Below are 57,671 nucleotides of genomic sequence, written 5' to 3' on the forward strand. Positions count from 1 at the left end.
GAGATGATGCATATTTATCTCATATGAAATGACACCGATTAGTTTGCCGTCTTTCCGATATCCCGCAAACTGTTCATGAGATGCTTGAATATCCTTCGCCTTTTCTTGTAAGGCAGGAATACCGTCAAAACCGATAAGCTCCGCTTCTTTTATGTACGCGGGCTGCTGCACGGCAATAATCTCACGCGCTGTGATGTCTCCCTTATGCTCAAGAAATTCAATCATTTCTCTTCTCCTGAAAACAGCCGCTGCCTCTCGACTTTTGCGATGCGGACTGCATACAACTCGTACCAAACGCTTTTTCCTTTTTCTTTTACCGCTTGATGTTCAGTGTGATGCTTCCAGTGGTTAATGGCGCCCATACTGTCCCAGTAGGAAACAGTTATGCCCCTTCCATCCGCTTCACGAACGCTTTCGACGCCTAAAAATCCCGGCTGATCCGCCGCAAGCGATACCATCCGCTCCGCTGTTTCTCCATATCCTGTGTCATTTTCGCTTTTGACAGATGAAAAAATGACTGCATAGTAAGGTGGCTCAGGTGTTTTTGATAAAAAATCCATCATATTTCCCCCTCATATGTTTTTGACAAACAGTACCTTATCTTGGCCCGGGCCATCGTAGTTTGCAAACACTGAGATGCCATTTACCGTTTTGGTGCCCTTTTCAATGTCAAATCCCAATTTTGTGTGATACGCGATTGATACCTTATTCACAGGTGAAGTGACGCACTTTACCCGGGTGCAGCCTCTTTGTTTTACCGTTTCAATAAAGACATCGTATAATTGTTTTCCAATTTGCATTTTTCTGAAATCCGGATGCACACCGGAAAAATGGATGTATGCCGTTTCAGGATCCGATTGCGATTGAAATCCGATTAAAAATCCGGTCATGCTGTTATCTTCAGATGTAATAAAGCTTGTGTCCTGAAAATGCTCAAAAAATAGTCTCGGCAATTTTTCTTTCAGCTGTCTGCCGCCCCACCATTCATTCATTACAGACGTTACCATTTCATAATCTGAAGACGTGATTGTTCGAATATCCATTACGATTTGATCTCCCTCCGTCTGGCAAAACGAATGTCAGCTCTTTTTTTCTCACAATATAAAAATTATATTTTGCCTGACTGGAATTGTAAATGCCTTCTTTCCTGTATCATACGTTTCCAGATTGCCGAGGGAACAATGTTTGGTATTTTTACACATATTTCTCCCCCCAATGCAGGAGGGAGAAACGTTACAGCACAATATCAAGCACCTGATTAAGTTTCAGCTTATAAAGCTGATCCTCGTCTCCTTTTATCCATACTGTTTTTTCAAACTCTTCATAACGGCAGATTTTCCCGGTGCAGCGGACAATTTCACCGTCCTGAAAGCAGCTGACAGTGACATTCTGAGCAAACTCCATCGCGGTGCAAAGCGTTTGATTCATTTCCTCCAGCTTATCAGGATCAAGGATCGGCTTTTGCAGCTTCTGTTTATGGCGCTTTCTCTCAAGCAGGCTTTGTTTATGTTCCGGCAGAAACATCCTGCTCCCTTCCCACAGCAGGTTGCCTCTTTTTAAATGGTCATTCATTTATAGTGCCCTCCTATTTTAGCCGCACGTTCAAATGCCTGGCCTGCCGCTGTCAGTGACGCCGCCCTGATGATGGCTGTGTCGCCGAACCGGTTTTTAATGCCATCCATCACATAGCCAAGGCTCATTTTCTTTGCATAATCCTGAAATAAATTGAGCTGCCATATGTCATCAGATGAGAGCTGAGACAGATTGACCCCGAGGCGGCGGACAGGCTTCCCGTCCCAAAACGTAAGAAACAGCCGGCAGACAGCCTCATATACATCCTGGGTAGAATTTGTCGGCTCCGCCAGCTTCACTTGCCGGTTGAAGCCCGTTGGCCAATCAAAATCAGCACCCCGGCAGCTCACTGACACCGTCTGCCCCATTACCCCAGCGTTTCGGCTTCGCCTGCACACCTCTTCACTCAGTTCCAGCAGTACGATCTTGATTTCTTTATCAAAGTGTTCGTAGTCTTTCGGGAGAGTCATTCCATGCCCAATCGCCTTTTGTCCGTCCAGAGACGAAGTTGACACAGGAGAATAGTCGATCCCGTTCGCCGTCATCCACAGCACGTGGCCGTTAATGCCCCATTTCTTTTTTAAAAGATCGAGCGGAAAAGCCGCGAGCCCGCCGATCGTGCTGATGCCCATCCGGTTTAAATGATGCTTCATGCGGCTCCCAACGCCAAACATGCTGCCCACCGGAAGCGGCCACATTTCGGTTTTCATATTTTCTTTCGTTAAGGTAAAAATACCGTTCTTATTCTTTTTGGCAAAATTGTCGCACGCGATTTTGGCTAGCGCTTTATTAGGACCGATTCCGACCCGCGCATAAATGCCGATCTCCCGCATGATTCTACCCTGAATGCTGTTTGCGATCTCTTCCGGCGTCCCAAACAGCTTCTGGCTGCCTGTAATGTCCATGAACTGTTCATCGATGGAATACGGCTCTACAAGGTCTGTATACTCCTCTAAAATGGCCGTAATTTGCAGTGATACATCAATATACCGCTGCATACGGGGCCGGAGCACAACAGCTTCAGGGCACTTTTCCTGCGCCTCCCACAGCCGTGAAGCATTCGCCACACCTTTTTGTTTCGCCAGCGGGCAGGCAGCCAATACGACTCCGCCCCTTTTTTCAGGGTCACCCGAAACAATGACGGGCCTATTTTTCAAATGTGGATTTTCCGCTTTCTCTACAGATGCATAAAACGATTGCATGTCAACGAGAAAAATCACTTTTTCTTTCATCATACACACCTCTAAAAAGAACTTATGTTCGTTTTTCTATTATATGCGAAAGTATGTTCGTTTTATACTGGTAAATCATTCTTGTCTGACAGAAAATATGATCCAAGGGTTTGAGAGAAGAAAAACATTTAGTAGAATAAAAGCGAAGCACAAAGATAGGAGAGTCATGATGGAGAAATTTGTTGAAAAAATGATGGGACAGGCACTGCGTCAATACAGCAGAAATGTTGCCATAGATCCGTTAAGCCCATATGAAAAACAAAGCCTGAAGCAGCCTTAGAAGAGAGACGGGATGAAGAACCCGATGAGGATCTGCATGCGCATATAGAAGATATCATTTATGACTATGTCACAAACCAAGGGCTGTTCTCTTAAACGCAGGCCATAAAAAAGAAACGTACAGCCCCTCAAAACTGTCTATTCTCAAGCGTGTTATCATTCAGAAGAGACACGGCACCTTCTGCTGTTCTGCGGCTAATGTCGGCTTTCATTGTAAATTTTGACCTCATGTCCGGCATCACTGAGCATTTCCGAAACTTGATCCACATCCTGATGGGTTGAATCACTGCCTGTAATGTTTCAAACGGACTTCCGTTTGCTTCCATGTTCTGCCGAATCGCTTTAAAACGCCCGGCATTCCAGCATCAATTAATATTATGCTTTCACCACACACATAAGCGCCGGACATATCGTCATTTTCCTTCCGAATGCTTTAACCTCAATTTCAACGATGTAAACTCCGTCAGCCCCGTATCCTCCACACATGGTATATTGCAATCCTACAATCAGACATGTTTTGTAGTAAATGTCAATAACAAAATATTTTGAATTTCCCATTGGAGAAGGAAATTTTTTCATATATGATAGAAAAAGATTCTTACATACAGGAGAGAATACGATTCATGAAGAAATGGAAAGATATCCACCCCATCAGCTGGACAATTATCATCGGAACCATTTTCGGCAGAATGGCAACATCGATGAGCATTCCTTTTTTAGCGATTTATTTAACAGCCGTCCAAGGCGCATCTGCTTCCTATGCAGGGCTGGTCATCGCCGCAAGCTCATCAGTCGGCATCCTTGCAAGCTTTTACGGCGGATATATCTCAGACAAATTCGGCAGAAAAAACATGATGCTCGTGTCCATTTTCGGCTGGATGCTGGTATTTGCAGGATTTGCGGCGGCATCTCATCTCTGGGTATTTTTTGTGGTAAACGCATTAAACGGACTTTGCAAATCACTGTTCGAGCCCGCTTCAAAGGCCTTGCTGTCTGATATGACAGAAGAAAAAACGAGACTGCTTGTTTTTAATTTACGCTATGCAGCTATTAATATCGGCGTTGTCTTCGGACCGGTGCTCGGCCTGTATTTCGGCTCATCGCAATCGACCGCACCCTTTTTGGTGCCTGCAGTCATTTACGGACTATACGGACTCGTGCTTGCCATCCAATTTAAAAAACATGCATCATCGTCAACATCAGACCAACCCCGAAATATGAGCGTGCGGGAAGCGTTTATGGTGACGCAAAAGGATCACCTTTTTACAATTGCTTTGGTCGGCATTACGCTATGCACCTTCGGCTACTCACAATTCAGTTCCACATTCCCGCAGTATATGGCGCAGAACCCCTTGATCGGCAATGGAACGAAGCTGTATGGGTTGATGCTGACATTAAACGCAATCGTTGTGTTGACGACGCAATTTCCCATCGTCCATTTTGCAAAACGTTTTTCGCCGCTTTGCTCCCTGATGCTCGGTAATGTGATGGTTAGTATCAGCATGGCCATTTTTACCATATCACACGGTGTTTCGTCACTTGTGATGATTGTGGTCACATTTACAATCGGCGAAGTGCTTTTATTCTCTATGATGGATTTGTTTGTAGACCAGATTGCAAAACCAGGATTAAAAGGCACTTATTTCGGGGCAATCGGTTTTTCACAGCTCGGAAACGTCATCGGCCCCTGGATCGGGGGTATATGTATAGACCTATTTGGCGCTGGCCGGCCGATTTTTATTTTTTCTGTTCTGAGCGGCATCACCCTGCTCGGCCTGCCATTTTTAGCGTTCGCCTATCGGCAGATGAAAATGGACATCACAAAACACCAAACCAGACTGGAAAAGCCGCTTTAAATAAAAAAAACGGGAGAGAATCAATCTCTCCCGCAACAATGAGGTGATGAACATGAATATAGGCGATATGATGTTTCAGCTTTTCGTATTTATTATGTTTGCTGCTGTCATCTTTACAGCTGTTACAAGCTTCAAGTATGCGAAGAACCGAAAAGCGCAGCTGGACCGCATTGAGAAAAAGCTTAACAGCCTATCCGAAGATCACGATTAACCGCTTGGAGCAACGAGCTCTACCTTAATCCGGTCCGGATCCTCACAATAGACTGCATAATGCCCGTCTCCTCCGGCAAAAGGATGCCGATCTCGGTACAACACACGATAGCCTTTTGCCATCAATTTTTCGGTCATCAGGTCGACTTGAAGCTTGGATTCAGCATGAAATGCGAGATGGTTCAGCCCAACACGGCATCTGTGGTATTCCGGCTCTAGAAACTGCTCTTTCGCCTGCACAATCACAAGGTAAAAACAATCTTTCTTCCAACTGATGCCTGAGCTCCATTTTTGATACTCTTTATAGCCAAGTTCTTTTAAGAACCATCCCCAAAATCGTCGAGACGCTTCCAAATCAGAAACATACAGTTCGATATGATGCACGATATTATACCCGCCTTACCAGCACTTCTTCAACCTTATGCCCGTCTCCCTTACGCAAAATGAGATCTGACCTGAATTTAGTCGGCAAAATATTTTCATATAAATTCGGCCGGTTGACACTCTCCCAAATCGATGCTGCCATTTCGTCAGCCTCCTGATCAGACAAGTCTTTAAATTTATGAAAATAAGAATCGGGATTTTGAAAAGCTGTTTCCCGAAGCAGACGAAAACGCTCTAAATACCAAGTGAAAATCCGGCTTTCGTCCGCATCCACATAAATCGAAAAATCAAAGAAATCGGAAACAAAAATACGCGGATTTTTCCGGTCATCCTCCAGGGTGGGCGACTGAAGAACATTAATGCCTTCAATAATCACAATATCGGCCTGTTCTACAACCTCGAACACACCTTCCTCGCGGTCATAGGTGAGATGGGAATACACCGGGGCCTTTACGCTGTCTTTTCCTGATTTTAAGTCATTCAAAAATTCGAGCAGCGCCTTTACGTCATAGCTTTCAGGAAACCCTTTTCGTGACATCATATTTTTCTTTTTCAGCTCGGCTGTAGGAAATAAAAAACCATCTGTCGTGATAAGGCTCACTTTAGGGCGATCCGGCAAACGCGAAAGCAGCTTCTGCAATATCCGCGCCGTCGTGCTTTTTCCGACTGCCACACTGCCGGCGATGCCGATAATAAACGGAATTTTGGCTGAATGAGGGTGCTTTAAAAAAACATTGACATGCTTATTGCGTTCGGCTGCAGACTTAACATGCAAATGAAGCAGGCGAACAAGCGGAATATAAATCGTTTCCACTTCTTCAACAGATAGATAATCATTCAGCCCTTCCACGGCTTTTGCCTCTTCTTCAGAAACAGCAATCGACAAATGTCCCCCAAAGCCAGACCAAGACTCACGATTGTGTTTTGTATATAAAGTATGTAAATTAAGCTCTTTATTTTTCACTGTTTACACCTGACTCTCTGAAGGTTAAAACCCTTACAAAGATTGTAACGGAAAACCCTTTCACTGTCTGCTTATTTTTTCATTTCGTTTTTCAGCAAATCTGCACCAATTCGGTTATACGCAGCCATTTCTTCTTTTGGAACCATGCTTCCTCCCGTTCCCCAGACGACATGTACAGCATGTTCCATCTTATGTTTCTGACTATAGCGTCTTCCTTCTTCAGTCGAAAAGAGCCGAATCGGTCCAAACATGCCGGCAAGAGCAGAGGGCTCTAAATATTTACTTTCAGAGACAGCCAGCATATGAAGCAAGGCATAAAGCGTATCGTCCTCTACGGTATAACAGCCGCTCAGCAGCGGTTCAATCAGCTTACCGACAAACCCTGACGGCCTCCCTACGGCAAGCCCGTCAGCAGCCGTCCGATTATCCAGGCCGATATCCTGGACAGAAATCTGCTCATGGAGTCCGGAATAAAGCCCTAACAGCATACATGGTGAATGAGTCGGTTCGCCGAAAAACACATGAACATGGTCTCCATATAAAAGCTTCAGCCCAAATGCCACACCGCCCGGCCCTCCGCCGACACCGCACGGCAGGTACACAAACAGCGGCGTTTCAGGTCCTGGCTGTATTTCCATACAGTCGAGCTGCGTTTTTAAACGGCTGGCGGCAACAGCATATCCTAGAAACAGCTGACGGGAGTGTTCATCATCAATGAAATAACAGAATGGATCTTGTTCCGCCTGCTGTCTCCCTTCTTTCACCGCTTCACTGTAATCTGATTCATACTCCATGACAGTGACACCCTTTTGGCGAAGGAGATCCTTTTTCCACTGCTTAGCATCGGCGGACATATGCACTGTCACGCGAAATCCGAGTGCTGCACCGATGATGCCAATGCTTAATCCAAGATTTCCTGTCGAACCGACAGCAATCGAATAGCGGGAGAAAAACGCGGCAAATCGGTCTTCCTGTAACATGCTGTAATCATCGGATTCCTGTAGCATTCCTTCTTGAAGCGCCAGCTTTTCAGCATGCTTTAATACTTCATAAATCCCGCCCCGCGCTTTAATCGATCCTGAAATCGGAAGCTCATGGTCGCACTTTAAAAGCCACCTTCCCGGAAATGGCTGCTGATATGCCGCTTCCAGCTTTTCCTTCATATGCTGCATTTCAAAAAGCGGAGACTCGATCATTCCTTTGGCATCTTTCGTCTCAGGAAACACCTTGGCAATGTAAGGGGCAAACCGCCGCAGCCTTTTTTCTGCCTCCGCTATCTCACTTTCCCACTCATCTGCATGGAATAACGAACCCTCTTTCTTGCCCGGATTTGCCCAGAATACAGGCTCTGCATCAATCAGTTTCTGAATAAACGGATCTTTGAGCAGAACATGAAGGGCTTCTTGATTGATTGACATTCAATGATTTCTCCCTTCCTCTACAAAAAACTGCCTGTGATCATGCCAACAAGCTTCTCACCACAGGCAGTTCCATCGTTATTTTTTCATAAGCACGCGTCCTGCCAGCTTTTCAACGAGAGCCGGAAACAGCTGATACAGCTTGGTGCCAGCATTCATTAAACGCGGAAGATTGATCTCCCGTTTGTTCGTGAAAATAGCAGCTGTAATTTGAGCTGCCACGTCATCAGGATCAAGCATCCAGCGGCCGACATTTTTGACATAGTCCCCGCCTTTATCAGCAATGGAAAAAAAGTCCGTCTGAATCGGTCCCGGATTGACTGTTGTCACATAAATGCCGGTTCCCGCCAGCTCCATCCGTAAAGCATTTGAGTAGCCGTGCACGGCATGTTTTGTCGCGGAATAAAGGCTCGACTTCGGTGTTGCAATTTTCCCCGCTTGAGAAGCGATATTGATGATATGGCCCTTTTTTTGCTCAAGCATTTGCGGAAGCACTGCTTTTGTACAGGCGATCAAGCCGAAGACATTCACATCAAACATCGCTTTCATGTCATCTAGTGTCGAGTCTAAAACCGTTTCAAATATACCGAAGCCCGCATTGTTGATCAGTACATCAACCGAGCCGATCTGATCGCGGACACGGGCGATATCCTCTAGGCGGCCGACATCCAGAGGAAAAATCTCACACTGTCCGCTCCATTCCTCGGTTATTTTCCTCTTTATTGCAATCAAACGATCCTCACGTCTTGCCGACAGCAGGACATGGGCTCCTTCAGCTGCGCATAAATATGCGATTCTTTCACCGAGTCCTCCTGAAGCGCCAGTTATCCAAATCCGCTTTCCCTCTATATGTTTCACCCATTTCACCTCTTCATTGTTCTAAAGTATGCAGTTTTTCCTTCCCAATATGACGTGATGGATTCTTCTGCAGCCAACACATCAAGATGCCCTGCCGTTTCTGACATCGTTAAAAATAATTCCTTTTCATACACAGCAGGGAAAAGCTGCTGACAGACCTGAAAAGCGGTCATCGGCTTTTCATCCAGCATGCGCCGCACATCCTCCGTCCTGTTCCTCTGCTTGTCAAAACGCTTCTCAATCAGCGCCTGTACGCTGGTAATCGTTTCACCGTGGCCGGGAAACACGATTGTTGGCTCAAGTTCAGACAGCCTTCGCAAAGACCGCTGATAGTCGACTAAAGGCTTTGACCTTATGTCTCCCGCTTTCGGGGCTTCTATAATCGGATTAGACGAGCTGTTGGCCAGCAGAAGATCGCCGCCAAGCATTCTCCCGCTTTTTTCATGGAAAAGAACGATATGCGACTCAGCATGTCCAGGCATCTCCAAAACAGACCAGCCCTCAAGTCCATCAATCCTCATCCCTTCTCTGACTGTTTTCGTCAGGGATCTCGTACAGGAAAATGCGTACGCTGACCGAATCAGCTTTTCAGCCTTTCCAGTATCAAATGGAACGCCTAATTCAGGCAGCAGCTTTTGAAAAAAACGTTTTTGCCAATCCATATAAGCTTGATTTCGGCTGATATAAGGTTCGTTGAACGGATGCCCAATCACTTCAATTCCATCAGAAAAAACATCAAGCAAGCCGACATGATCAGCATGATGGTGAGTCAGTACAACCTGCTCAATATCTGACATTTTCACGTTTACAGCAGCAAGCTGCTCTTGAAGGGCTGCAGCAGCCTCTTTTGTATTCGGCCCCACATCGATAAGTGTCAGCGCATCACCTTTTACTAGATAAACGATAACATCACCGACAGCAAATGGTGTCGGGACGCGGATCGCAATTACATCTGCAGTTGTCATCCTTTTGCTCCTTGTCTTCATTCATTATTCATATTTTAGCTTTTTCTCGGTCTTGTGTCATTATAGCTGAATGAGAACGGCCCTTTTTGAAAAAGCTATTGACATTAGCTTGTCCGCCATTGCATAATGAACAACAAACTAAAACGAGAACCATTGGAACGCTATGACGAGGATTAGTATACAAGGCAATGGTCAAAGAGAGCGATACCCCCTGGCTGAAAGGTATTGCGGCCCGCTTGTTTGTAGAACCTGCCCTCAGAGCGGTTAGGAAAACCTAAACGTTTCCCACGTTATGGGATTTGAGCTGAGCACAATTTGTGCTAATGAGGGTGGTACCGCGAACCTTTTCGTCCTTTACGTGATGAAAAGGTTTTTTGTTGTTCTGATAGAAGGAGGATACCAATGAAAAAGATAGGATTTGTCGGCGCTGGGTCCATGGCAGAAGCAATGATCAACGGCATTTTGCAAAGCGGCATCACAAAACCAGAACATATCTATATCACAAACCGCTCAAATGACGAGCGTCTGATTGAATTAAAGGAGACGTACGGCGTGTGTCCATGCAGAGATAAAAATGAGTTTTTCACTCACACCGATATCATCATCCTCGCTTTTAAACCGAAGGACGCAGCGGAAAGCATTGACAGCATCCGTTCGTATATCAAGGATCAGCTTGTGATTTCAGTGCTTGCAGGCATTACCATCGAAACCATTCAGCACTATTTTGGCAGAAAGCTCGCGGTCATTCGCGTCATGCCTAATACTTCAGCAGCCATTAGAAAATCAGCAACCGGATTTTCTGTAAGCGCTGAAGCAAGCCAGGATGATATCACCGCCGCAAAAGCTTTATTGGAAACAATCGGTGATGCCACACTGGTTGAGGAACGGCATCTCGATGCTGTCACGGCGATCGCCGGCAGCGGTCCGGCCTACGTGTACCGTTATATCGAGGCAATGGAAAAAGCGGCGCAAAAAGTAGGTTTGGATAAGGAAACGGCAAAAGCACTCATTTTGCAGACTATGGCAGGGGCAACAGATATGCTCCTTCAAAGCGGCAAACAGCCTGTACAGCTGCGCAAGGAAATTACGAGTCCAGGGGGCACAACTGAAGCAGGCCTTCGCGCTTTACAGGACTCCCGCTTTGAAGAAGCGATTATTCACTGTATTGAAGAAACCGCTAAACGCAGTGCGGAGATCAAAGAGCAGTTTGCCGGTGCCGCCTTAGAGAAGCATTCATAGATATAAGCCAAAAGACAGAAGGTACTGTGCCTTCTGTCTTTGGTGTTTCCTAAAACAGCTGGCCGGCAGTTTCTGATTGTTTTAATAGCGCGGAGATCGTAAATGAAAGCAAGTCCGGAAGCACTTCAAAGGAATAAGGCATATACAGTCTTTCCGTCCATTTGTGCGGGTCTTTTCCAGCCGGACCGACATTGAAAACCGGTACATATAAAGCCTGATCTTTGCCGCTTGGCAGTGAATATCCTCTGTTAAAGAGCGGCATATTGCTTGTGTACGCATCAACCTCCTGCTTTTCCAGCTGTAGATAGCTTAAGTCTGAAAGTCCGGGGAAATACTGGACCTCCCGTAGAGCTATGCCGTACCTGTCAGCTGCATAATGCATAAGCTGATCAGCTGTATTCCTGATCAATTGATCGTCCTTTGAAGAAACCGCCGGATAAAACGGCGGGCTGTAAAAAAGAACAATAAGCGGCGCATCTTCCTTACAAAGTGAAGCAAGCTCTGAAACAATTTTCGTCGAAAAATCCCTGTCCCCAAGATCGCCTCTGTTGGCAAAAGCATAATTAAGAACCCGCTCGGTTTCCGAGTTTCCAACACGCATTTTTGCACGCGCGACCAGCTCATCAAATGTCAAAACAGTCACGGTGCGTTCAATCGGCTGAAAAGACTCAAATTGCTGAAAATCCTGTGTTTTCTTTCGAATGTTCGCTGTTATTTCCTCCGCCGCCTGTTCTGCGGTTTTAAGCAACATCTGATGCAGCTCACTGGCCGACCGTTTCATTGACAGCACATTAAATAACGTGACAGCTGTATGCGGTGTCTGAACTGAATACGCCTCTTTCAAGTCCTTTTGCATTAAGTTGACCGGCGGCGGAGTGACTTCACCATCAACCTTTTCGCAATAATCCACATTCAGTTCAAGCAAGCGGTTCATCTCAGATACCATTAAATTTGCGTTTATGCCTGAAAATGGCTCTCCGACATGGGTTTCAATCCCCTTACAGAAAAATCCCGCAAGCACCTTGCCAATGCTTCCTGTATAAAAATATTGCTGCTGATCGCCGGGAAATTTTTCAAACATCGGTTCAGCATTCAGGCAAGCGGTTAATGTGATATCATGCTTTTTCTCCATTTCCTTCAGTACAGGAACCGCTTCAATCATGCCTCTTGAATTCACTTCCTCATCAGGAACGGTAATCAACAGCAGATTGCCCTCAAATTGGCCGTTCATTGCCCGCTCCAGCATTGACAGATGAACAGCAAGCCCCGCTTTCATATCCATCGTCCCTCTTCCGAACAGCCAGTCGCCGCTCTCAGCATCTTTTCGCACACGCTCCGGAAGCAGCTCTTTTTTCTCTAAAAAGGAACTCAAAAGCTCGGCAGGCTTACAAGCCATATGTTTGAATTCTCCGTAATCCTCTATGTCCACGACATCAAAATGACTCAGCAAAAGCACTGTCTTTTTGACATTCTTTTTTTTGACTAGAGCCGTTAGAAAGGATCTGCCGTCGTCCATCGGATGAAGTGTTACATCATTAGGATGTTTTTGAAAATAAGGCTTGTCCTTCAAAATAAAATAAAGATATTCTGCAAGTGCTGCCTCTCCCTTCGAACCGGTGATGCTTTCGTATTGTACAAGAGAAGTTAAAAGGGTCAGCAATTCGTCCTTCGTCTGCCAATTCATCGATCTCCGCCCCTCCTATGTATAAAAACGCTTCTAAACTGAAAAATAAAATGATTCTCTGTCTATTATACAGAAATGTTTGACAAAAACGGATCTTTTGAGCAGTTTATATGACGGGAAAGAAATGACTTGATATAATCAATCTCTAAAACCTTACGGGAGGCGAAAGAAATGGCCAGAAAATTATTCACACCTATTACAATTAAGGATATGACGTTAAAAAACCGCATCGTCATGTCGCCAATGTGCATGTATTCTTCTCATGAAAAGGACGGGAAATTGACGCCGTTCCACATGGCACATTACATATCTCGAGCAATCGGCCAGGTCGGGCTGATTATTGTGGAGGCATCAGCGGTGAATCCTCAAGGACGAATCACAGACCAAGACTTAGGAATTTGGAGCGATGAGCATATCGAAGACTTTTCCAAACTGACTGAGCAGGTCAAAGAACAAGGCTCAAGAATCGGCATTCAGCTTGCCCATGCCGGACGTAAAGCAGAGCTTGAAGGAGATATTTTCGCTCCATCGGCGATTGCGTTTGACGAACAATCAGCAACACCTGTAGAAATGTCAGCAGAAAAAATAAAAGAAACGATCCAGGAGTTCAAACAAGCGGCAGCCCGCGCAAAAGAAGCCGGCTTTGATGTGATTGAAATTCATGCGGCGCACGGATACTTAATTCACGAATTTCTTTCTCCGCTTTCCAACCACCGCACAGATGAATACGGCGGCTCACCAGAAAACCGCTATCGTTTCTTAAGAGAAATCATTGATGAAGTCAAACAAGTATGGGATGGTCCTTTATTTGTCCGTGTATCTGCTTCTGACTATACAGACAAAGGCTTAGACATCGCCGATCACATCGGTTTTGCAAAATGGATGAAGGAGCAGGGTGTTGACTTAATTGACTGCAGCTCAGGCGCCCTTGTTCATGCAGACATCAACGTATTCCCTGGCTATCAGGTCAGCTTCGCTGAGAAAATCCGTGAACAGGCTGACATGGCAACTGGTGCTGTCGGCATGATTACAGACGGTTCAATGGCTGAAGAAATTCTGCAAAACGGACGTGCCGACCTTATCTTTATCGGCAGAGAGCTTTTGCGAGATCCATTCTTTGCAAGAACTGCTGCGAAACAGCTTAATACAGAGATTCCGGCCCCTGTTCAATACGAAAGAGGCTGGTAATGTCCAAAAGAGATATCCTCAACCGGATATCTCTTTTTTTATTTTTTAGAGAAACGATCAGCTAAGGTTCTCCGTCTCCCTAGTAGAACCAATTAGAGGAGATGACTCCAATGAACTCAGCTTGGATGGAAAAGACATATACAATTGACGGATGTGCGTTTCATACACAACACCGGAGAGGATCAAGCGGTGTAACGATTGTCTTTGAGGCCGGCTACGGTACTTCTTCTGAGACGTGGGAACCATTAATGGCGGACATTGATGATGAATTTGGCATTTTCACATATGATCGGGCAGGGATAGGGAAAAGCGGACAAAGCAGCGCTAAACGAACAGCTGAACAACAGGTGAAAGAATTGGAGAGTTTGCTTAAAGCAGCAGATGTAAAACCTCCTTATTTGGCTGTTTCTCACTCATACGGGGCTGTGATCACCGGTTTATGGGCCTGCAAAAACAGGCGCGATATTATCGGCATGGTCCTCCTTGATCCAGCTTTAGGAGATTGCACAAGCTTCTCCTTTATTCCTGAAGAAATGCACAAAGCATATACAAAAAAGATAATGCTTGAGGGCACACATGCAGAGTTTTCTAGAAGCCTGCAGGAACTCAAACAGCGGCAAGTCCATTTAGGGAACATGCCTCTCATTGTACTGTCATCAGGTGAACGGACTGAGAAATTCGCTGCTGAACAGGAATGGCAAAACCTGCACACCAGCATCTTGTCTCTATCGAATCAAAGCAGCTGGATTCAAGCTAAAAACAGCTCGCACAACATCCATCATGATGAACCTCATATCGTTCATTTGGCTATTTATGACGTGTGGTGCGCAGCGTGCCAGCAGGCCGCTCCTCTTTATCAGGCAGTCAATTAACATAAAAAAAGACCGGGCCGTAAAACGCCCGGTCTTTTTTGTTATTTTGTTTCACGATGAATGGTATATTTCTTTAAACGCGGTGAATATTTTTTCAGCTCTAAACGGTCTGGGTTGGTGCGTTTATTTTTTGTTGTGATGTAATTTCTGTCTCCCGTTTCAGTGCAGGCTAAAGTAACATTGACTCTCATATTAGCATCTCCTTATAAAGCGTAATGATTGCGTTTTATTATACAACGTAATTACAATTTGTCAAATAGGAGCTCTTCCTTCAGCCCCGCGGAACGTTTACCTCTAAGAAATCATACGCTGCCACGCTGTTTGGGAAAACGTCAGCCGCTTCTTTTTGAAGCTCCAGAGAGGCATCTCCCTGATATCTTGCGCTGATATGGGTTAAAATGAGCTTCTTCGCACCGGCTTCTTTCGCTGTTACAGCTGCTTGTTCCGTTGTACTGTGAAAATAATCGTAAGCAAGTTTCCGATCTTCCTTAGCAAAGGTCGCTTCATGAACAAGCACATCACAATCCTTTGCAAGCTCTTTTAGCTTGTCACTTACTCTCGTATCTCCGGAAAGCACAACAGCTCTTCCCTTTTTAGGAGGCTCCAGAAAATCATTCCCATTGATGATGCGTCCGTCTTCAAGCGTTACCGTTTCCCCTTTTTTGATTCTTTGATACACAGGTCCAGGCGGGATATTCATTTCTTTTAATACATCCGCCTTTAAGGAACCTGGTACATCTTTTTCCTGCACACGGTACCCGAAAGCCTCTACTCCATGAATAACAGATACTGCCGTGACAATAAACTGATCGTCTTCAAACACGATTCCTTCTTCGATTTCCTTGATCACAAGCGGATATGTCAAATGGGTTTTCGTGACAGCAAGGCTTGTTTCAATAAACGCCTTGATCCCTTTAGGTCCGTACACCGTCAGCTCGTCCTCTCCCCCTTGAAAGGAACGGCTCCCCAGAAGCCCCGGAAGCCCGTATACATGATCGCCGTGCATGTGGGTAATGAAGATTTTTTCTATTTTACGAGGTTTAATCGTTGTATGTAAAATTTGATGCTGCGTGGCTTCCCCGCAGTCAAACAGCCATACTGAACGCCTTTCTTCAAGCAATTTTAATGCCACCGACGTTACGTTTCTCGTCTTAGCGGGAATACCGGCTCCCGTCCCTAAAAAAAGTAATTCCACGTTTCTTCCTCCTACTAGAACTAGTTACCTACAAGAATACAGGATCAGGCGCAAAATGTGAATCTTGCCTCTGAAAGGAACAATCCTTTCGTTCTAGAAACATTTTTACGGCATTCTGCAAAAAAAGGGCTTAAATGTTTGCTTTCGTTGAATTTTAGATTTAAAATGAAGGAAATATACGGGGTGTACTAAAATAAAGCTTCGAATAAAGTGAGGTACTTTTAGTGAAAACAAACCAACAACCAAAAGCAGTAATTGTCATATTCGGTGCAACTGGAGATTTAGCTAAACGAAAACTGTATCCGTCTATTCACCGTTTATATCAAAACGGACAAATCGGAGAAGAGTTTGCAGTTGTAGGAGTGGGAAGAAGACCTTGGTCCAATGAGGATCTTCGCCAAACTGTTAAAACATCCATTTCCTCATCTGCAGATAAACATATAGATGATTTCACGTCTCATTTTTACTATCACCCGTTTGACGTGACAAACCCTGGCTCCTATCAAGAGCTTAACGTATTGCTTAACCAGTTGGAAGATACATATCAAATTCCGAACAACAGAATGTTCTACTTGGCAATGGCTCCTGAATTCTTCGGGACAATTGCAAAAACATTAAAATCAGAAGGTGTTACAGCAACAACAGGCTGGTCCCGTCTTGTCATTGAAAAGCCGTTCGGCCATGATCTGCCAAGTGCACAGGCACTAAACAAAGAAATCCGCGAAGCATTTACGGAAGATCAAATTTACAGAATCGACCATTATCTAGGCAAACAAATGGTTCAGAACATTGAAGTGATTCGATTTGCCAATGCGATTTTCGAACCGCTTTGGACAAACCGCTACATCTCAAACATTCAAATCACATCTAGCGAATCACTTGGCGTCGAAGACCGTGCAAGATATTACGAAAAATCAGGCGCCCTGCGCGACATGGTACAAAACCACATTATGCAGATGGTTGCCCTTCTTGCAATGGAGCCGCCGATCAAATTGAACACAGAAGAAATCAGAAGCGAAAAAGTAAAGGTTCTGAGAGCACTGCGCCCTATTGCAAAAGACGAAGTGGATGAGTATTTTGTGCGCGGACAGTATCAAGCCGGTGAAATTGACGGTGTGCCGGTTCCTGCTTATACGGATGAAGATAATGTCGCTCCTGACTCAAATACAGAAACCTTTGTTGCAGGCAAGCTCTTGATCGACAACTTCAGATGGGCTGGTGTTCCATTCTATATCCGCACCGGAAAACGAATGAAAGAAAAGTCCACAAAAATCGTCGTTCAATTTAAGGACATTCCGATGAACCTGTACTACGGCAACGAAAACAACATGAATCCAAACTTGCTTGTCATCCATATTCAGCCTGACGAAGGCATTACGCTCTACTTAAACGCTAAAAAGCTTGGCGGGGCAGCACACGCGCAGCCTATCAAACTTGATTACTGCAGCAATTGCAATGACGAGTTGAACACCCCTGAAGCGTATGAAAAATTAATTCATGACTGTCTTCTTGGCGACGCAACAAACTTTGCACACTGGGATGAAGTTGCCCTTTCTTGGAGCTTTGTCGATTCCATTTCTGAAACATGGGCAGCAAACAAAACCTTGTCTCCTAACTACGAGTCAGGCTCTATGGGACCGAAAGAATCAGATGATCTTTTGGCGAAAGACGGCTTGCACTGGTGGAATATATAATACGAAAAAGCCGAAAATGCTTGTGAGCATTTTCGGCTTTTTTTCGGCTGTCAAGACTGCCTTATCCCTTAAGACATTCTAGCATTCAATAAAAAACCCCCAAAGCCCTAAGGCTTCGGGGGTTTCTATTGATTACTTCATCCATTCAGTATGGAAGATACCTTCTTTATCTGTACGCTCATAAGTATGGGCGCCAAAGTAGTCACGCTGCGCTTGGATTAAGTTTGCAGGCAGGACAGCTGTGCGATAGCTGTCATAGTAAGCTAATGCGCTTGAGAATGAGGGCACTGGCACACCTTGGGCAACTGCAAGTGAAATCACTTGGCGAAGCGCTCCTTGGTAGCTTTCTACAATATTTTTGAAGTAGCTGTCAAGAAGAAGGTTATCAAGCTCAGGTTCCCGATCGTAAGCTTCTTTGATCTTCTGAAGGAACGCTGCGCGGATGATGCAGCCGCCGCGGAAGATCATAGCGATTTCGCCATATTTCAGATCCCAGTTATATTCTTCAGAAGCAGCTTTCATTTGGGCAAATCCTTGCGCGTAAGAACAGATTTTACTCATGAACAGCGCTTTTCTGACTGCTTCAATCAGCTCTTCTTTATTTTCTGTAACTGGCTTCACATCTGGTCCTGCAAGAAGGCCGCTAGCTTTCACACGCTCTTCCTTCATAGCTGAGATAAAGCGCGCGAATACAGACTCAGTAATAATCGGAAGCGGAACACCTAAGTCAAGTGCGCTTTGGCTTGTCCATTTTCCTGTTCCTTTTTGGCCTGCTTTATCAAGAATCACATCAACAAGCGGTTTGCCTGTTTCTTCGTCTTTTTTCGTAAAGATGTCAGCTGTAATCTCAATCAAGTAGCTGTCAAGCTCACCTTTATTCCATTCAGCGAAAACTTCGTGAAGCTCATCTGCTGAAAGACCGAGCACCTGTTTCAGAATGAAATAAGATTCAGAAATCAGCTGCATATCTCCGTATTCAATACCGTTATGCACCATTTTTACGTAATGGCCGGCACCGTCGGGACCGATATATGTCGTACAAGGTTCTCCGTCAACTTTTGCAGAAATCGCTTCAAGAATCGGCTTCACAAGCTCATGCGCTTCTTTTTGTCCGCCAGGCATGATAGAAGGCCCTTTAAGCGCTCCTTCTTCTCCGCCGGAAACGCCTGTTCCGATAAAATGAATGCCACTTTCAGCGAGCTCTTTGTTACGGCGCTGTGTATCTTTATAGTATGTATTTCCGCCGTCAATTAAAATATCATCCTTCTCAAGATGAGGAAGAAGAGATTGAATTGTCGCATCTGTTGCAGTTCCCGCTTTAACCATTAATAAGATTTTACGCGGTGTTTCCAAGGATTGGACAAACTCTTCAATGCTGTATGTGCCAACAACATTTTTTCCTTTTGCCTCCTGCAAAAACTCCTCAGTTTTACTGCTTGATCTGTTGTAAACAGAAACAGAAAATCCCCGGCTTTCGATATTTAAAGCCAGATTTTTACCCATGACCGCAAGTCCGATAACGCCGATTTGTTGTTTTGACATATTCTAACGTCCCTTCTGCAAACGTTTTAATCATTTTAAAATTTAAATTAAAATAAAATGATATTTATAATAAAGAAATTACCATACTTTCACCCTTTTTTTCAAGCTATTCAACTTTTCTTTTCATCCTGAAAAAAATCTTTATTAAAGCTTGTTCCCTTCGTTTTGCTCTCCTCTTTTTTTACCCTTGCCCCTTTTCTGATCAGCTTGGATCCGTACTTTTCATTCAGCTTTTCCATCATCTGCTGAATGGGCTCATCCTTCGCATCTTCATTAAAGCTGAACAAATCAAGCTGCTTATAGGCCTGTTCTTTTTCTACTAAATCCGTTCCGGTAATGCCAAGCAGCCTGACAGGATTTTTATTCCAATGTTTAAAAAAGAGGTGCTCCGCTTCTTTCATAATTTCATTTTTTTGATCGATCGGATTTTTCAGCGTGATGCTTCTGGTGATGGTTTTCCAATCTGCATATCTAATCATAATAAAAAGCTTCGAAGCCATGACTTCCTTGCGCTGTAAACGGTCACTCACGGAAGCGGCAAGTTTTCTGAAAACGCCTAACAGCTCCTCTTCATCACTGGAATCATGTGAAAGTGTCGATGAGTTGCCGACGCTTTTAAATTCGTAAATGCGCTCCGGGTCAACCGGCGCATGGTGAATGCCGTTTGCTTTATTTTTAAGGCGCGGACCGTTGATGCCAAGCAGGCGCTTCAGCGAGTGTTCATTAGCTGCAGCTAGCTCTCCGATTGTATGAATGCCGAGTCCTTTCAGTTTTTCCGCTGTCTTATTGCCAACTCCGTGCATCTCTCCAACAGGAAGCGGCCAAAGGATGTCGGGCACTTGTCTCTTTCTTAAAATCGTAATGCCAAGCGGTTTTTTCATATCAGACGCCATCTTTGCGAGAAATTTATTCGGCGCGATCCCTATGCTTGACGGAAGCAGCAGCTCTTTTTGCAGCCTGCTTTGAATTTCTTTTGCCGTCTCCAGAGCGCGGCTGCTGTATGGTGTATCGGTCATGTCCATATAGCCTTCGTCGATGGAGACAGGCTCCACCAGGTCAGTATATTCGCGGAGAATGTTAAACATCGCTCTTGAAGAGCTTCTATAGCGGTCAAAGTTCGGCGGAAGAATGATGAGCTCTGGACAATGGCGCTTCGCTTGCCAAACCGGCATTGTTGTTTTGACGCCGCGCGCCCTTGCTTCGTAGCTGCATGTCACCACAATGCCCTTTCGCTCCTTTACGTTTCCGGCAACTGCGACCGGCTTTCCCCGGAGAGCCGGATCATATGCCATTTCCACCGATGCATAGAAACTGTTCATATCAATATGGAAAATAATTCGGCTCTTTCCCTGCATAAACAAATCTCCTTTTCGTTCATTAGACAATGGCTTGTACATATAGTAAAATGAAGGTATTGAATGGATGTGATTACAATGTTTGTGGAATCGATAAATGACGTTTTATTCTTAGTCGATTTTTTCACAATTATTCTTCCGGCTCTGACGGCAATCGGGATTGCATTCCTCTTACGAGAGTGCCGTGCCGGCGAGCACTGGAAATCAAAACGAACAGATGAACATCAGACGGTCTTTCACATTAACCGAACAGACTTTCTTATTATTATATATCATCGCATTACAACTTGGATACGTAAAGTCTTCCGCATGAATTCGCCTGTGAACGATGATGAAGACGCCAGTTCTCTTCTTTTATAAACCGCATTTATAAAAAGGAGGAGAACAAATTGTTAAAAACATATCAAAAACTTTTGGCTATCGGTATCTTTTTGATCGTATTATGCTCGGGCAATGCTGCTTTCGCGGCGACTAATCAGGTGGGAGGCCTCAGCAACGTCGGTTTTTTCCACGACTATTTAATCGAACCGTTTTCCGCTCTGCTTAAGGGTGTTGCCGGGCTGTTTCACGGAGAATACGGACTGTCTATTATTCTCGTAACCATTATTGTGCGTGTCGTTGTACTGCCTTTGTTTGTCAATCAATTTAAAAAACAGCGCATATTCCAAGAGAAAATGGCAGTTATTAAACCTCAGGTTGACAGCATTCAGGCCAAATTGAAAAAGACGAAGGACCCGGAAAAGCAAAAAGAACTGCAAACGGAAATGATGAAGCTATATCAAGAGCACAATATCAATCCGCTTGCCATGGGATGCCTCCCAATGCTGATTCAGTTTCCTATTGTGATTGGGTTTTATTACGCGATTCGCTCTACACCTGAAATTGCGTCACACTCGTTTTTATGGTTCAGTTTAGGACAATCTGACATTCTCGTGTCTCTTAGTGCGGGAGCTATGTACTTTATCCAAGCCTATGTCGCTCAAAAACTGAGCGCGAAATATTCCGCTGTCCCGCAAAACCCGGCGGCGCAGCAATCTGCAAAACTGATGGTGTTCATCTTCCCTGTGATGATGACGATTTTCTCGCTTAATGTTCCGGCAGCTCTTCCGCTGTACTGGTTCACAAGCGGGCTATTCCTGACAGTGCAAAACATCGTCCTTCAGATGACGCACTATAAAAGTAAAAAAGCCACCGCTCTTACTGAGCCGGTGAAATAATGAAACAACCCCGAGCGAAAAGCCGGGGTTGTTTTTTTGTTTCGTCGCACCCTTTTCTGTTATGGCTGAGGCGAAAATGGCCACCCTAAAAAACAGCCGTATCCGTTTAAAATGAAGGAAATCGGGAATACCTTTACTCACATCCCTGAAAGGAGGATATACGTGACGGAACGCTTTCAGCAAAAAAATATTTCTGTGCCTGAAGGCATTTGGATCATGAGACAAACCTGGAATGATGTCTTATTTGCCCACTGGCCTGTTGATGTTTCTACCCTTCGCGCTTTGGTACCGCCGGTTTTAGAATTAGATACATATAACGGGCAAGCTTGGATCAGCATGCTTCCCTTTATGCTCACAAACCTGAGGGCGCGTTTTCTTCCTGCCATTCCCGGTGCACGTGCGTTTCCTGAGCTTAACCTCCGCACCTATGTCACTTATAAAGGCAAGCCCGGCATTTATTTTTTCAGCTTAGATGCTGATCATCAGCTGACGGTCCTGGGCGCTCGCACGTTCTTTCATTTGCCATATTTTTACGCTGATATGAAAGCTGATAAAAACGGTGATGGCATTGACTATGTCAGCAAGCGGAGAGACGACAGAGAAGCAGCATTCCGCGCCGCATACCGGCCCATTTCAGCTCCTTTTACAGCGGAAGAGGATTCGCTCGATTACTGGCTGACGGAACGATACAGACTCTACACCGTTTATCGCAACAAGCTCTATTATGAAGACATTCATCATCATCCTTGGCTGTTACAAAATGCCGAAGCCACGTTTTCGGTCAATACGGTAGCTGAAGCCCACGACATTCCATTGCCAGAGTCAGACCCCTTGCTTCATTACGCTAAAAAACAGGACGTGTTATTTTGGCCGCTTAGGCAATGGCGCTGAATGCAAGAAAAAACCCGATGCGGGCAAGCGCACTCGGGTTTTCCTTTCTTATTTTCCTGCCTCTTCAATAATGGCAACAACCATTTCTGCCGTTTTAACAAGTTCTTCGATCGGCATTTTTTCATTCTTTGTATGAATTTGCTCGTAACCGACAGCAAGATTGACCGTCGGAATGCCATGACCTGCAATAACGTTCGCGTCGCTTCCGCCGCCGCTTGTTTGCAGCTCGCTCGGACGTCCGATTTTAGCTGCCGCTTTTTTCGCGATTTCAACAACTTGGTCGCCGTCTTGATATTTGAAGCCTGGATACATGACTTCAATTTCGACTTCTGCGCGTCCGCCCATATCAGCAGCGGCTTCTTCAAAAGCAGCTTTCATTTTTTGAACCTGAGCTTCCATTTTCTCAGGAACTAAAGAGCGTGCTTCAGCAAGAATATGGACTTCGTCGCATACAATGTTTGTTTGTGTGCCGCCTTCAAACCGGCCGATGTTTGCTGTTGTTTCTTCATCGATTCGGCCCAATGGCATTTTCGAAATCGCTTTGCTAGCGATTGTAATGGCTGAAATGCCTTTTTCTGGTTCAACCCCGGCGTGTGCGGTTTTCCCGTAAATTGCCGCTCTTACCTTTGCTTGTGTCGGCGCGGCCACAATGATATTTCCGACTTTACCGTCTGAGTCAAGGGCATAGCCGTAGGATGCTGTGATCATAGAACGGTCAAGCGCCTTCGCTCCGATCAGTCCTGATTCCTCGCCTACTGTGATGATGAATTCAATCGTGCCATGTTCAATGTTTTCTTCTTTCAGCACTTTAATCGCTTCAAACATTGCAGCCAGCCCCGCTTTATCATCAGCGCCTAAAATCGTAGTGCCGTCTGTTTTAACATAACCATTCTCTACAACCGGTTTTACGCCGTTTCCGGGTACAACTGTGTCCATATGAGATGTAAAATAAATGGTATCTGTTTGTTTTGTTCCTTTTAATGTGCAAATCAGGTTTCCGGCTCCGTGGCCAGTGATATCCATTGTATCGTCTTCCTTTACATCCACACCTAAATCAGAAAATTTTTGTTTCAGCACTTTGCAGATTTCTGCTTCGTGTTTTGTTTCTGAGTCAATTTGGACAAGTTCTAAAAATTCTTCCAGCAGGCGTTTTTCATTCACCATTTGTAAGTCCCTCCATGTTAAAGCGGTATGTTACCGTGCTTTTTTTTCGGTCTCTCTTCTGTCTTATATGCAAGCATGTGAAAAGCTTGAATCAGTCTTTTCCTTGATTCTTCCGGCAAAATGATGTCATCGACCATTCCGCAGGCCGCTGCTTTATATGGCCCGGCGTTTTGCTTTTTGTATTCAGCTGTTTTTTCTTGTTTTGTCTTTTGCGGGTCGGCTGAAGCTTTTATTTCCTTTTCATACAAAATCGATACCGCGCCCTCTGAACCCATCACTGCGATTTCAGCATTTGGCCATGCAAACACAAGGTCCGCTCCGATTGCTTTGCTGTTCATAGCGACATAGGCGCCGCCATACGCTTTTCTGATTATGAGCGTAACTTTTGGGACGGTTGCTTCTGCATAGGCAAACAATAATTTTGCTCCGTGCCTGATAATTCCGTTATGCTCCTGCTGAACACCCGGCAGAAACCCCGGAACATCCTCGACAGTTAGCAGCGGTATATCAAATGCATCACAAAAACGGATAAACCTTGCTGCTTTATCAGCAGCGTCAATCGTCAGGCTGCCTGCCAGATGCTTCGGCTGGCTCGCAACGATGCCGATCGTTTTTTCACCCAGCCTTGCAAATCCAATGACAATGTTTTTCGCAAAAAACGGCTGAATCTCAAAAAAAGACTGCGGATCAGCCAGCTCCTTAATCACCGTCCGAACATCATACGGCTTTGTCGTGTCAGCGGGCACGAGATGGTTTAATAACGGCCTGGAGGCCTCTTTCTCTGGCTTCGTCGCTGCTGTCTGGCCATTCAGCGGCAAATAAGACAGCAGTTTTTTCACTCCTGTCAGAACCTCCTTCTCCGTATGTCCAGAAAAGTGGGCGTTCCCGCTGACGGCATTATGTATTCCCGCTCCGCCTAAGCTCTCCGCATCAACCTGTTCTCCTGTCACTTTTTCAATCACCTTTGGCCCGGTAATAAACATCCGGCCGGTCTGTTCAGCCATAAATATAAAATCTGTGAGTGCCGGAGAATATACAGCGCCTCCAGCGCACGGCCCTAAAATAACCGATATTTGCGGAATGACTCCGGAATATAAGACGTTTCGGTAAAATATGTGACCGTATCCATCTAATGATACCACACCCTCTTGAATTCTCGCACCACCTGAGTCATTCAGCCCGATAATCGGCGCCTTATTTTTTGCTGCCAGGTCCATCAGAGCACAGATTTTTTTGGCATGGGTTTCGCCAAGCGCCCCGCCGAATACACTGAAGTCTTGCGCAAATACATATACAGAGCGGCCGTCAATTGTCCCGTACCCTGTCACGACCCCATCCCCTAAAATGCGCTGTTCTCTTGTTAACACTTGGCTTTCCATGAAAGAATGCAGCTCGATAAAGCTGTCCTGATCAAGAAGAAACGCGATCCTTTCCCGAGCGGTGAGCTTTCCCTTTTGCCGCTGCTGGGCCAGCTTTTCATGTCCTCCTCCTTGTTCTGCCTGCCCGCGTCTCGTGTATAAATGATCAATATGCTCATTCATGTTCATTGGTTTGGTCTCCTTTCGGTTCGCAAAGCTCTACAAGAACGCCGTTTGTTTCCCGCGGAGAAAGAAATGCAATCTTTTTCCCGTTTGCTCCCTGTCTCGGATACCTGTCAATCAATTGAACTTTCCGGTCAGACAATGCTTGAAGCTTTTCAGATAGGCTGTTGCACAAAAACGCAATATGATGCAGCCCCTGCCCTTTCTTCTCCAAAAATAAACGGACGGGGCTGTCAGCTGTCAACGGCTCTATCAGCTCCAGCTTGACGCTTCCTGCTTGAAACAAAGCAACATTCACCTTTTGCTCTTCAACCGTTTCTTGATGAAGAAACGCTAGCCCCAATATATCCTCATAAAAGCTTCTCGCTTCTTCTATCGAAAAAACGGCTATCCCGATATGGTCAAGCCTGTTCATTTTTATCCCTGCTTTCCGCCAATAGATATCGCTTGTCCGTCCATTCAAAACACGCTAAAATATAGACAGATTGTCTAAGGAGTGAAATCATGTCTCAAAAATTGATGAAAAGCGTTTTGATTGTGATTTTGGGAGTTTTTATTCTTTCAAGTGTGCTCTCAGGAATCGTCATGTTTTTCTAACGATAAAAAAGCAGGCGGCTCTATTGAATGGGAACATCCTGCTTTTTTATCAGAGCTTTATGCTCGATAGCAATCTCCTCAAAAGAGCGGGTGTCGTCCGTAATCAGCACTCTCGTTCCCACTGGAATCGTTTGAAATAGATGAACGACCTCATCGTTATGCATACGTATACAGCCGTTAGACACAAATTTTCCTATTGAGTCTTCCCTGTTTGTCCCATGAATTCCGTAAATCCGCCCGTCTGTTCCTTTCGCGTCAAATCCGATCCATCTTGCCCCAAGCGGATTGTCAGGAGATCCCCCTTCAATATTTTTCCTTCTGTAGTAAGGATTCACCGCTTTAACCGTTACTGAAAATTCCCCTTCTGGCGTCAGATCGTCTGTTTTTCCGGTCGCCACGCTGTACACGCCTTCTACTTTATTGTCGAGGATGACAGCAAGTTCGTTTGTTCTCTTGTTGACAATGACATACGGATCGCCCGGCAGCGGGTTTTCGCCAAGCGGCCAAATCGGAGAAATCATCATAAAAATCGAACATAAGAAAAAACGCATAAGCTCCTCCTTTTTCATTAGGTTGACCAATGAAGGAAGAGCTCATGCGAATCATGCGAGTGATTTTTGCGCTTTTATTCCTTTAAAATAACTTTTGATTACTAAATATTGTTCCATTTCCCCGAGAAGATGGAAGAGAGCGGCTCTTGCTTCAAATTCCTCTCTTGTCGCCGGGAGCGGCATCTCCTCAAATTCTTTTCTCATATCAGCAAGTCTTTTCAGAAATTTGTACGCTGTATTTCCCGGGTGTATCGCTTCCCGCAAATCGTGAATAAATTCAGCGATCATTTTTCCCTGATCTACCGTAATAGAGATAGAAGTCACTTTAGGGAGAAGGCGTTCGATAATTTCAAATTGCTTTTCTCTCATTTTAAAATAATGATAATGCAGATTTTCGTAGCGCAGAATGTGGTTTTGCACATCTCGGTATGCCAGGTTTTTCGCCTCCGTGATGAGCTGGTGTGTTTCCGGTATTTCTTTTCCAGTCCAATCTTGCTCACCAGTTAACAAATACCGCTCTATTTCCGCGAAAATGACAGCAAAGTTATCCTCTATCTTTTTGCGATAGGCAATCAGCTTCCGGTCAAGGCTAGGCATATACAAGTTCATCAAAAGAGCGACACCGATACCAACCGTAATCAACTGAACTTCATTCCAAATAAAAGCAAGCGTAATGCCGCCGGACATGTATAAATGAAGGATAATAACTGAACTGGTGACAATTCCCTCGTTAATTTTTAAGAGGACGGTTATCGGTATGAATATCAAGAGAAGCGCTCCGATAACAAACGGGTGATAGCCAATCAGCTCGAAAAAAAGATAAGAAAAAAGAATTGCCAGACAGCATGCCGCAAAGCGGGCCCACGATGCCTGAAGCGACCGTTTTTGTGTGATTTGAATGCACAAAATGGTGATGATTCCTGCTGATGCGAAGTTTTGCAAGTGCAAAAGCTGGCTTATATAAATAGCCAAAGCTGTTCCAAGCGCGGTCTTTATTGTGCGATAACCAATTTTAAACATGTCGGACTCCATTTCTATTTGTTTCTTCAATAAAAAAGAAGAAGCGATCAGCCTTCTTCTTTTTTTCTATATTCTATAATATTTTCTCTAAAAAGTCCTGCGCTCTTTTGGATTTTGGCGAAAGAAAAAATTCTTTCGGATTGCCGTCCTCGACAATCATTCCTTGATCCATAAATAACACGCGGTCAGCTACTTCTTTTGCGAAACCCATTTCATGCGTGACAATCACCATGGTCATACCGGTTTCGACCAGTTCTTTCATAACCTGGAGCACTTCTTTGACCATCTCCGGATCAAGTGCAGAGGTCGGTTCGTCAAACAGCATGATTTCCGGATTCATTGCAAGAGCCCGGGCGATGGCGACACGCTGTTTTTGTCCGCCAGACAAGCGGTTTGGATAGTCATTTCTCTTTTCAAACAAACCGACTTTGCGGAGCAGTTCTTCGGCTTTTTCCTGTGCAGCCTGTTTTGATTCTTTTTTGACATTGATAGGCGCGTACATGATATTTTCGAGAACCGTTTTGTGCGGAAAGAGATGAAAATGCTGAAAAACCATCCCGATGTTTTCCCGGACCTTTAATGTGTTGGTTTTCGCCTCCGTGATCACCTTGTCTTTGATTGTAATGGTTCCGCCATTAGGCTTTTCCAACAGGTTTAAACAGCGAAGGAACGTTGATTTGCCTGAGCCTGAAGGGCCGATTACGGCAACAACTTCACCTTCGGCGATTGTTGTTGAAATGTTTTTTAATACTTCGTGTTTCCCAAATGATTTTGACAGCTTTTCAATCTTAATCATTGGATTTCAGCTTCCTTTCTACAGCCTTGCCGATAAACGTTAAAATCAGGACAAGCACATAATAAATCAATCCGGCGATAATGAGCGGCTCAAGGTAATTATAAGTGGCGGCGCCAGATTGATAAGCGCGCCTCATGACATCACCAAGCCCGATGACGGTGACGATCGCCGATTCTTTTGTTAACGTAATTAATTCATTTACAATTGCAGGTGATATATTTTTGAAGGCCTGCGGCAACAGCAGATCCTTCATCATTTTGCCGTACGGGACACCAAGTGCGACAGCCGCCTCTTTCTGCCCTTTATCAATGGCGTTGATTCCGGCTCTGATAATTTCCGATACATAAGCGGCGGAATTCAATGACAATGCGACAACCGCAGCCCAAAACTGGTCAATTTGAAAGCCGAGCAGCTGCGGAAGCCCGAAATAGACAATCATAAGCTGCAGCACTAAAGGCGTACCGCGGAACACTGATGTATAAAAATCAGCGATCCAGATCAGTGGGCGGAATGTGCTGATCTTGCATAAGCTTAGCACAATACCGAGTATAAGTCCGATAATGGCTGATACGATAACAATTTTCAAAGTAATTGCCAAGCCTTCTAATATAAAAGGAATTTGGGGGATCGTTGCTGAAAAATCCAAATTCATAGTCTTTGTCTCCTTTTCTTACAGGAAAAAAGATTTCCTATTCAATAAAAAGGCTCAACGAAAAAGTTGAGCCGCTTTTTTTACTTCTCGCCAGTGAACCATTTCTTCTTCAATTTCTCGAGCTCTCCGTTATCTTCCATTTCCTTGAGCGCTTTATTGAATTTGTCTGTCAGTTCACTGTCCTTTCTGAAAGCAATCGCTGAACCGGCTTCCTCCGCTTTCGCATCAGGAATCACGAAGCCTTGCAGGTCGTCATTTGATTTGAAATACCCCTCTGCTACCATGTCTTCGATAATCGCGGCATCAAAGCGGTCAGATTTGATTTCCTGCACTAAATCAGAAATTCTGTTGCGGTCTTCTGTTTTAAAACCATATTCTGGAGAAAGCTCTTTCCCCTTCTCTTCCTGAATAGAGCCAAGCTGAACGCCGACTGTTTTTCCTTTCAGGTCTTTCAGAGATGTAATGCCGCTGTCTTTTTTGCTGACAATCATATGATTCGCTGTGTAGTACACATCGGAAAAATCAACTTGTTTTTTACGCTCAGGCGTCGGTGTCATTCCTGACAGAACCAGATCCACCTGTTTTGATTTCAGCGCTGTAATTAAGCTGTTGAAGTCCATATCCTGCACTTCAATTTCGTAGCCAGTCTTCTTCGCCAGCGCTTTTGCCAACTCTACATCAAAGCCGACAATATTATCGCCTTCTTTATATTCAAACGGTTTGTAATCCGCCGAAGTACCCATAATTAATTTTTTCTTGCCGCCTTCTGAACCTGAATTGCTTGAGCCGCAAGCAGATAATGCAAAAATGATGCAGGCAGCTACAAGTAATAAGAGCCATTTTTTCATGATCCATTTCCCCCATATTCATTACTTTTCGTGTATTTGAATATTTATTCGTTAATTTGTATTTTAAACAGTTTCTTATTTTTATGCAATACTATTTTTAAAAATTATCTTCAAGCTTATTTTTCCAACGGTCTCTTTTTGATATTACTAGATAAAAATAGATTCATTGCATAATTGGATTGAATAATCTCTTAATATTTATTCATATCTCTTTGGGATTTTATGCATAAAAAAACCGGGGCCGCTTAGGCACCCGGGTTTTTCGTCTTATACTTCTTCACAATATTCTTCAAAAGCTTCTTGCAGCTTTGCCACTACTGCCATCGGCTCATGGCCTTCAATTTCATGGCGCTCTACCATTTTCATGATTTTTCCGTCTTTCAAAATCGCAAAGGACGGAGAAGATGGCGGATATCCTTCAAAATAGTCACGCGCTCGCGCTGTCGCTTCTTTATCCTGTCCGGCAAAGACGGTAACGAGCTGATCAGGTCTTTTATCATAGTGAACGGAATGGTATGCAGCCGGTCTTGCAATTCCTCCGGCGCATCCACAAACAGAGTTTACCATGACTAACGTCGTTCCTTTTTTCGTAAGCGCCTCATCCACCTCTTCAGCGGTTTTCAGCTCAGTGTATCCGGCAGCGGTAATTTCTTGTCTCGCTTGGCGGACAATATCATTCATAAATAAATTAAAGTCCATGTTCAATGAAGACCTCTCCTTTTTCATCATCTGTTCTTATGATAGCAAGGAAACGTCCATATCGGCAAATAACATTGCTTGACCGTACCCTTTTTTGGTCTCCGTTTACAGCTTACAGAAAAAGGGGATTATATAACCAGTTGTAAAATAAAGGAGCAGTTTTGTATGAGCCACCGGAAAGCGTTACTGATTCATAACGGAAATGCAGGCAACAAAAATATAGAAAAAGCGTTAGGGGCTGTGGTACCGGTATTATCACAAGCTTTAGATGAGGTGATCATTAGACAGACAAAGAAAAAAGACGATGCGTATTATTTTTGCCAATCCATTGATGATTCTGTCGACACCGTCTTTATTCTCGGCGGCGACGGTACAGTCCATCAATGCATTAATGGCATCAGCGCTTTAGAAAGAAAGCCTGCGGTCGGGATTTTGCCCGGCGGAACATGCAATGACTTTTCAAGAGTGCTGGGCATCCCTCAAAATCTCGCAAAGGCGGCGGAAGCACTTGTGTCAGGAAAAAAAACAAGCGTAGACGTATGTCAGATGAACGAGCGTTATTTTTTAAATTTCTGGGGGATCGGTCTGATTACAGAAACGTCGAATCAAATCAACGAAACCTCAAAAGCATTATTGGGAAAAATCAGCTATTTTACAAGTGCACTCCGAACAGTCTCATCTGCCGGATCGTTTCCGATGACATTAAAAATTGATGGAAAAGAAATTAAAGAAGAAGCCGTTATGCTGCTAGTTATGAACGGACAATACATTGGAACGAACCGAATTCCCCTGCCGGATGCCAGTATAGATGACGGCTTACTCGATATCCTCATTTGCCGCGGCACCAATCTCTCCGCATTGCGGGAGCTGATGAGCATGGAACAGGGCACAATTGATCGTTTTACCGGAGAGCTGTCCTATATCCAGGCCTCTCGTATCGAAATTGAAACAGACACTGTCAAAAAGGCTGATACAGATGGAGAAGTCTATACTCATACGCCCGCGGTAATTCAAGTCCTGCCGCGGCACATTGATATGCTAGTCCCGTAAAGATTTTGTAAATCCGTTGACTCTCCTCTAAGAGGAGGCATTAGAGTATAAGGGATACACTTTCGAAAAAGGGGAAGTTACATGGAGAAACAAAATATCACCTTAACAATATTATTAACCAATTTATTTATTGCGTTTTTGGGGATCGGACTTGTGATTCCGGTAACACCTACCATTATGAATGAGTTGCATTTATCGGGCACCGCGGTCGGCTATATGGTTGCCTGCTTCGCTGTTACACAGCTCATTATTTCACCAATAGGCGGACGATGGGTTGACCGCTTCGGGCGTAAAATTATGATCGTGATCGGCCTGTTGTTCTTTAGTGTTTCGGAGTTTTTATTCGGCATCGGAAAAACAGTTGAGGTTTTATTTATCTCCCGTATGCTTGGCGGTGTCAGCGCTGCCTTTATTATGCCTGGGGTCACGGCTTTTATCGCTGACATCACGACCATTAAAACGCGGCCGAAAGCGCTAGGTTATATGTCAGCCGCTATTTCAACAGGCTTTATTATCGGTCCTGGCATCGGGGGGTTTTTAGCGGAAATCTATTCCCGTTTGCCTTTTTTCTTTGCGGCAGCCTTTGCCTTGCTGGCAGCCATTTTATCAATGCTCACGCTGCGCGAGCCGGAACGAAATCCTGAAAATCAGGACATAAAAGGGCAGAAGACAGGCTTCAAACGAATTTTTGCACCCATGTATTTCATTGCTTTTCTCATTATCCTGATTTCGTCTTTTGGTTTAGCGTCATTTGAATCTTTATTTGCGTTATTCGTTGACCATAAATTCGGATTTACGGCCAGCGACATTGCTATTATGATTACAGGAGGAGCGATTGTTGGCGCCATTACGCAAGTCGTCTTATTCGACCGCTTTACAAGGTGGTTTGGCGAAATCCATTTAATTCGGTATAGCTTAATTCTCTCGACGAGCCTGGTATTCTTAATGACATTCGTGAATTCTTATGTTGCGATTCTGCTAGTTACAGTCACCGTATTTGTCGGATTTGATCTCATGCGGCCTGCGGTAACGACTTATCTGTCAAAGATTGCGGGAAATGAACAGGGGTTCGCCGGCGGTATGAATTCAATGTTTACAAGTATCGGCAATGTATTCGGGCCTATTATCGGCGGAATGCTGTTCGATATTGATGTAAACTACCCATTCTACTTTGCAACGGCAGCTTTAGCCATAGGCATTGCGCTGACCATTGCTTGGAAAGCGCCTGCACATCTCAAAGCCAGCACATAATAAAAAGCGCATTCTTTGTGTACTGCAAAGTATGCGCTTTTTCATTATACTGATCATAGAAGGAGTGGTGGCATGAAAGAATCGTATTACTTAATTGGAGAAGTTTCAAAACTGGCAAACGTGTCGATTAAAGCGCTCCGTTATTACGATAAAATTGATTTATTTAAACCCGCCTACGTCGACCCGGATACCAACTACCGCTATTATACAGATTCTCAGCTCATTCATCTGGATCTGATCAAATCATTGAAATATATCGGTACACCTTTAGAAGAGATGAAAAAGGCACAGGACTTAGAAATGGGAGAACTATTTGCTTTTTATACAGAGCAAGAGAAGCAAATCAGGGAGAAATTGGACTTTTTATTAGCATTGGAAGAAACCATTTCACTGGTGAAAAAGCGGATGAAACGGCAGATGGAATACCCTGCGCTCGGCGAGGTGTTTGTTTTAGATGAAGAAGAAACACGTATCATTCAGACAGAGGCAGAGGGAATCGGGCCTGAAAACGTGCTCAACGCCTCCTACAGCAAATTAAAAAATTTTATCGAATCAGCAGATGGATTTACGAACAATAGCTACGGTGCCACTTTTTCATTTCAGCCGTACACCAGCATTGATGAAATGACTTACTGCCATATCTTTACGCCTGTATTGACGAATAAACAAATTTCTGCCATTACGCCGGATATGGAAATCATAACGATTCCTAAGGGCAGATATGTTTGTATCGCGTATAATTTTTCACCTGAGCATTATTTTCTCAACTTACAGAAGCTTATCAAGTATATCGCAGACCACCAATTAACAGTTGCCAGTGATGTTTACGAGTTAATTATACCGATTCATTACTCACCCAAAAAACAAGAAGAATATCGGGTCGAAATGAAAATCCGAATCGCTGAATAATGCTGCATAGAAAAAGAGCATTTTTTGAAGTTATGTTTCAAAAAATGCTCTTTTTGCTTATTAGTAAACAGATGTTTTCTCGTCAATCGATTCTAAAATTTGTTTCACGCGTCCGAGGAATCTTCCGCACACAAGGCCATCAAGCACTCTGTGATCCAAGGACAGGCACAGATTGACCATATCTCTGACAGCAATCATGCCATGATCCATGACAACCGGGCGTTTGACAATGGATTCCACTTGAAGAATCGCAGCCTGAGGGTAGTTGATGATGCCCATCGACTGAACGGATCCGAACGAACCCGTGTTGTTGACGGTAAACGTTCCCCCCTGCATATCATCTGCTGAGAGTTTTCCGTCTCTTACTTTTTTGGCAAGATCATTAATTTCTCTCGCAATGCCTTTAATTGTTTTTTCATCAGCGTTTTTAATCACCGGAACAAATAAAGAATCCTCTGTCGCAACTGCGATTGAAATATTGATATCCTTTTTCTGAATGATTTTATCGCCCGCCCACATGCTATTCATTTGCGGGAATTCTTTTAACGCCTGAGCGACCGCTTTGACGAAAAAGGCGAAAAAGGTTAAATTAAAGCCTTCTGTTTTCTTGAAGGAATCTTTTATGCTGTTGCGGTATGCGACCATGTTTGTGACGTCGACTTCCATCATCGTCCAAGCATGTGGAATTTCTGTTTTGCTTCGTTTCATATTGGAAGCAATTGCTTTTCTTACGCCTGTGACAGGGATTTCTTTATCCCCGGCTGTAGACGCAGGATATGAAATCTCTTCCTTCTTCGGCTCTGGTTTTGGTAAAGACGCAGGCGCAGGAGCTGCTGTTTTCGGCTCCTCAGGTCGTTCTTTCACGCCGCCTGTTTCAATGATGCGCTGAATATCTTTTCGCGTAATGCGGCCGCCGGCACCTGTTCCTGTCACTTGATCAAGATCAATGCCGTGCTCTCCGGCCAAACGAAGTACAGCTGGCGAGTAGCGCTTTTTATTGGGCTGACTGGCTTCTTCGGCGCGGTTTTCTGAGGCAGGTGCAGGTGTCTCAGCTGCTGCTGGCGCCTCCGGCTGCTCTTGTTTTTGTTCAGCCGGGTTGGCGCCTTCTGTTTCGATTTTGCAAATGATTTCCCCGACTTGCAGGGTCTGGCCTTCTTCACCCACAAGCTCTGTTATCGTACCTGTAAAAGAAGACGGAACCTCTGCATTCACCTTATCTGTCATGACTTCCGCGATCGGATCGTATTTGTTCACTTTATCACCGGGGGCGACAAGCCATTTGCTGATCGTCCCCTCTGTCACGCTTTCTCCAAGCTGCGGCATCGTCATTTGTTCAATTGCCATGATTGTATCCTCCTTACGTCTTTAAAACTCCGCTAATTCTCTCATCGCCGCTTCCACTTTATCAGGGTTGACCATAAAGTATTTTTCCATTGTCGGCGCATAAGGCATAGCCGGAATATCAGGACCTGCAAGCCGTTTGATCGGCGCGTCTAAGTCGAACAAACAATGCTCGGATATAATCGCGGCCACCTCACTCATGATGCTGCCTTCTTTTGTATCCTCTGTGACCAAAAGGACCTTACCGGTTTTTGATGCGGCTTCGATGATTGCTTCTTGATCGAGCGGATAAACCGTTCTTAAATCCACCACATGCACTGAAATGCCATCTTTTTCGAGACGTTCTGCAGCCTGTAACGCGAAGTGGACACACAGGCCGTATGTAATCACTGTGATATCGTCGCCTTCCCGTTTTACATCAGCCTTGCCGATTGGCAGGACATAATCATCTGCCGGAACCTCTCCTTTTATCAGGCGATACGCGCGCTTGTGCTCAAAAAACAGCACCGGATCTTCATCACGAACTGCGGCTTTTAAGAGTCCTTTCGCGTCATATGGCGTTGAAGGCATCACAATTTTCAGTCCGGGCTGATTGGCGAAAATCGATTCGACTGATTGAGAATGATAAAGCGCTCCGTGCACGCCTCCACCATAAGGGGCTCTGACAACGATCGGGCAGCTCCAGTCATTATTGCTGCGATAGCGGATTTTAGCTGCCTCAGAAATAATCTGGTTAATTGCTGGCATAATAAAATCAGCAAACTGCATTTCGGCAATCGGTCTCATGCCGTACATAGCCGCTCCGATACCGACACCGGCGATCGCTGATTCAGCAAGCGGCGTATCCATAACACGCTCTTCTCCAAATTGTTCGTACAGGCCGGCTGTGGCTTTAAATACACCGCCTTTTTTTCCTACATCTTCCCCAAGAACGAAGACACGTGAATCTCGTTCCATTTCTTCTTTCATTGCCAAATTGATCGCATCAATATATGACATTACTGACATTTGTACTTCCTCCCTACTTCGCATACACATAATCGAGCGCTGACTCAGGAGCTGCATAAGGAGCGTTCTCCGCTTCATCTGTCGCCTCGTTTATGATTGCCATGATTTCATCCAGCATGGTTTGCTCTGTCTCTTCGGACAGCAGGCCTGCTTCCTTTAAGTAAGCTTGATAAGTAAGCAGAGGATCACTTTTTTTCGCTTCCTCTACTTCTTCACGGCCTCTGTAGCTGCTGTCATCGTCATCACTGGAATGCGGTGTCAGGCGGTAAGAAATCGTTTCAATTAATGTCGGGCCTTCTCCTCTGCGCGCGCGTTCACGCGCTTCTTTCACCGCTTGATAAACCTCCAGCGGATCATTTCCATTCACAGTTACGCCAGGCATTCCATAGCCTACGGCACGGTCGGAAATGTTCTCACATGCGACTTGCTTATCGTAAGGCACTGAGATTGCGTATTTGTTGTTTTCACACATGAAAATCACCGGCAGCTTATGGACAGCGGCAAAGTTTGCTCCTTCATGGAAATCGCCTTGGTTTGAAGAGCCTTCACCAAAAGTAACAAAGGCTGCGATATCCTTTTTCTCCATACGTCCCGCCAGCGCAATGCCGACTGCGTGCGGAACTTGCGTTGTTACTGGAGACGATCCTGTCACGATGCGGTTTTTCTTTTGTCCGAAATGCCCCGGCATCTGACGGCCTCCTGAGTTTGGATCTGCAGCTTTGGCAAACCCGGACATCATTAAATCCTTTGCTGTCATGCCAAACGCCAGCACGACGCCCATGTCTCTGTAGTACGGCAGTACATAATCCATTTCACGGTCAAGAGCAAAAGCCGCCCCTACCTGCGCTGCTTCCTGTCCTTGACAAGAGATCACGAACGGGATTTTGCCAGAGCGGTTTAACAGCCACATTCTTTCATCGATTTTTCTTGCTAATAGCATGGTTCTATACATATCAACGGCTTCCTGATCAGTCAGCCCTAGTGCTTGATGTCGGTTTGTACTCATTCAAGCCCCTCCTTTGTGCTTTTAAAAATGAATGGCTTTGCCGTCTGCGGCAAGCGCTGCTTCTCCAATCGCTTCTGAAAGCGTCGGATGCGGATGAATCGTTTGTCCGACCTCCCACGGCGTCGCGTCCAGTACTTTGGCAAGCCCCGCTTCTGAAATCATGTCTGTGACATGAGGGCCGATCATATGCACGCCGAGGATATCATCCGTGTCACGATCCGCCACGATTTTTACAAATCCGTCGCTATCTCCGTATACAAGCGCTTTTCCTATTGCCATAAATGGGAACTTGCCGATCTTGACATTGTGCCCATTCGCCTTTGCTTCATCTTCTGTTAAGCCGACACTGGCAGCTTCAGGACTAGAGTAGATGCACTTCGGTACAAGCGTTGGATCAAGCGAATGCGGATTGAGACCTGCAAAATGCTCAACGGCAATGATTCCTTCATGCGATGCAACGTGAGCTAACTGAAGGCCACCGATTACGTCTCCGATTGCATAAATTTGAGATTCCTTCGTTTGACAGCTTTCATTGACTGAAATGACGCCTTTTTCAGTGACAATATCGGTGTTTTCTATGCCGATGCCTTCGATATTTGCCTGTCTGCCGATGGAAACTAGCATTTTTTCAGCAGAATAAGTAATGGTTTCTCCGTCTTTTTCCGCTTGTATACTGATGTCGTCTGACGTTTTTGTCATTGTGTCAGGCAGCACTTTTGCCCCTGTAACGAACTGAATGCCTTTTTTCTTAAGAAGACTTTCCATTTCTTTTGAAATGTCTTGATCCTCAGTCGGCAATATGCGGTCCGCGTATTCAATAACCGTTACCTTCACGCCAAAATCATGAAGCATAGACGCCCATTCGATACCAATAACGCCTCCGCCGACGATGATGATCGATTTTGGCAGCTCCTCCATTTGGAGAGCCTCATCCGAAGTCAATACATGCTTGCCGTCCGCTTCAAGACCCGGAAGCATTCTTGGTCTTGATCCTGTTGCAATAATGACTTGTTTCGGGATTAGCATGTCATTTTCTTCGCCATTTCCCCGTTCAACAGAAATCGTTCCCGGCAGCGGGGAGAAGATTGACGGTCCGAGGATACGGCCATATCCGTCGTACACGTCGATTTTTCCTTTTTTCATTAAATGATTCACACCGGCTGCAAGCTTATCCACAACAGCTTGCTTACGCTGCTGCACTTTTTCAAAGTTGAGGGACACGCCAGCCGTTTCCACTCCGAATTGATCGGCTTCACGAGCTGTCCGGTATACCTCCGCGCTTCTAAGCAGCGCTTTACTCGGGATACAGCCTTTATGCAGACATGTCCCCCCGAGTTTTTCCTTTTCCACAACGGCTGTTTTTAAGCCGAGCTGAGCGGCTCTGATGGCCGCAACATAACCGCCGGTACCGCCGCCCAGAATGACTACGTCATACTCAGTTGCCATGGTGACTCACTCCTAGTCTGTCTATTCAATACGATATTGTTTGGATTGCTCTTCGCCCAGCAATACCCTGAGCGCCCCTTGGGCCAGAGACTGCAGTTCATTTTCTCCCGGATAGACTAAAACGTCTGAAATCCAATCTATGTATGATCTGATATTGGAAACAAAGCTTTTGCCGTACGCAAGTCCTCCCGTCAGCACAATCGCTTCAACTTCACCTTTTAATGCAGCGCTGGCTGCCCCGATTTCCTTTGCTACCTGATACGCCATGGCATCAAAAATGAAACGGGCTTTTTCATCGCCCCCCTGAATCATCTGTTCCACTTTTACTGCGTCATTCGTACCGAGATAGCCGAAAAGCCCGCCGGTGCCCACCAGTTTTTTCATGATTTCTTCTTTTGTATACTGTCCTGAAAAACATAAATTCACAAGATCTCCCGCAGGCACTGTTCCTGCACGTTCAGGACTGAATGGCCCCTCTCCGTGAAGGCCGTTATTGACATCTACCACTCGCCCGTGGTCATGGACGCCAATTGTAATCCCGCCGCCCATATGGGTAACAATCATTTTCATGTTCTCATATCGTTTGCCGAGAGAGGCTGCCGCCTTACGGGCGACAGCTTTTTGGTTTAACGCATGGAAAATACTTTTCCGTTCAATTTCGGGCATACCTGAAATTTTTGCGAGCACTGACATTTCGTCTACGACAACAGGATCGACGATATACGAAGGGATATTCAGACCGTCAGCGATTTCTCGCGCGATAATACCGCCGAGATTAGAAGCATGCTGGCCGGCATAGCCGCTTTTCAAGTCCTCAATCATGTCATCGTTCACTTCGTAAGTTCCGCCTTCAATCGGCCGGAGAAGGCCGCCTCTGGCGCAGACTGCATCAAACTTTGAGATATTGATTCCCTGTTCATGAAGCGTTTCGAGAATATGGTTTTTACGAAATTCATACTGATCAATAATATAGTCAAATCGCTGCAGCTCTTCTATGTTGTGTCTCAATGTTTTTTCAAAAATGCTTCGTTCGTTATGAAAAACACCGATTTTCGTTGAAGTTGAGCCTGGATTAATTGTGAGAATGCGTTTTTCATCATGTAGCACTTTCATAACCTCCAGATCAATTTCTTAACGTCTGCTTAATACACTGTGACCGTTTTGCAAAAACTGGCTTCTTGAGCGGCGCATGCGTTCAATCCGTTCCTCTGCCAAGCGGTCAGCCGCTAAATACGTCGGAATGCCGTCACGCTGAGAAATTTCAAGTACACGCTCAATATTGCCGTAAATGCCTTCAACTTTCTTCAATGCGCGTTCTGCATTATAGCCGTAAAGCTCATCTGCCACGTTGATGACGCCGCCAGCGTTAATGACATAATCCGGTGCGTAAACGATGCCCATTTCGTGAATTTGATCGCCATGGCGTGTTTCTTTTAATTGGTTGTTAGCCGCACCCGCGATGACTTTCGCCTTCAGCTGTTTAATGGTGTCGTCGTTGATTGTCGCACCAAGGGCACACGGCGCATAAATATCGCAGTCTTGTGAATAAATCTCTTCCGGATCAACCGCACGGGCGCCAAAATCTTCAACTGCGCGCTGTACTGACTGTTTGTTGATATCCGTAACGATTAAGTTTGCCCCTTCTTCATGCAGGTGGCGGCATAGGTTGTAGGCTACGTTCCCTACACCCTGTACAGCGATGGTTTTCCCTTCAAGAGAGTCGGTTCCGAAAGCAGCTTTAGCGGCTGCTTTCATTCCTCTGTACACCCCGTACGCTGTAACTGGAGAAGGATTTCCAGAAGAGCCGAAAGCAGGAGAAATCCCTGTGACATAATCTGTTTCATCATGAATAATGTCCATATCCTCAACCGTTGTGCCTACATCTTCAGCTGTAATGTATCTTCCGTTCAGTCCTTGAATATAGCGGCCAAACGCGCGGAACATTTCTTCATTTTTATCTTTGCGCGGATCGCCGATTATCACTGTTTTTCCGCCGCCAAGGTTTAAGCCTGCTGCCGCGTTTTTATAGGTCATGCCTCTTGCCAGTCTGAGCGCGTCTTCAATTGCCGCTTCTTCATTTTCATATGTCCACATTCTCGTTCCGCCAAGCGCCGGACCAAGCGTTGTATCATGAATTGCGATAATCGCTTTTAAGCCTGATTGTTCATCTTGGCAGAATACCAATTGTTCGTAATCGTATTTCTCCATATATTTAAAAAGTTCCATGTTCGTTCCTCCTAGTGTGTGTATTCTTCAGATGCGCATATCGCTAGCGCAATAGAATACAGTTTATTTTCAGCGGAATCCGCTCTACTCGTTAAGGCAATCGGCGCTTTTGCTCCCGTAATCACAGCCGCCACGCTGGCCTTCGCAAAATAAATTAGTGATTTATATAAAATATTGCCGGCCTCAATTGTTGGGACGAGAAGGATATCAGCGTTGCCCGCTACATTTCCCGAAATCTTTTTCTGGGCTGCAGCAATTTGTGATACTGCGTTATCCAAAGCAAGCGGTCCATCAACAATGCAGCCTTTGATCTGGCCTCTTTTGCACATTTGAGCAAGAGCAGCAGCATTCACTGTCGCTTCCATTTTCGGGTTCACTGTTTCGACCGCTGCCAAAGCAGCTGCTTTTGGCATATTGTTCCCTACTGCATGAGCCACATGAACGGCGTTTTGCAAAATCTGCCGAAGCTCTTCCAGCGAAGGGGCAATATTCATAGCCGAATCTGTCACAAACATCAATCTGTCAAAGTCCGGTATATCAAACACAGCCACGTGGGAAAGGACACTGGATGACCGAAGCCCCTCCTGTCTGTTCAACACCGCTTTAAGCAAAACAGAAGTCGGCACATTCCCTTTCATTAGAACGTCCGCTGTTTTGTGATGCACAGCACGAACTGCTAATTTTGCCGATTCCTCAGGCGAATCGGCATGAACGATTTCCACATGATGCCCTTGCATAGATGATGTCAGATCGTTTAGTTTCTTGCTGTCGCCCACTAACAAAAAACGGGCGGATAGGTGCTCGGCTGCCAGCTTTACAGCCCGGATCACTTCCTCATCCTCAGCATGGGCAACCGCAATGGTCTTGTTTTTGTACATCGATGCTTTGCCGATCAAATCTTTCAGCTTCATCTGTTACCACCTCTCTTGTTTCGACTCCGCCTTTTATTATGCAAGTTCCATGCCAGCTCCTCGCCATGCTGTCATAACGGATGTATTGAAAAATTCGTGCAGATGTTTGCGTTCATTCTGCAAATTATTGCATGCCTTCATTTGCAAGGCCGTATTTATCCATTTTGTAATATAAATTCCGAATACTGACACCGAGGGCTTTCGCTGTTTTTGTCCGGTTAAAATGATGCTTTTCGAGCGTTTGCTGGATCAAATGCGCTTCAAATTTTTCTACTGCGACAGACAGCTTTTCGCCTTTAATATCCGGAAAATCAAACCCTGCACCTTGTTCTGTGTCACTTTCTTTTTGCACAAGTTCGAATACAGGCAAGTGATCTTTTTCAATCCATTCCATATGCGGATTCAGAAAAATCATGGCTCGTCCAAGGACATTTTCCAGTTCGCGGACATTCCCAGGCCAATGGTATGCGGATAAGGCACGCAAAGCTTGCTGCGAGAGCCCCTTTACATTCCTGCCGTAATCCCGGTTGATCTTTTGGATAAGCCGGACGCTGAGTGCCTCAATGTCCTCCAGCCGCTGCCGCAAAGGCGGAATAGAGATCGGATAGCGGTTAATCCGGTAATACAGGTCTTCGCGGAATGTTCCATCCGCCATCGCCTTTTCGATATTTACATTTGTCGCCGCGATCACTCTGACATTGACAGGGATCGCTTTCGTGCCGCCCACTCTGACGATTTCCTTCTCTTGAAGGACACGTAGCAATTTCGCCTGCATATTTTGTGTCAGCTCGCCGATTTCATCTAAGAAAATGCTGCCGTTATTGGCTTCTTCGAATAAGCCCTTTTTACCTCCGCGCTTCGCTCCTGAAAACGCACCATCCTCATAGCCGAACAATTCTGATTCAAGCAGGTTTTCAGAAAGGGCTGCACAATTCACGCGAATAAATTTATTGTATTTCCGGTCGCTTTCGTTATGGATGGCATGGGCGAACAGTTCTTTTCCTGTTCCCGATTCCCCGCGTAGCAAAATCGTTGCCGGCGTTTTCGCCCCGAGCTTCGCCTGTTCAAGCGCAACCAGCATTTGCTCGCTTTTGCCGATAATGTCGTCAAAAGTGTATTTCGCTTCAAGCGTCCGAATGATTTGCCTTGCGCGGTTAAGCTCCGCTGTCAACATTTTAATTTCGGACACATCGTGAATCACACCGACGCTGCCTTTCAAAATCCCGTCTACAATGACCGGCGCTACATTTACGATGACCTCTTTTTCATTCGGGCCGACCTTCATTCTGACACCGCGGACAGGCCGTCTTGTTTCAAGCACCTTTAAATGCATGCTTTCACCTTCAGAGATATCAGTGTTTGCAGGCTTGCCGATGACTTCTTTTTCAGAAAGCCCCGTCATTTTCGTATACGCTTTATTGATCAAGAGTCCGATGCCGTTTTCATCAACGACAGAAATTGCCTCGTCGGAGGATTGAATAATCGCCTCCAGCATCGTGCGCACCTGTTTGAGATTCGTCACTTCCTCCGCCAGCTCAACGGCATCCGTTATATCCTTGAATACACAGAGCGCTCCGAGCAAACGGCCGCCTTCATCAATGATCGGCAGTCTGGTAGTCACGATTTGATTCTCACCTAAAAGCTGCTTTTGGTTGTATTCAGGCTCTCTCGTTTTTAAAATCCGCGGCATCTTTGTGCTCGGAATGACTTCTTTGATCGGGCGCCCGATGACTTCCTCGCGTTTTTTCCCGACCATCTTTTCGGCCATATGGTTAAAGAGAATGATTTCTTCATTGATATCAATAAAAATCATCCCGTCATGGGTAGAATTAAAAATTCGATCGTGTTTATATGTTTGCTCTTTTAGCATTTGAATCAGGTGCTGCTTTTCTTCCATCAGCTGAAAAACGATGTACGCCATTTTCCCTGGCATAACAATAGTCTCTTCATGCTTTTCCTGAAGGAGTTTGTCAAACACGGCTTGATCGCCGGTGGTATGAATGACGATATCCGGTTTTTGTTGTATGTAAGGTTTCCAATCAGATGAAACGGCAATCCCATACTGTTCTGCTTCTATCAATCCCGGCGCCTCGGGGTCTTTGTCAACCACGGCAATGATCTCTATGATGGCTGTTTTGATCAGAATGTGTAATAACGCCGTTCCCCTTTTGCCGGCACCTACAATCAGTACCTTTTGCATCCCGCTACCCCTTTGCATGAAAAAATTTGCACACCTATTTATTCCGTTGCAATAATTTGCACAACCCTATGTTACCACGTTTTCTTCTCTTGACAAAATATTTTTTCCGCTGGACAATAAAGGAAATGAAAAGATAAAGGAGTTTTCTGAGGATGAGCCGACTTCTTGCGCTTTTGATATTAGTCATCCCCGGTGCCATTTCCGCTTTAGGCATTAAACTGATGAGGGAGACGCTTTTCGGCCATACGATAAAGCCATTCGGAGCTCTTTGGCTCCAAGGTTTGTCAGGATTTATCTTTTTTGTGTTCGGCCTTTATGTGCTGGCCGGGTTCATTTTATTCAGAGACAGAAAACGCAATCAAGTCAGCCCGCGATTCAGAAAACGATAGCTGCAAAAAAGCCGGAGAACTCTCCGGCTTTTTTTAGTCGAAACTATTCGTCAGGCAAAACAGTCTTGGCAATTGTTTTATCCAACGCTTCATAGTCATAATAAGAAATCGTCTCGTACAGTTCTTTTCGTGTCTGCAAATGATGAAGCCCTTCTTTTTGTGAGCCGCGCTCCTTCATCAAACCAAACATTCGTTCATAAGCTTTTGCCGCCGCTCGAAGCGATGTGACAGGATAAATCACCATGCGAAACCCCATATCTTCGAATTCATCGGCGCGATAATACGGCGTTTTCCCAAATTCGGTCATATTCGCAAGGAGCGGAACGGAGATGCACTCAGCAAACTGGCGGAATTCGTTCTCCGCCTGAAGCGCTTCCGGAAATATCGCGTCCGCTCCCGCTTCAATGTAAGCCTCTGACCGTTTTATTGCGGCATCAAGTCCTTCCTGTGCCCTAGCATCAGTACGGGCAACAACGACAAGGGAGGGCGCCGCTTGTTTGATCGCTTTTATTTTTTGAGCCATTTCCTTTATCGGAACAAGCTGTTTGCCATTTAAATGTCCGCATTTTTTCGGAAGCTGCTGGTCTTCGATTTGAACGGCGGCTACTCTGGCTTCAAGCATCTCGCGGGCGGTTCGGGCGGCATTTAACACACCGCCAAATCCCGTATCGATATCAACAAGCAGAGGCAGGTCTGCTGCACGCACAAGATCTTTGGCCCGATCAGCCATTTCTATCGACGTGATGATCCCTAAATCAGGAAGCCCCCTGCTGGCTGTATATGCCGCACCAGACAAATAAATGGAAGAAAAACCGGCCTCCTTTGCAAGCAAGGCGGCCATCCCGTCATGAGCGCCGGGAATTTGCAGAATGTCCGGCGCTGACATCAGCTTGCGGAAACGCCCGGCAAGCTCCTCTTGTGACGATTGTTTATTGACGATCCACGACATGACGCAAGCCCTCCTTCTTTTACATGCAGAACATATCTACGAATTCATTTACGCGCATCGTTTGTAATGTCTCATAGCTGGTACAGCGCTCATAAATGTGTTTGTGCTGTTTATCAGCATAATGAGTTTTGAGATTGGCAGAAAACTTTTCCAGCAGTTTCGGCACTGCTTCGTCTCTTCGAAAACGATGGCCGAGCGGAAATTCACATTCCACCATTTCCGTGCTCGTTCCGTCTTTAAAATAAACTTGAACGGCATTTGAAATGGAACGCTTATCGGGTTTCAGGTAATCCTCCGTATATGTTTTATTTTCAGTCACTTCCATTTTATCCCGTAGCTTATCTATTCTCGGATCACTCGCTGTTTCAACTTCATAATGCTGCGCGGTAATATCACCAAAAAGCAAACCGATTGCTGTAATGTATTGGAGGCAGTGATCACGATCAGCGGGATTGTGAAGCGGGCCTTTTTTATCAATGATTCGGATAGCGGATTCGTGCGTTCTGATGACAACTCGGTCAATCTCATCAATCCGGCCCTTTACCTGGGGATGAAGAATGACGGCGCACTCTGCCGCTGTCTGGGCGTGAAATTCCGCAGGATAAGACACTTTAAATAACACATTTTCCATGACATAAGCATCGAGCGGACGGGCAAGTTTGATCTCTTTCTTATTGAATAGAACGTCTTGGAAGCCCCATCCCGGTGCGCTTAACGCTGTCGGATAACCCATTTCCCCTTTTAACGCCATCAGCGCCAAATGAACACCTCTGCTAGTTGCATCCCCTGCCGCCCATGATTTACGCGAGCCTGTATTCGGTGAATGCCGGTATGTCCTCAAGGCTGCATTGTCAATCCATGCATTCGAAAGCGCATTTTTGATTTCTTCTCTTCTGCCGCCCAAAAGCTTTGCTGCAACAGCAGTTGTCGCAATTTTGACAAACAGTACATGATCAAGGCCGACTCGGTTCAAGCTGTTTTCTAACGCCAGCACACCTTGAATCTCGTGTGCTTTGATCATCATTTCAAGTACGTCGCGTACCGTTAAAGGCTCTTTTCCTTCAGACAGCCTTACTCTCGATACATAATCAGCAGCGGCAAGGATTCCTCCCAGATTATCCGACGGATGCCCCCACTCCGCCGCCAGCCACGTATCGTTGTAATCGAGCCAGCGGATCATGCACCCGATATTAAACGCTGCCCTCACCGGATCGAGAACATATGATGTTCCCGGTACTTTGCTTCCATTCGGCACAATCGTTCCGGGAACAATCGGGCCAAGCAGCTTTGTGCATTCGGGATACCGGAGCGCCAAAATCCCGCAGCCCAGCGTATCCAGCAACACATGCCCCGCTGTTGTATATGCCTCTGAGCTTGCAATCTCTTTCTCAAGCACATAGTCTGTAATTTCTTCAATGACATGATCCGTTTTCAGCATGCTACCAGTTCCTTTCATGATTTATGATTCGGCCTGATGGCGCGGGCCCATATAGCTGACACGGGGGCGGAAGAGACGGTTATTGGAATGCTGTTCGATCACATGGGCGCATAAACCGGACGTTCTCGCGCTGAAAAAGACAGGTGTATACAAAGGAATCGGTATGCCGAGCATCCAATACACCGGGGCAGCGTAGTAATCCAAATTCGGGTAAAGCCCTTTTTCCTTCTCCATCAGCCGCTCTCCTGCTTCACACATCTCGTATAAACGATGGTCACCGGCTTTATCGCATAATTGTTGCAGCGCCTCTTTCATCATGAGTGCTCTCGGGTCCATTTTTTTCATATACACCCGGTGGCCGAATCCCATAATTTTTTCTTTTCTTTTCAGTTTTATTTGCAGAAGCTGCTCAAAATCGGACGTTGTTTTCGCCTCCAAAAGCATATACATCACAGCTTCGTTTGCTCCTCCGTGAAGATTCCCTTTCAGGGAGGCGACAGCTCCTGTCAAAGATCCATAAAGATCCGAATGTGTAGAAGCAATGACCCTTGCCGCAAAGGTTGAATTCGGCATCTCATGCTCACTGTACAGGACGAGGGAGCGGTCAAAAATCCGTTCTTCCAGTGAGGACGGCAATTTCCCTGTCATCATGTATAGAAAGTTTGCACTGTAGGATAGGGTTTGAAGCGGAAGAAGCGGCTCTTTCTTATTGATGATCCTGTAGCTGGCAGCAGTGAGGGCAGGCATTTTCCCGAGAAGCTGATAGGCGCGTTCTTTGTTTGCAGAAGGAGTGCGATCATCTATGTGCCGATCATAGCCGGCAAGTGCCGACAGACCGGTACGCAGGCTATCCATCGGATGAGTGTGCTCAGGGAGTAGTTCAAGCAGACGGAGATGATCAGCAGGCAGGCTTGATGCACTGTTTATGTTTCTTTCCAGCGCTTCCATTTCACTTTCTTCCGCCAGCCTGCCCTCCAGCAATAAATGAACAATCTCCAAGTAGCTTTTTGTTTTAGAAAGATCTATTAAATCATAGCCTCGTATCAAAATCTGGCTGGACTGCGTGTCAAGATAAGAAATATGAGTTTCTGCCGCGATCACACCGTCCAAACCCGGAGAATAATGCTGTTTCTCCTCCATATCCTCAACCTCCGTTTTGCGTTTTTTGTCTATCAGGTTCCGCCAAGCAGATGCTTGGAAATAATCAGTCTTTGAATCTCGTTCGTCCCTTCATAGATTTGCGTCACCTTTGCATCGCGAAGCAGCCGCTCGACCGGATAATCCTTCATATAGCCATAACCCCCGTAAATTTGGACGGCGTCTAACGCCGCCTTCACCGCGGAATCTGAAGCAAATTGTTTAGCCATAGACGCTTCTTTTCCGCAGGCCAAGCCGCGATTATGAAGGTCTGCGGCGTGGTAGACAAGATGCCTTGCTGCCTCAGCCCTTGTCGCCATGTCAGCCAGCTTAAACGATATGCCTTGATTGGCTGCGATAGGCCTTCCGAATTGCACCCGCTGCTTCGCGTAACCAACGGCATGCTCAAGAGCCGCCTCTGCAATTCCGAGCGCTTGGGCCGCAATGCCGATGCGGCCGACATTTAAATTCGCCATGGCAATGTGAAAGCCATCCCCCTCTTTGCCAAGCAAATTTTCTTCAGGCACCTCTGCATTATCAAAAATCAGTTCCGTAGTATTGGAACCATAGAGCCCCAGCTTTCTTTCTTTTTTTCCTACAGTAAAACCGGGTGTGCTTTTTTCAACGATAAAAGCCGAAATCCCGTGCCTGCCTCGATCTTGAGCTGTTAAAGCAAAGGTGATATAGATATCGGCGGCTCCTCCGTTCGTAATGAATATTTTCGATCCGTTTAATAGGTATTTGCCGTTCTTTTTGATGGCTGTTGTGCGGAGGCTTCCAGCATCCGACCCTGAGTGAGGCTCCGTCAGTGCAAATGCGCCCAAATGGTCTCCTGAAGCGAGCTTCGGTACATATTTCATCTTCTGTTCTTCGTTGCCGAAGTACAGAATCGGATTTGTGCCGACCGAGGTATGAACGGAAAGAATGACACCGACAGCCGCGCTGATTCTAGAAATCTCATGAATCGCCAAAATATAAGAAATAACATCCGCCCCTGCGCCGCCGTATTGTTCCGGCACCGGTATTCCCAACAAGCCGTGTTCACCCATTTTTTTGATCAACTGAAACGGAAATTCGTCCGTTTTCTCCATGATTTCAGCAGCGGGAGCAATTTCTTTTCGGGCAAAATCACGCACCATTTTTCGCATCATGACTTGCTCTTGGGTTACATGCAACTCGGCCACCCCCGGATGGAATTGACTTCAGAAAGTCCTCTCCTCATATTGATAAAAACCGCGTCCACTCTTTTTGCCAAGCCAGCCCGCTTTGACATATTTGCGGAGCAGCGGGCAAGGTCGGTATTTGGAATCGCCAAGGCCGGAATAAAGAACTTCCATAATCGATAAACACGTATCCAGCCCGATAAAATCCGCTAATGTAAGCGGGCCCATCGGATGGTTCATGCCCAGCTTCATCACCTCGTCTATTGCCTCCGGCTTCGCCACCCCCTCATACACGCAATAGATGGCTTCATTAATCATTGGAAGAAGAATGCGATTGGAAACAAACCCCGGAAAATCATTGACTTCTACCGGTGTTTTCCCCATCTTTTCCGCTAATCCCATAACAACTAAGGCCGTTTCTTCTGATGTAGCCAAGCCGCGAATCACTTCAACTAGCTTCATCACAGGGACAGGATTCATAAAATGCATGCCAATGACTCGTTCAGGCCGGGTTGTCACAGCAGCGATTTCAGTAATAGGCAAGGAAGATGTATTGCTGGCCAAAATCGTATGAGGCGGACAAATGTGATCAAGTGTGTTAAACATTTCAGTTTTCGCCGTCATGTTTTCTGCAATAGCCTCAATCACAATGTCCGCATGCTTTGCCTCCTCAAGCGTTCGAGAGAGCGAAATGCGGCTGATCACATCCTTCACTTCCGCTTCGGTCTTTCTTCCTTTTTCAGCATCACGGGTCAGCTGTTTCTTCAACCGCTTCAATCCTGCCTCCGCAGCCTCCGGGTTCACATCGTACATCCGCACATAAAAACCTGCGTCGGCAGCTGTTTGAGCAATTCCGCTTCCCATCTGACCTGCACCGGCCACCATGATATGTTTAATCTCCATTTAAATCCCCTTTTTCGTCATTGTTTTAATGAACCTGCACTAAGACGGCATCTCCCTGAGCCGCACCGCTGCAGATGGAGGCAACTCCCAGTCCCCCTCCCCGGCGCTTTAATTCATAAACAAGCGTCATGAGAATTCTTGCCCCGCTAGCGCCGATCGGATGGCCGAGCGCGATCGCACCGCCGTTTACATTTACTTTTTCAAGATCGAAACCGACGATTTTTTCACATGTCAAAACAACAGAAGCAAACGCTTCATTTACTTCAAACAAGTCAATATCTTGGACAGTTAAACCGTTCTTTTTCAGGAGCTTGTTAATTGCAAACCCCGGAGCTGCCGCTAGCTCGTTCGCTTGCATTCCCATAGTTGAAAAACCAAGAATTGTAGCCAGAGGCCGTTTGCCAAGCCTAGCAGCTTCGTCCTCAGACATTAGCACGAACGCACCGGCTCCGTCATTGACCCCGGGAGCATTACCGGCTGTGATGGAACCATCACTTGTATAAATGGGAGAAAGTTTTGCAAGCTGATCCAGACTTGTGTCACGCCGAATCGCTTCATCTTTTTCAACCATATTTGTTTTTCCTTTTCGGTTGGTCCAGCTTACGGGAACAATTTCATCATGAAGCTTTCCTTCATCGGCTGCCTTAGCTGCTCGCGCATGACTTCTCAGCGCCCATTCATCCTGCTCCCTGCGTGAGATTCTATATTCCTTGGCGGCTGTATTTCCGTGAACAGCCATATGCACCTCATCAAACGCGCATGTTAACCCGTCATAAACCATTAAGTCCCTAAGCTCACCGTCTCCCATCCGCGCTCCCCAACGCCCGGCGGGAACGGCATATGGAATATTGCTCATGCTTTCCATTCCCCCGGCGACAAGAATGTCCGCATCTTGCGCCCGAATCATTTGATCACACAGGGTGACAGCGCGCAGTCCGGATGCACAGACTTTATTTAGCGTTTCTGACGGCACACTCCAAGGCATTCCAGCCAGACGGGCAGCTTGGCGGGAAGGAATCTGCCCTGAGCCGGCTTGGACAACCATGCCCATAACAGTTCCTTCCACCTCATCTCCAGATACTCCAGCGCGATGTAACGCCTCCTTCATCGCAATGCCCCCAAGCTCAGCAGCTTTCACCTCTTTCAATGCACCGCCGAATTTGCCAAATGGTGTTCTTGCAGCACTTACAATGACTGTTTTCCTCATGGTTTCACCTCATTCAGAAGATAGACAGCGCTTACAATTTCTAGTTGTCTTCTATGAATGTATGCTTTGAAACGGGCATGAATGAATGAATGAATGAAAAAAGAAGGCTGCGCCAACAGCCTCCTTCCAACACAACTATTTATTTTTTAGCAATGCCAAAGCCTTTGCAGGAAAATCGGTGAAAATGCCGTCTGCCCCCGCTTCAAAGAGGCGCTTCATATCTTCCGGCCGATTGACTGTATACGGCCGGACCTTGATCGAACTGTTCCTCATTTTCTTCAGTACTTCATCAGCTGTCCCCGGGCTGTTCAGCTTCGGGTGATAGCCGGAAGCTGGAATAGATGTGATATACTGATCAGCCTGATAAAGCACATCTGAAGTCAATGCCGCTCGTTCGATATGGGGAGCGAGCCGGGCGCATAGCGCTAAGCTTTCATGATTAAATGTGGACAGGATGATTCTTTCCTCTATATTGAACCTCTTCACTGCCTCCAGTACTTTTTCTTCCATTCCTTCATAGCGGATCACGCTGTTTTTTAATTCAATGTTGATGAGAAAATCCTTTTTGTCCGCCCACAAGAGCACATCTTCAAGCAGCGGCACTTTGATATCTCTGTACGTTTGATCATAACCAGCGGCGGCATTCGCAGTCTTTATCACATTATACACTGTATCCTTCACGAATCCTTTGAGCGATGTCGTCCGGTCAAGTCTTTCATCATGTATCACAACAATGCGTCCGTCTTTTGTCAGTTGCACATCAAGCTCAATTCCGTCCGCTCCGGCTTCAATTCCTTTTTCAAATGCAAGCATAGTATTTTCGGGATATTGACCTGATGCCCCCCGATGGGCAAAAATCTTTGTCATCGTTTCACCTCAAGCCCTAAAGTTTTCTCCATTATACTGATTTTGGCGGTTCCACTCTAGGATTAAGGCTGTATCAATCTTACTGATCATAATAAGAGTCAATGCCGGTGACAATCGCATCTGCGGCTTTTTGCTGGTATTCTTCACTTCCAAGCTTGTCCGCGTCAGAGCTGTTTGTCATAAATCCAAGCTCCGCCAGCACACTCGGCATTTGTGAATATGTAATGACGTAAAAGTCTGATTCTTTCACGCCCCTGTCTCTCGTTTGTAAGGATGACACCAGCTGGGACTGAATATCTGTCGCCAGACGCCGGCTGTTTTCCCCTTCATAATCAGACTGAAAATACGTTTCTGTTCCTGAAGCTGAAGCAACCCCTGAATTCACATGAATGCTAACAAAAAGATCGGCCTGATTGGCACTTGCCTTTGCCACTCTTTCCTCCAGGGTCAGAAAATGATCGTCGGATCTGGACGCAACTGGATTGGCTCCCTCCGCTTTCAGCTTGTCCGTCACATGCTCGGAAACTGCTAAATTAATATCCTTTTCAAAGAGCCCGTTTCCGACCGCTCCACTGTCTTCACCGCCGTGTCCGGCATCAATATACACTGTTTTCCCTTCTATCGGCTCTGCTGCCTGTGCATAGGGCCCGAGCGTCAAAGCTAATCCGCATAAAGCTAAGCTCCTCCATAACATTCTCAACTTTCTCCCTCCGGTCTTTTATGACGAGTTCTTCTGCAGCTGAATATCTTGCAGTTGTAACGTTCCATTATCCTTTTTTATATATTTCACCAGGACATTTGTGTGATCTGGAAGTGATTCACATTCATCACGTTTATCCTTCGGAACCTGTATCATGGTTTCTTCTCCATTCAAAGAAACCGCAATCGTATGAGGATCAGCCGAGCCAATGTATTTTCCCTCTTCGGTAAACTTTGGGACTGAGTCATCCGCACTTGCAATACTGCACCCTGAGAGAAATAGCACAGTAAACAGCAAAAGAGCCGTTTGTTTCACATGATCACCTCTTCCTGATGTTTGGCTTTTATCTTTGACCAGAATGGCAGATTTGTAAAGCCGACGCGAAAGACGGCACTGGATTCCACATTTTTCAAAAGGGCTATCCGACCTGATTATTTCCTGTTGTTAGAAAGAAAGCAATCGCATTTGTCTATGAGGATGGCTCTAATTGAGGCGCATATTAGAAAAAATTAACGGAAAGAAGCAACTTTTTATTCATTTTAAAAAATTTGAGGAATGATGTGAGCAAATCGTTTGACGAGTGGATCAGCCAGGCGTAACCTTTTAAAGGATATTCACTTTACAGAGAGAAGTTACAGCCATGTCTGTTGCTCGCTGCAGCGTGTCACCACTTGCACCATCGGCCACCAAATCAGCGGCGGCTACAAAGCCCCCGAAAAAGAGCGCAGAAAACATCACTCTGTTCTCAAGATATTCAGCCGGTAAAGCAGATCAATTGCATTAATTTTTACATATAGGCTAGAATATGTGCGAATCCAAACGAAAGAAGATGATCAAATGAACCCTAAGTATAAACCGCTGTTTGAACCATTTACATTTAAAAGCGGCGTTACAATCGACAACCGGATCACAGTAGCACCAATGACTCATTACGCTTCTAATGAAGACGGTACGATATCTGAAGCAGAGCTTGACTACATCATCCCCCGCTCAAAAGAGATGGGAATGGTGATTACAGCCTGCGCAAACGTCACGCCGGACGGAAAAGCATTTCCCGGGCAGCCGGCCATCCATGATGACTCCAACATTCCAGGTTTAAAAAAACTAGCGCAAGCGATTCAGGCGCAAGGTGCTAAAGCTGTTGTGCAAATTCATCACGGCGGCATTGAATGCCCGTCTGAGCTCGTTCCGCAACAAGAAGTTGTAGCGCCAAGTGACGTGTTTGATGACGGCAAGCTAATTGCCCGCGCCTTAACAGACGAAGAAGTGGAAAACATCGTGAAGGCATTTGGAGAAGCGACAAGACGCGCCATCGAAGCCGGCTTTGACGGTGTCGAAATTCACGGCGCAAACGGCTACTTGATTCAGCAGTTTTATTCTCCGAAAACCAATCAGCGCACAGACCGCTGGGGAGGAAGCGACGAAAAACGATTAGCCTTCCCGCTTGCTATTGTCGATGAAGTGAAAAAAGCTGCTGCAGAACATGCGAAGGGTGCGTTCTTAGTCGGCTATCGCCTGTCTCCGGAAGAACCTGAGACACCAGGATTAACAATGACTGAAACCTTTACGCTTGTTGACGCTTTAGGAGATAAAGAATTGGATTACCTTCATATCTCACTGATGGACGTGAACTCAAAAGCGCGCCGCGGTGCAGATCCGACTCGCACACGCATGGACTTATTGAATGAACGTGTCGGAAACAAAGTGCCGCTTATCGCCGTCGGTTCCATTCATTCCGCAGATGACGCACTGGCTGTGATCGAAAACGGTATTCCGCTAGTCGCTTTGGGACGCGAAATTTTAGTTGACCCTGACTGGACAGTGAAAGTAAAAGAAGGCCGGGAAAAACAAATTGAAACCGTGATAAAAGGCACTGACAAAGAAAAATATCACTTGCCTGAACCGCTATGGCAAGCAATTGTGAACACACCTGGCTGGGTGCCTTATAAAGATTAATGTGCAAAGACTGCCGAAACGATTCGGCAGTCTTTTTTCAACTTTAAATAAATAATTTATGTAAACATCTAAACAGCAAAAGAAGGAGCTCGCCAGCTGCTTGGGGAAGCAAATCTAGGAGAAGCCCGTCACGCTTTCTTGCTTTTTTCTTTTTCATTCGTACGTCTCCTTTGTTCATGAATGCTTCCTTACTTACGATTTTACAGGGAAAAGGTTTCAATTTGATCCTGATTGTTTATGCCCCAAGCAGTCGAAAACACATAAAACCACTTAAATGAGAGTCGATCAAGCGGCCTGCCATATAGGATTCTGCAATGATGTTTGAATCGACGCAAAGCACAAGAATAAATAACCCGATTAGTTTCAAACACATGTATCACTCCAACCTGCAAATAGACGCTTCATATTCATTGTCGGCTATAACAAATGTCGCCAAAACAAAACGCCTCCTATTTGGTAATAGGATTGTATTGAGAAATTTTCAAATGGAAAGAAAAACAGCAAAAATATCCCAATCTAATTTACAGACCAGGTTATTATAAAATCCGTATTTTACTTCCTTTTTCCGATATGTATCGGCAATTTTCATAAAAGCACTTCTCGACAAATTGTGAACACAAAAAGAAAACCAGCCATAAAAGACTGGTCTAAAAATCAACTTCTAACATATAACCGTTTTGTTTAAGCCATTCCTTGGCTTTAATATATGTTGGCACTTGTATTGATACAATATTCCAAAACTCTGGTGTATGGTTAGGCTCAATTAGGTGAACCAGCTCGTGGACAATTATATAATCCAAGACATACATTGGAGCTTTCATTAATCGCCAATTAAAGATGACATTATTATTAGGAGTACAAGACCCCCATCTGTATTTCATATCTGAAATTTTGATATCCTTATAACTTACGCCTAAATGTTGAGCATAAGATTTTACTTTTGGCTTGATCTTTATTTTTGCCCGTTCAATATACCAGGCTTTCAATAATGAATAAGCATCTTTTTGGTTTGATCTAGAGATTAAGAATCTTTGACTAAATTCGACTCCATCAATTTCATTATCAACCACTAGGAGTTGATAGTTTCTACCTAAGTACGTTATGGTTTCACCAGAAACAAATTCTTTCGGCTGCAAATTCAGTGGATATTTTTGTTCATGATTTACTTTATCAAGGATCCAATTTTTTTTGGACTTTACAAGAAAATCAATTTTTTCTTCTGATACTCCCTCGGGAGCCCTAACTATAATACTTCTGTCACGCTCAACGGAAATATTTACAGTTTTACGCTTACTGTACTTTATTTCATACTTCAATTCCATTAAGTCTCACCTATGATGATAAAATGATTTGCTTTAGCATGCTCCATTACACGGGTAATTAACACTCTAAACTTACTTCTCATCTTAGACAACCTTAAATACTCTGGGGATAAGAATAAGCTTTGTAAATTACCTTTCAATCTACTTTGCGCCGGAGGACTATCCCAGAAACCCGTTAATTGTATTTCATTCCTAACCAGGTGATAAACGTCCATCGTTAAACTAACATTTTGAGAAATTTGGTCATCTGTAAGCTGGTCGGAGTTAAAAAGCTCCGTCCTGAATATACGGAAAAATGGCATTTGCTTTTTACGGTCTAACCCATAGGTTTCTTCCCGTTCACGGTTTCTAATTTTTTCTCGAAGCTTCTCCAATTCCTCAAAAATCTTCTCCCAATTACCTGCAAACTCCTCAAGGATTTGAGAAAGACTTTCAGAAAATGAAGCAAAAAGCTCGGGATCTTCGTCCATATTAATATTAATATAGTGGCGCACAGCATGTTCAACTTCAGCTGCTTTTGTTTTAGTCCTTTTTCTTCCTTTTACATTTTTTTGAAATTCATCAGACATGATTGAAATTGGTTCTACTTTTTGTGTTATACCTTTAGATTTAAGAAACTCATCGGCGATTACACGCAACTTTTGGGGAATTCCCTTCATGCTAAAACGGTCATCTCTAAGATGTTGTTGGGCTAATCCGTTTATCATCGTAAAGTTTTTCCAATCATTAAAGTACTCCAAGGCTTCCTTTCGAGGTAGTACAGTATTAAAACATTTAGTTAATTGACGATATAACCGGACATATTCGTAGCGTATATCTTCATCATAAAAAATATCGTAAAAAGCATCGGTGTCAGTTAGGTCTTGTAATCCATTCTTCTTTAAAAATTCTGTTATATCTTGGTGAGCTTTTATCAATTCATTTAACTCAGCAGAGTCATCTGAAAGGCTATCTATAATTTCTTGCTGCTCTTTTTCGTCATAAAAATCGAGAGCTCGCTTGATGTGATGGCCAATCCCAACATAATCAACGACAAAGCCTTTATCCTTGCCGTCAGGACCAACTCTATTTACACGAGCTATTGCCTGCAATAAATTATGATTAGTGATGACCCTATCCATATAAAGCACTTGTTCTACAGGGGCATCAAAACCAGTCAGGAGCATATTGTTAACAATAATAATACCTACATTACCATCTTCTCCATCATTTTCTTCTTCAAATGGAAGTTTAAAGCGTTTTATGCTTTTTTTGTGGTACTCGATTTTTGTAAAGGGTTTTATCTCAGGGTCATCATTTCTATCACCAGATATTACAACTGCACTTTCTACCTTTTTTAACAAGTCAATATTGACTAACATTGGATTATGGATTACTAATTCTGCAATTTTCTTTTTTAAAGCTTCATCAATGGCTTTTTTATACCGAACCGTTGCAGATCTTGAATGAGCTACAATTTGTGCTTTAAAACCACTAGAAAAAATATGTTCAACATAATGATCTATCATACTTAAAGCCTTAGCATTTATTGTTTCATTGGCTTCTAAGTATGCTCCTCTTGAACCGTAACCTAAAATTTGTAATCTTTCCGCGAGGTTATAATCACTAAAGACATCTTCAAATTTATCGTCCATGCCTTTTTTGTCTTGCACTTCCGCGTTGTGGGTAAATCCTTCGTAAACAATTTCAAGGATAACTCCATCTTCTTGTGCTTGCCGAATTGTGTATTTATCAATGTAATCTTTATATCGCTTTTCAGTTTTCTCTGTAGGTGTTCCAGTAAAACCAATAGACGTAGCTTCTGGTAAT

Annotated in this window: 57 protein-coding genes, 3 pseudogenes and 1 other annotated feature (2 of these 61 only partly in view); of the genes and pseudogenes, 17 read left to right on the forward strand and 43 right to left on the reverse strand. The window is 45.0% G+C overall.

Annotated features, from left to right (window positions below):
- The 5 genes and pseudogenes from GYO_RS34020 to GYO_RS34040 all read right to left on the reverse strand — a co-directional run.
- Positions 1-225, reverse strand: the beginning of a protein-coding gene (locus GYO_RS34020) for a GNAT family N-acetyltransferase (protein WP_014114288.1). The gene continues 807 nt to the left of window position 1, outside the view; the window shows 225 of its 1,032 coding nt (coding positions 1-225); its start codon is at positions 223-225; its stop codon lies beyond the left edge, outside the window.
- Positions 218-563: pseudogene (locus GYO_RS34025) on the reverse strand (antibiotic biosynthesis monooxygenase family protein). The gene GYO_RS34020 and the pseudogene GYO_RS34025 overlap by 8 nt, the downstream one beginning before the upstream one ends.
- A gap of 9 nt (positions 564-572) precedes the next feature.
- Positions 573-1,043: a GNAT family N-acetyltransferase gene (locus GYO_RS34030; RefSeq protein WP_014114290.1), complete on the reverse strand. Its 471-nt coding sequence runs from the start codon at positions 1,041-1,043 to the stop codon at positions 573-575.
- Positions 1,044-1,233: 190 nt separating this feature from the next.
- Entirely contained in the window at positions 1,234-1,572 is a 339-nt protein-coding gene (locus GYO_RS34035; RefSeq protein WP_014114291.1) for a YolD-like family protein, read from the reverse strand.
- Positions 1,569-2,807 carry a DNA polymerase IV gene (locus tag GYO_RS34040; protein ID WP_079287929.1) on the reverse strand — a complete coding sequence of 413 codons (1,239 nt, stop codon included), beginning with the start codon at positions 2,805-2,807 and terminating at the stop codon, positions 1,569-1,571. The genes GYO_RS34035 and GYO_RS34040 overlap by 4 nt, the downstream gene beginning before the upstream one ends.
- 166 nt (positions 2,808-2,973) lie before the next feature.
- On the opposite strand from GYO_RS34040, the pseudogene GYO_RS34045 reads away from it, so the two are divergent.
- From GYO_RS34045 to GYO_RS43975, 3 genes and pseudogenes are all read left to right on the forward strand, one after another.
- Positions 2,974-3,179, forward strand: a pseudogene (locus tag GYO_RS34045) (YqzH family protein).
- A 527-nt stretch (positions 3,180-3,706) separates the two neighbouring features.
- Positions 3,707-4,939, forward strand: a complete 1,233-nt coding sequence (locus tag GYO_RS34055; protein ID WP_014114297.1) for an MDR family MFS transporter — start codon at positions 3,707-3,709, stop codon at positions 4,937-4,939.
- Positions 4,940-4,991: 52 nt separating this feature from the next.
- Positions 4,992-5,150: a hypothetical protein gene (locus tag GYO_RS43975; RefSeq protein ID WP_014114298.1), complete on the forward strand. Its 159-nt coding sequence runs from the start codon at positions 4,992-4,994 to the stop codon at positions 5,148-5,150.
- Here GYO_RS43975 and GYO_RS34065 read toward each other — a convergent pair.
- The 5 genes from GYO_RS34065 to GYO_RS34085 form a co-directional block, all read right to left on the reverse strand.
- Positions 5,147-5,533, reverse strand: coding sequence for a VOC family protein (locus GYO_RS34065; protein ID WP_014114299.1), 387 nt, complete (start codon positions 5,531-5,533; stop codon positions 5,147-5,149). The two genes, GYO_RS43975 and GYO_RS34065, sit on opposite strands and share 4 nt — an antisense overlap.
- Positions 5,534-5,537: 4 nt before the next feature.
- On the reverse strand, positions 5,538-6,497 hold the full coding sequence (coaA, locus tag GYO_RS34070; protein ID WP_014114300.1) for a type I pantothenate kinase: 960 nt from the start codon (positions 6,495-6,497) through the stop codon (positions 5,538-5,540).
- Positions 6,498-6,568: 71 nt separating this feature from the next.
- The gene (dsdA, locus tag GYO_RS34075) at positions 6,569-7,915 is read right to left on the reverse strand and encodes a D-serine ammonia-lyase (protein ID WP_014114301.1); all 1,347 of its coding nucleotides are present in this window, start codon (positions 7,913-7,915) and stop codon (positions 6,569-6,571) included.
- Between the two features lie 78 nt (positions 7,916-7,993).
- The gene (locus GYO_RS34080) at positions 7,994-8,773 is read right to left on the reverse strand and encodes an SDR family NAD(P)-dependent oxidoreductase (protein ID WP_014114302.1); all 780 of its coding nucleotides are present in this window, start codon (positions 8,771-8,773) and stop codon (positions 7,994-7,996) included.
- Positions 8,774-8,778: 5 nt separating this feature from the next.
- Entirely contained in the window at positions 8,779-9,738 is a 960-nt protein-coding gene (locus GYO_RS34085) for an MBL fold metallo-hydrolase (RefSeq protein ID WP_014114303.1), read from the reverse strand.
- A gap of 154 nt (positions 9,739-9,892) precedes the next feature.
- Positions 9,893-10,096 (forward strand) — a binding site (T-box leader).
- 44 nt (positions 10,097-10,140) lie between these two features.
- On the opposite strand from GYO_RS34085, the gene proC reads away from it, so the two are divergent.
- Positions 10,141-10,977, forward strand: a complete 837-nt coding sequence (gene proC, locus GYO_RS34090) for a pyrroline-5-carboxylate reductase (protein ID WP_014114304.1) — start codon at positions 10,141-10,143, stop codon at positions 10,975-10,977.
- A gap of 49 nt (positions 10,978-11,026) precedes the next feature.
- Here proC and GYO_RS34095 read toward each other — a convergent pair whose 3' ends face one another.
- Entirely contained in the window at positions 11,027-12,661 is a 1,635-nt protein-coding gene (locus tag GYO_RS34095) for a M20/M25/M40 family metallo-hydrolase (RefSeq protein ID WP_014114305.1), read from the reverse strand.
- A 171-nt stretch (positions 12,662-12,832) separates the two neighbouring features.
- Between GYO_RS34095 and namA the strand changes: the two genes are divergently transcribed.
- Both namA and GYO_RS34105 read left to right on the forward strand, forming a co-directional pair.
- On the forward strand, positions 12,833-13,849 hold the full coding sequence (gene namA / locus GYO_RS34100) for an NADPH dehydrogenase NamA (RefSeq protein WP_014114306.1): 1,017 nt from the start codon (positions 12,833-12,835) through the stop codon (positions 13,847-13,849).
- 110 nt (positions 13,850-13,959) lie between these two features.
- Positions 13,960-14,721 carry an alpha/beta fold hydrolase gene (locus tag GYO_RS34105; RefSeq protein WP_014114307.1) on the forward strand — a complete coding sequence of 254 codons (762 nt, stop codon included), beginning with the start codon at positions 13,960-13,962 and terminating at the stop codon, positions 14,719-14,721.
- 41 nt (positions 14,722-14,762) lie between these two features.
- On the opposite strand, the gene rpmG is transcribed toward GYO_RS34105, so the two are convergent.
- A complete protein-coding gene (gene rpmG, locus GYO_RS34110; RefSeq protein WP_003325527.1) occupies positions 14,763-14,912 on the reverse strand; it encodes a 50S ribosomal protein L33 in 150 nt (49 codons plus the stop codon).
- Positions 14,913-14,992: 80 nt separating this feature from the next.
- Positions 14,993-15,916, reverse strand: coding sequence for a ribonuclease Z (rnz, locus tag GYO_RS34115; protein WP_014114308.1), 924 nt, complete (start codon positions 15,914-15,916; stop codon positions 14,993-14,995).
- Between the two features lie 224 nt (positions 15,917-16,140).
- Here rnz and zwf point away from each other — a divergent pair, with 224 nt between their 5' ends.
- Positions 16,141-17,610 carry a glucose-6-phosphate dehydrogenase gene (zwf, locus tag GYO_RS34120; RefSeq protein ID WP_014114310.1) on the forward strand — a complete coding sequence of 490 codons (1,470 nt, stop codon included), beginning with the start codon at positions 16,141-16,143 and terminating at the stop codon, positions 17,608-17,610.
- Positions 17,611-17,742: 132 nt separating this feature from the next.
- Here zwf and gnd read toward each other — a convergent pair whose 3' ends face one another.
- Together gnd and GYO_RS34130 are read right to left on the reverse strand one after the other, a co-directional pair.
- On the reverse strand, positions 17,743-19,152 hold the full coding sequence (gnd, locus tag GYO_RS34125; protein WP_014114311.1) for an NADP-dependent phosphogluconate dehydrogenase: 1,410 nt from the start codon (positions 19,150-19,152) through the stop codon (positions 17,743-17,745).
- 110 nt (positions 19,153-19,262) lie between these two features.
- Complete coding sequence (locus GYO_RS34130) at positions 19,263-20,507, reverse strand: DNA polymerase IV (protein WP_014114312.1); 1,245 nt, start codon at positions 20,505-20,507, stop codon at positions 19,263-19,265.
- Between the two features lie 72 nt (positions 20,508-20,579).
- On the opposite strand from GYO_RS34130, the gene mifM reads away from it, so the two are divergent.
- The 3 genes from mifM (at position 20,580) to GYO_RS34145 (ending at position 22,615) form a co-directional block, all read left to right on the forward strand.
- Positions 20,580-20,867, forward strand: a complete 288-nt coding sequence (mifM, locus tag GYO_RS34135; protein WP_072182058.1) for a membrane protein insertion/folding monitor MifM — start codon at positions 20,580-20,582, stop codon at positions 20,865-20,867.
- 29 nt (positions 20,868-20,896) lie between these two features.
- The gene (locus GYO_RS34140) at positions 20,897-21,724 is read left to right on the forward strand and encodes a membrane protein insertase YidC (protein WP_014114314.1); all 828 of its coding nucleotides are present in this window, start codon (positions 20,897-20,899) and stop codon (positions 21,722-21,724) included.
- Positions 21,725-21,886: 162 nt separating this feature from the next.
- Positions 21,887-22,615 (forward strand): YqjF family protein, encoded by a 729-nt coding sequence (locus GYO_RS34145; RefSeq protein WP_014114315.1) that lies wholly within the window; start codon positions 21,887-21,889, stop codon positions 22,613-22,615.
- Positions 22,616-22,663: 48 nt separating this feature from the next.
- On the opposite strand, the gene GYO_RS34150 is transcribed toward GYO_RS34145, so the two are convergent.
- The 3 genes from GYO_RS34150 to mce are packed head-to-tail and all read right to left on the reverse strand — an operon-like array spanning position 22,664 to position 25,735.
- Positions 22,664-23,779 carry a tripeptidase T gene (locus GYO_RS34150; RefSeq protein ID WP_014114316.1) on the reverse strand — a complete coding sequence of 372 codons (1,116 nt, stop codon included), beginning with the start codon at positions 23,777-23,779 and terminating at the stop codon, positions 22,664-22,666.
- 17 nt (positions 23,780-23,796) lie between these two features.
- Entirely contained in the window at positions 23,797-25,320 is a 1,524-nt protein-coding gene (locus tag GYO_RS34155) for an acyl-CoA carboxylase subunit beta (RefSeq protein WP_080010136.1), read from the reverse strand.
- A complete protein-coding gene (gene mce, locus GYO_RS34160; protein ID WP_014114318.1) occupies positions 25,313-25,735 on the reverse strand; it encodes a methylmalonyl-CoA epimerase in 423 nt (140 codons plus the stop codon). The genes GYO_RS34155 and mce overlap by 8 nt, the downstream gene beginning before the upstream one ends.
- 89 nt (positions 25,736-25,824) lie before the next feature.
- Here mce and prli42 point away from each other — a divergent pair, with 89 nt between their 5' ends.
- Positions 25,825-25,917, forward strand: a complete 93-nt coding sequence (gene prli42 / locus GYO_RS43875) for a stressosome-associated protein Prli42 (protein WP_041520994.1) — start codon at positions 25,825-25,827, stop codon at positions 25,915-25,917.
- A gap of 20 nt (positions 25,918-25,937) precedes the next feature.
- On the opposite strand, the gene GYO_RS34170 is transcribed toward prli42, so the two are convergent.
- The 6 genes from GYO_RS34170 to brxB form a co-directional block, all read right to left on the reverse strand.
- Positions 25,938-26,468: a L,D-transpeptidase gene (locus tag GYO_RS34170; RefSeq protein ID WP_014114319.1), complete on the reverse strand. Its 531-nt coding sequence runs from the start codon at positions 26,466-26,468 to the stop codon at positions 25,938-25,940.
- 51 nt (positions 26,469-26,519) lie between these two features.
- A complete protein-coding gene (locus tag GYO_RS34175; protein ID WP_003226485.1) occupies positions 26,520-27,488 on the reverse strand; it encodes an aromatic acid exporter family protein in 969 nt (322 codons plus the stop codon).
- Positions 27,489-27,561: 73 nt separating this feature from the next.
- Positions 27,562-28,284 (reverse strand): arginine ABC transporter ATP-binding protein ArtM, encoded by a 723-nt coding sequence (gene artM / locus GYO_RS34180; protein WP_014114320.1) that lies wholly within the window; start codon positions 28,282-28,284, stop codon positions 27,562-27,564.
- Positions 28,277-28,936: an arginine ABC transporter permease ArtQ gene (artQ, locus tag GYO_RS34185; RefSeq protein ID WP_003226481.1), complete on the reverse strand. Its 660-nt coding sequence runs from the start codon at positions 28,934-28,936 to the stop codon at positions 28,277-28,279. Before artQ ends, artM begins: the two co-directional genes overlap by 8 nt.
- Positions 28,937-29,016: 80 nt before the next feature.
- A complete protein-coding gene (gene artP / locus GYO_RS34190; protein ID WP_014114321.1) occupies positions 29,017-29,784 on the reverse strand; it encodes an arginine ABC transporter substrate-binding protein ArtP in 768 nt (255 codons plus the stop codon).
- Between the two features lie 267 nt (positions 29,785-30,051).
- Complete coding sequence (gene brxB / locus GYO_RS34195; protein WP_003226477.1) at positions 30,052-30,489, reverse strand: bacilliredoxin BrxB; 438 nt, start codon at positions 30,487-30,489, stop codon at positions 30,052-30,054.
- A 159-nt stretch (positions 30,490-30,648) separates the two neighbouring features.
- Between brxB and GYO_RS34200 the strand changes: the two genes are divergently transcribed.
- The 3 genes from GYO_RS34200 (at position 30,649) to bmrR (ending at position 33,693) form a co-directional block, all read left to right on the forward strand.
- Positions 30,649-31,533 (forward strand): YegS/Rv2252/BmrU family lipid kinase, encoded by an 885-nt coding sequence (locus GYO_RS34200; protein WP_014114322.1) that lies wholly within the window; start codon positions 30,649-30,651, stop codon positions 31,531-31,533.
- An 81-nt stretch (positions 31,534-31,614) separates the two neighbouring features.
- Complete coding sequence (gene bmr / locus GYO_RS34205; protein ID WP_014114323.1) at positions 31,615-32,784, forward strand: multidrug efflux MFS transporter Bmr; 1,170 nt, start codon at positions 31,615-31,617, stop codon at positions 32,782-32,784.
- 72 nt (positions 32,785-32,856) lie between these two features.
- Positions 32,857-33,693, forward strand: coding sequence for a multidrug efflux transcriptional regulator BmrR (bmrR, locus tag GYO_RS34210; RefSeq protein WP_014114324.1), 837 nt, complete (start codon positions 32,857-32,859; stop codon positions 33,691-33,693).
- A 60-nt stretch (positions 33,694-33,753) separates the two neighbouring features.
- On the opposite strand, the gene GYO_RS34215 is transcribed toward bmrR, so the two are convergent.
- The 8 genes from GYO_RS34215 to GYO_RS34250 form a co-directional block, all read right to left on the reverse strand.
- The gene (locus GYO_RS34215; RefSeq protein ID WP_014114325.1) at positions 33,754-35,037 is read right to left on the reverse strand and encodes a dihydrolipoamide acetyltransferase family protein; all 1,284 of its coding nucleotides are present in this window, start codon (positions 35,035-35,037) and stop codon (positions 33,754-33,756) included.
- Positions 35,038-35,058: 21 nt separating this feature from the next.
- Entirely contained in the window at positions 35,059-36,042 is a 984-nt protein-coding gene (gene bfmBAB / locus GYO_RS34220; protein ID WP_014114326.1) for a 3-methyl-2-oxobutanoate dehydrogenase subunit beta, read from the reverse strand.
- A gap of 13 nt (positions 36,043-36,055) precedes the next feature.
- On the reverse strand, positions 36,056-37,048 hold the full coding sequence (bfmBAA, locus tag GYO_RS43625; RefSeq protein ID WP_014114327.1) for a 3-methyl-2-oxobutanoate dehydrogenase subunit alpha: 993 nt from the start codon (positions 37,046-37,048) through the stop codon (positions 36,056-36,058).
- Between the two features lie 21 nt (positions 37,049-37,069).
- Positions 37,070-38,494: a dihydrolipoyl dehydrogenase gene (gene lpdA, locus GYO_RS43630; protein WP_014114328.1), complete on the reverse strand. Its 1,425-nt coding sequence runs from the start codon at positions 38,492-38,494 to the stop codon at positions 37,070-37,072.
- Positions 38,495-38,515: 21 nt separating this feature from the next.
- Positions 38,516-39,607 (reverse strand): butyrate kinase, encoded by a 1,092-nt coding sequence (gene buk / locus GYO_RS34235; protein ID WP_014114329.1) that lies wholly within the window; start codon positions 39,605-39,607, stop codon positions 38,516-38,518.
- Positions 39,608-39,625: 18 nt separating this feature from the next.
- Positions 39,626-40,720: a branched-chain amino acid dehydrogenase gene (gene bcd / locus GYO_RS34240; protein WP_003236852.1), complete on the reverse strand. Its 1,095-nt coding sequence runs from the start codon at positions 40,718-40,720 to the stop codon at positions 39,626-39,628.
- Positions 40,721-40,731: 11 nt separating this feature from the next.
- Entirely contained in the window at positions 40,732-41,631 is a 900-nt protein-coding gene (gene yqiS / locus GYO_RS34245) for a phosphate butyryltransferase (protein ID WP_014114330.1), read from the reverse strand.
- A gap of 124 nt (positions 41,632-41,755) precedes the next feature.
- Positions 41,756-43,831: a sigma-54 interaction domain-containing protein gene (locus tag GYO_RS34250; RefSeq protein WP_014114331.1), complete on the reverse strand. Its 2,076-nt coding sequence runs from the start codon at positions 43,829-43,831 to the stop codon at positions 41,756-41,758.
- 152 nt (positions 43,832-43,983) lie between these two features.
- Between GYO_RS34250 and GYO_RS34255 the strand changes: the two genes are divergently transcribed.
- Positions 43,984-44,220, forward strand: coding sequence for a DUF2627 domain-containing protein (locus tag GYO_RS34255; protein ID WP_014114332.1), 237 nt, complete (start codon positions 43,984-43,986; stop codon positions 44,218-44,220).
- 43 nt (positions 44,221-44,263) lie between these two features.
- Here the strand turns inward: GYO_RS34255 and prpB are convergent, their stop codons facing one another.
- From prpB to yqiH, 9 genes are all read right to left on the reverse strand, one after another.
- Positions 44,264-45,169, reverse strand: coding sequence for a methylisocitrate lyase (gene prpB / locus GYO_RS34260; RefSeq protein WP_014114333.1), 906 nt, complete (start codon positions 45,167-45,169; stop codon positions 44,264-44,266).
- Positions 45,170-45,188: 19 nt separating this feature from the next.
- Positions 45,189-46,607 (reverse strand): bifunctional 2-methylcitrate dehydratase/aconitate hydratase, encoded by a 1,419-nt coding sequence (locus GYO_RS34265; protein WP_014114334.1) that lies wholly within the window; start codon positions 46,605-46,607, stop codon positions 45,189-45,191.
- Positions 46,608-46,628: 21 nt separating this feature from the next.
- On the reverse strand, positions 46,629-47,747 hold the full coding sequence (gene mmgD / locus GYO_RS34270; protein ID WP_014114335.1) for a citrate synthase: 1,119 nt from the start codon (positions 47,745-47,747) through the stop codon (positions 46,629-46,631).
- A 32-nt stretch (positions 47,748-47,779) separates the two neighbouring features.
- The gene (locus GYO_RS34275; RefSeq protein ID WP_014114336.1) at positions 47,780-48,919 is read right to left on the reverse strand and encodes an acyl-CoA dehydrogenase; all 1,140 of its coding nucleotides are present in this window, start codon (positions 48,917-48,919) and stop codon (positions 47,780-47,782) included.
- A gap of 27 nt (positions 48,920-48,946) precedes the next feature.
- Positions 48,947-49,810 (reverse strand): 3-hydroxybutyryl-CoA dehydrogenase, encoded by an 864-nt coding sequence (locus GYO_RS34280; protein ID WP_014114337.1) that lies wholly within the window; start codon positions 49,808-49,810, stop codon positions 48,947-48,949.
- A gap of 25 nt (positions 49,811-49,835) precedes the next feature.
- Positions 49,836-51,017, reverse strand: coding sequence for an acetyl-CoA C-acetyltransferase (mmgA, locus tag GYO_RS34285; protein WP_014114338.1), 1,182 nt, complete (start codon positions 51,015-51,017; stop codon positions 49,836-49,838).
- A gap of 135 nt (positions 51,018-51,152) precedes the next feature.
- On the reverse strand, positions 51,153-51,884 hold the full coding sequence (locus GYO_RS34290) for a glycerophosphodiester phosphodiesterase (RefSeq protein WP_014114340.1): 732 nt from the start codon (positions 51,882-51,884) through the stop codon (positions 51,153-51,155).
- Between the two features lie 79 nt (positions 51,885-51,963).
- A complete protein-coding gene (locus GYO_RS34295) occupies positions 51,964-52,584 on the reverse strand; it encodes an N-acetylmuramoyl-L-alanine amidase family protein (protein ID WP_080010088.1) in 621 nt (206 codons plus the stop codon).
- Positions 52,585-52,602: 18 nt separating this feature from the next.
- Positions 52,603-52,899 carry a lipoprotein YqiH gene (gene yqiH, locus GYO_RS34300; RefSeq protein WP_014114342.1) on the reverse strand — a complete coding sequence of 99 codons (297 nt, stop codon included), beginning with the start codon at positions 52,897-52,899 and terminating at the stop codon, positions 52,603-52,605.
- Between the two features lie 329 nt (positions 52,900-53,228).
- Between yqiH and GYO_RS44115 the strand changes: the two are divergent.
- Together GYO_RS44115 and GYO_RS34310 are read left to right on the forward strand one after the other, a co-directional pair.
- Positions 53,229-53,349 (forward strand): annotated as a pseudogene (locus GYO_RS44115) (hypothetical protein).
- A 72-nt stretch (positions 53,350-53,421) separates the two neighbouring features.
- Entirely contained in the window at positions 53,422-54,540 is a 1,119-nt protein-coding gene (locus tag GYO_RS34310; RefSeq protein ID WP_014114344.1) for an NADH-dependent flavin oxidoreductase, read from the forward strand.
- A gap of 647 nt (positions 54,541-55,187) precedes the next feature.
- Here GYO_RS34310 and GYO_RS34320 read toward each other — a convergent pair.
- Together GYO_RS34320 and GYO_RS34325 are read right to left on the reverse strand one after the other, a co-directional pair.
- Positions 55,188-55,862 (reverse strand): M48 family metallopeptidase, encoded by a 675-nt coding sequence (locus tag GYO_RS34320; protein WP_014114348.1) that lies wholly within the window; start codon positions 55,860-55,862, stop codon positions 55,188-55,190.
- Positions 55,862-57,671, reverse strand: partial view of a type I restriction endonuclease subunit R gene (locus GYO_RS34325; protein WP_041521178.1) — the 3' portion only. It continues 1,322 nt past the right edge of the window; only the last 1,810 of its 3,132 coding nucleotides appear in the window; its start codon lies off the right edge, out of view — the gene reads right to left on this strand; its stop codon occupies positions 55,862-55,864. Before GYO_RS34325 ends, GYO_RS34320 begins: the two co-directional genes overlap by 1 nt.

It is taken from the genome of Bacillus spizizenii TU-B-10, from assembly GCF_000227465.1.
In the GTDB taxonomy this organism is placed as follows: domain Bacteria; phylum Bacillota; class Bacilli; order Bacillales; family Bacillaceae; genus Bacillus; species Bacillus spizizenii.

Excerpts from the sequence above, each read along its gene's own strand:
- bmrR (WP_014114324.1), top strand. The coding sequence starts at position 32,857 with ATGAAAGAATCGTATTACTTAATTGGAGAAGTTTCAAAACTGGCAAAC.
- GYO_RS34095 (WP_014114305.1), bottom strand. The coding sequence starts at position 12,661 with ATGAATTGGCAGACGAAGGACGAATTGCTGACCCTTTTAACTTCTCTT.
- mmgD (WP_014114335.1), bottom strand. The coding sequence starts at position 47,747 with ATGGAGGAGAAACAGCATTATTCTCCGGGTTTGGACGGTGTGATCGCG.
- bcd (WP_003236852.1), bottom strand. The coding sequence starts at position 40,720 with ATGGAACTTTTTAAATATATGGAGAAATACGATTACGAACAATTGGTA.
- bfmBAB (WP_014114326.1), bottom strand. The coding sequence starts at position 36,042 with ATGTCAGTAATGTCATATATTGATGCGATCAATTTGGCAATGAAAGAA.
- GYO_RS34200 (WP_014114322.1), top strand. The coding sequence starts at position 30,649 with ATGAGCCACCGGAAAGCGTTACTGATTCATAACGGAAATGCAGGCAAC.
- GYO_RS34215 (WP_014114325.1), bottom strand. The coding sequence starts at position 35,037 with ATGGCAATTGAACAAATGACGATGCCGCAGCTTGGAGAAAGCGTGACA.
- bfmBAA (WP_014114327.1), bottom strand. The coding sequence starts at position 37,048 with ATGAGTACAAACCGACATCAAGCACTAGGGCTGACTGATCAGGAAGCC.
- GYO_RS34290 (WP_014114340.1), bottom strand. The coding sequence starts at position 51,884 with ATGACAAAGATTTTTGCCCATCGGGGGGCATCAGGTCAATATCCCGAA.
- dsdA (WP_014114301.1), bottom strand. The coding sequence starts at position 7,915 with ATGTCAATCAATCAAGAAGCCCTTCATGTTCTGCTCAAAGATCCGTTT.
- artQ (WP_003226481.1), bottom strand. The coding sequence starts at position 28,936 with ATGAATTTGGATTTTTCAGCAACGATCCCCCAAATTCCTTTTATATTA.
- artM (WP_014114320.1), bottom strand. The coding sequence starts at position 28,284 with ATGATTAAGATTGAAAAGCTGTCAAAATCATTTGGGAAACACGAAGTA.
- mce (WP_014114318.1), bottom strand. The coding sequence starts at position 25,735 with ATGAACAGGCTTGACCATATCGGGATAGCCGTTTTTTCGATAGAAGAA.
- bmr (WP_014114323.1), top strand. The coding sequence starts at position 31,615 with ATGGAGAAACAAAATATCACCTTAACAATATTATTAACCAATTTATTT.
- yqiS (WP_014114330.1), bottom strand. The coding sequence starts at position 41,631 with ATGAAGCTGAAAGATTTGATCGGCAAAGCATCGATGTACAAAAACAAG.
- GYO_RS34030 (WP_014114290.1), bottom strand. The coding sequence starts at position 1,043 with ATGGATATTCGAACAATCACGTCTTCAGATTATGAAATGGTAACGTCT.
- buk (WP_014114329.1), bottom strand. The coding sequence starts at position 39,607 with ATGAAAGTGCTACATGATGAAAAACGCATTCTCACAATTAATCCAGGC.
- gnd (WP_014114311.1), bottom strand. The coding sequence starts at position 19,152 with ATGTCAAAACAACAAATCGGCGTTATCGGACTTGCGGTCATGGGTAAA.
- GYO_RS34085 (WP_014114303.1), bottom strand. The coding sequence starts at position 9,738 with ATGACAACTGCAGATGTAATTGCGATCCGCGTCCCGACACCATTTGCT.
- rpmG (WP_003325527.1), bottom strand. The coding sequence starts at position 14,912 with ATGAGAGTCAATGTTACTTTAGCCTGCACTGAAACGGGAGACAGAAAT.
- GYO_RS34310 (WP_014114344.1), top strand. The coding sequence starts at position 53,422 with ATGAACCCTAAGTATAAACCGCTGTTTGAACCATTTACATTTAAAAGC.
- GYO_RS34320 (WP_014114348.1), bottom strand. The coding sequence starts at position 55,862 with ATGGAATTGAAGTATGAAATAAAGTACAGTAAGCGTAAAACTGTAAAT.
- GYO_RS34055 (WP_014114297.1), top strand. The coding sequence starts at position 3,707 with ATGAAGAAATGGAAAGATATCCACCCCATCAGCTGGACAATTATCATC.
- mmgA (WP_014114338.1), bottom strand. The coding sequence starts at position 51,017 with ATGAGGAAAACAGTCATTGTAAGTGCTGCAAGAACACCATTTGGCAAA.
- GYO_RS34170 (WP_014114319.1), bottom strand. The coding sequence starts at position 26,468 with ATGCGTTTTTTCTTATGTTCGATTTTTATGATGATTTCTCCGATTTGG.
- GYO_RS34155 (WP_080010136.1), bottom strand. The coding sequence starts at position 25,320 with ATGAATGAGCATATTGATCATTTATACACGAGACGCGGGCAGGCAGAA.
- GYO_RS34280 (WP_014114337.1), bottom strand. The coding sequence starts at position 49,810 with ATGGAGATTAAACATATCATGGTGGCCGGTGCAGGTCAGATGGGAAGC.
- namA (WP_014114306.1), top strand. The coding sequence starts at position 12,833 with ATGGCCAGAAAATTATTCACACCTATTACAATTAAGGATATGACGTTA.
- GYO_RS34035 (WP_014114291.1), bottom strand. The coding sequence starts at position 1,572 with ATGAATGACCATTTAAAAAGAGGCAACCTGCTGTGGGAAGGGAGCAGG.
- GYO_RS34130 (WP_014114312.1), bottom strand. The coding sequence starts at position 20,507 with ATGCAGGGAAAGAGCCGAATTATTTTCCATATTGATATGAACAGTTTC.
- lpdA (WP_014114328.1), bottom strand. The coding sequence starts at position 38,494 with ATGGCAACTGAGTATGACGTAGTCATTCTGGGCGGCGGTACCGGCGGT.
- GYO_RS34150 (WP_014114316.1), bottom strand. The coding sequence starts at position 23,779 with ATGGTGAATGAAAAACGCCTGCTGGAAGAATTTTTAGAACTTGTCCAA.
- artP (WP_014114321.1), bottom strand. The coding sequence starts at position 29,784 with ATGAAAAAATGGCTCTTATTACTTGTAGCTGCCTGCATCATTTTTGCA.
- GYO_RS34040 (WP_079287929.1), bottom strand. The coding sequence starts at position 2,807 with ATGATGAAAGAAAAAGTGATTTTTCTCGTTGACATGCAATCGTTTTAT.
- GYO_RS34105 (WP_014114307.1), top strand. The coding sequence starts at position 13,960 with ATGAACTCAGCTTGGATGGAAAAGACATATACAATTGACGGATGTGCG.
- GYO_RS34175 (WP_003226485.1), bottom strand. The coding sequence starts at position 27,488 with ATGTTTAAAATTGGTTATCGCACAATAAAGACCGCGCTTGGAACAGCT.
- GYO_RS34255 (WP_014114332.1), top strand. The coding sequence starts at position 43,984 with ATGAGCCGACTTCTTGCGCTTTTGATATTAGTCATCCCCGGTGCCATT.
- prli42 (WP_041520994.1), top strand. The coding sequence starts at position 25,825 with ATGTCTCAAAAATTGATGAAAAGCGTTTTGATTGTGATTTTGGGAGTT.
- GYO_RS34250 (WP_014114331.1), bottom strand. The coding sequence starts at position 43,831 with ATGCAAAAGGTACTGATTGTAGGTGCCGGCAAAAGGGGAACGGCGTTA.
- GYO_RS43975 (WP_014114298.1), top strand. The coding sequence starts at position 4,992 with ATGAATATAGGCGATATGATGTTTCAGCTTTTCGTATTTATTATGTTT.
- GYO_RS34265 (WP_014114334.1), bottom strand. The coding sequence starts at position 46,607 with ATGCTGAAAACGGATCATGTCATTGAAGAAATTACAGACTATGTGCTT.
- prpB (WP_014114333.1), bottom strand. The coding sequence starts at position 45,169 with ATGTCGTGGATCGTCAATAAACAATCGTCACAAGAGGAGCTTGCCGGG.
- proC (WP_014114304.1), top strand. The coding sequence starts at position 10,141 with ATGAAAAAGATAGGATTTGTCGGCGCTGGGTCCATGGCAGAAGCAATG.